This is a genomic window from Facklamia sp. P9177 (assembly GCF_050409585.1).
Classification (GTDB): domain Bacteria; phylum Bacillota; class Bacilli; order Lactobacillales; family Aerococcaceae; genus Facklamia.
Map to the genome: position 1 here is coordinate 1 of NZ_JBNUPE010000004.1, position 57,671 is coordinate 57,671.

58 protein-coding genes and 2 pseudogenes (1 of these 60 running past the window's edge) are annotated in these 57,671 nt (G+C 34.2%); 46 read left to right on the top strand and 14 right to left on the bottom strand.

Translation table 11 applies throughout. The features are described 5' to 3' along the window. The first annotated feature begins 287 nt into the window (after positions 1 to 287). From ACQV18_RS02760 to ACQV18_RS02825, 14 genes are all read left to right on the top strand, one after another. On the top strand, positions 288 to 797 hold the full coding sequence (locus ACQV18_RS02760) for a single-stranded DNA-binding protein (protein ID WP_428892524.1): 510 nt from the start codon (positions 288 to 290) through the stop codon (positions 795 to 797). 171 nt (positions 798 to 968) lie between these two features. After that, positions 969 to 1,190 carry a helix-turn-helix domain-containing protein gene (locus ACQV18_RS02765; RefSeq protein WP_428876332.1) on the top strand — a complete coding sequence of 74 codons (222 nt, stop codon included), beginning with the start codon at positions 969 to 971 and terminating at the stop codon, positions 1,188 to 1,190. Next, positions 1,180 to 3,186, top strand: coding sequence for a DNA methyltransferase (locus ACQV18_RS02770; protein WP_428892525.1), 2,007 nt, complete (start codon positions 1,180 to 1,182; stop codon positions 3,184 to 3,186). The genes ACQV18_RS02765 and ACQV18_RS02770 overlap by 11 nt, the downstream gene beginning before the upstream one ends. A gap of 1 nt (position 3,187) precedes the next feature. Next, positions 3,188 to 6,184, top strand: coding sequence for a type III restriction-modification system endonuclease (locus tag ACQV18_RS02775; RefSeq protein ID WP_428892526.1), 2,997 nt, complete (start codon positions 3,188 to 3,190; stop codon positions 6,182 to 6,184). Between the two features lie 40 nt (positions 6,185 to 6,224). Continuing rightward, entirely contained in the window at positions 6,225 to 6,722 is a 498-nt protein-coding gene (locus ACQV18_RS02780; RefSeq protein WP_428892594.1) for a DUF6414 family protein, read from the top strand. Positions 6,723 to 6,736: 14 nt separating this feature from the next. Then, complete coding sequence (locus tag ACQV18_RS02785) at positions 6,737 to 6,919, top strand: hypothetical protein (protein ID WP_428876335.1); 183 nt, start codon at positions 6,737 to 6,739, stop codon at positions 6,917 to 6,919. After that, positions 6,912 to 7,166: a hypothetical protein gene (locus ACQV18_RS02790; RefSeq protein WP_428892527.1), complete on the top strand. Its 255-nt coding sequence runs from the start codon at positions 6,912 to 6,914 to the stop codon at positions 7,164 to 7,166. The genes ACQV18_RS02785 and ACQV18_RS02790 overlap by 8 nt, the downstream gene beginning before the upstream one ends. 40 nt (positions 7,167 to 7,206) lie before the next feature. Beyond that, positions 7,207 to 7,455: a hypothetical protein gene (locus ACQV18_RS02795; protein WP_428892528.1), complete on the top strand. Its 249-nt coding sequence runs from the start codon at positions 7,207 to 7,209 to the stop codon at positions 7,453 to 7,455. A gap of 15 nt (positions 7,456 to 7,470) precedes the next feature. Further along, the gene (locus tag ACQV18_RS02800) at positions 7,471 to 7,749 is read left to right on the top strand and encodes an AAA family ATPase (protein ID WP_428892529.1); all 279 of its coding nucleotides are present in this window, start codon (positions 7,471 to 7,473) and stop codon (positions 7,747 to 7,749) included. A gap of 686 nt (positions 7,750 to 8,435) precedes the next feature. Next, positions 8,436 to 8,870 carry a GNAT family N-acetyltransferase gene (locus tag ACQV18_RS02805; RefSeq protein WP_428892530.1) on the top strand — a complete coding sequence of 145 codons (435 nt, stop codon included), beginning with the start codon at positions 8,436 to 8,438 and terminating at the stop codon, positions 8,868 to 8,870. 44 nt (positions 8,871 to 8,914) lie between these two features. Then, complete coding sequence (locus tag ACQV18_RS02810) at positions 8,915 to 9,409, top strand: AAA family ATPase (protein WP_428892531.1); 495 nt, start codon at positions 8,915 to 8,917, stop codon at positions 9,407 to 9,409. A gap of 186 nt (positions 9,410 to 9,595) precedes the next feature. Further along, a complete protein-coding gene (locus ACQV18_RS02815; RefSeq protein WP_428892532.1) occupies positions 9,596 to 10,936 on the top strand; it encodes a hypothetical protein in 1,341 nt (446 codons plus the stop codon). Between the two features lie 65 nt (positions 10,937 to 11,001). After that, on the top strand, positions 11,002 to 11,313 hold the full coding sequence (locus tag ACQV18_RS02820) for a hypothetical protein (RefSeq protein ID WP_428874038.1): 312 nt from the start codon (positions 11,002 to 11,004) through the stop codon (positions 11,311 to 11,313). Positions 11,314 to 11,316: 3 nt separating this feature from the next. Then, entirely contained in the window at positions 11,317 to 11,511 is a 195-nt protein-coding gene (locus ACQV18_RS02825; RefSeq protein WP_428874039.1) for a helix-turn-helix transcriptional regulator, read from the top strand. A 329-nt stretch (positions 11,512 to 11,840) separates the two neighbouring features. Here ACQV18_RS02825 and glpK read toward each other — a convergent pair whose 3' ends face one another. Both glpK and dhaS read right to left on the bottom strand, forming a co-directional pair. Beyond that, positions 11,841 to 13,352, bottom strand: coding sequence for a glycerol kinase GlpK (gene glpK, locus ACQV18_RS02830; protein ID WP_428874040.1), 1,512 nt, complete (start codon positions 13,350 to 13,352; stop codon positions 11,841 to 11,843). Next, positions 13,352 to 13,942, bottom strand: a complete 591-nt coding sequence (dhaS, locus tag ACQV18_RS02835; protein WP_428874041.1) for a dihydroxyacetone kinase transcriptional activator DhaS — start codon at positions 13,940 to 13,942, stop codon at positions 13,352 to 13,354. Before dhaS ends, glpK begins: the two co-directional genes overlap by 1 nt. Before the next feature lie 177 nt (positions 13,943 to 14,119). On the opposite strand from dhaS, the gene ACQV18_RS02840 reads away from it, so the two are divergent. The 7 genes from ACQV18_RS02840 (at position 14,120) to ACQV18_RS02870 (ending at position 20,704) form a co-directional block, all read left to right on the top strand. Continuing rightward, a complete protein-coding gene (locus ACQV18_RS02840) occupies positions 14,120 to 15,259 on the top strand; it encodes a glycerol dehydrogenase (RefSeq protein WP_428874043.1) in 1,140 nt (379 codons plus the stop codon). Positions 15,260 to 15,285: 26 nt separating this feature from the next. After that, the gene (dhaK, locus tag ACQV18_RS02845) at positions 15,286 to 16,275 is read left to right on the top strand and encodes a dihydroxyacetone kinase subunit DhaK (RefSeq protein WP_428874078.1); all 990 of its coding nucleotides are present in this window, start codon (positions 15,286 to 15,288) and stop codon (positions 16,273 to 16,275) included. A 35-nt stretch (positions 16,276 to 16,310) separates the two neighbouring features. Continuing rightward, the gene (gene dhaL, locus ACQV18_RS02850; protein WP_428874044.1) at positions 16,311 to 16,889 is read left to right on the top strand and encodes a dihydroxyacetone kinase subunit DhaL; all 579 of its coding nucleotides are present in this window, start codon (positions 16,311 to 16,313) and stop codon (positions 16,887 to 16,889) included. Next, a complete protein-coding gene (gene dhaM, locus ACQV18_RS02855; protein ID WP_428874045.1) occupies positions 16,889 to 17,263 on the top strand; it encodes a dihydroxyacetone kinase phosphoryl donor subunit DhaM in 375 nt (124 codons plus the stop codon). Before dhaL ends, dhaM begins: the two co-directional genes overlap by 1 nt. 562 nt (positions 17,264 to 17,825) lie before the next feature. Beyond that, entirely contained in the window at positions 17,826 to 18,848 is a 1,023-nt protein-coding gene (locus ACQV18_RS02860) for a D-alanine--D-alanine ligase family protein (protein ID WP_428892533.1), read from the top strand. Positions 18,849 to 19,937: 1,089 nt separating this feature from the next. Next, positions 19,938 to 20,399 (top strand): hypothetical protein, encoded by a 462-nt coding sequence (locus ACQV18_RS02865; protein WP_428892534.1) that lies wholly within the window; start codon positions 19,938 to 19,940, stop codon positions 20,397 to 20,399. Between the two features lie 56 nt (positions 20,400 to 20,455). Continuing rightward, entirely contained in the window at positions 20,456 to 20,704 is a 249-nt protein-coding gene (locus ACQV18_RS02870) for a hypothetical protein (RefSeq protein ID WP_428892535.1), read from the top strand. Between the two features lie 120 nt (positions 20,705 to 20,824). Here ACQV18_RS02870 and ACQV18_RS02875 read toward each other — a convergent pair whose 3' ends face one another. Further along, positions 20,825 to 22,219, bottom strand: coding sequence for an alanine/glycine:cation symporter family protein (locus ACQV18_RS02875; protein WP_428874046.1), 1,395 nt, complete (start codon positions 22,217 to 22,219; stop codon positions 20,825 to 20,827). Positions 22,220 to 22,846: 627 nt separating this feature from the next. Between ACQV18_RS02875 and ACQV18_RS02880 the strand changes: the two genes are divergently transcribed. The 3 genes from ACQV18_RS02880 (at position 22,847) to ACQV18_RS02890 (ending at position 25,875) form a co-directional block, all read left to right on the top strand. Continuing rightward, on the top strand, positions 22,847 to 23,143 hold the full coding sequence (locus tag ACQV18_RS02880) for a DUF6110 family protein (protein WP_428874047.1): 297 nt from the start codon (positions 22,847 to 22,849) through the stop codon (positions 23,141 to 23,143). Then, entirely contained in the window at positions 23,133 to 25,196 is a 2,064-nt protein-coding gene (locus tag ACQV18_RS02885) for a heavy metal translocating P-type ATPase (RefSeq protein ID WP_428892536.1), read from the top strand. Before ACQV18_RS02880 ends, ACQV18_RS02885 begins: the two co-directional genes overlap by 11 nt. 133 nt (positions 25,197 to 25,329) lie before the next feature. Continuing rightward, complete coding sequence (locus ACQV18_RS02890) at positions 25,330 to 25,875, top strand: GNAT family N-acetyltransferase (protein WP_428892537.1); 546 nt, start codon at positions 25,330 to 25,332, stop codon at positions 25,873 to 25,875. Between the two features lie 69 nt (positions 25,876 to 25,944). Here the strand turns inward: ACQV18_RS02890 and rbsB are convergent, their stop codons facing one another. From rbsB to ACQV18_RS02920, 6 genes are read right to left on the bottom strand one after another with little or no spacing between them, the layout of a single operon-like run. Then, positions 25,945 to 26,871: a ribose ABC transporter substrate-binding protein RbsB gene (gene rbsB / locus ACQV18_RS02895; RefSeq protein WP_428874050.1), complete on the bottom strand. Its 927-nt coding sequence runs from the start codon at positions 26,869 to 26,871 to the stop codon at positions 25,945 to 25,947. Between the two features lie 21 nt (positions 26,872 to 26,892). Continuing rightward, on the bottom strand, positions 26,893 to 27,846 hold the full coding sequence (locus ACQV18_RS02900) for an ABC transporter permease (protein WP_428874051.1): 954 nt from the start codon (positions 27,844 to 27,846) through the stop codon (positions 26,893 to 26,895). Next, complete coding sequence (locus ACQV18_RS02905; RefSeq protein WP_428892538.1) at positions 27,846 to 29,327, bottom strand: sugar ABC transporter ATP-binding protein; 1,482 nt, start codon at positions 29,325 to 29,327, stop codon at positions 27,846 to 27,848. The genes ACQV18_RS02900 and ACQV18_RS02905 overlap by 1 nt, the downstream gene beginning before the upstream one ends. A gap of 11 nt (positions 29,328 to 29,338) precedes the next feature. After that, positions 29,339 to 29,737 carry a D-ribose pyranase gene (gene rbsD / locus ACQV18_RS02910; RefSeq protein ID WP_428874053.1) on the bottom strand — a complete coding sequence of 133 codons (399 nt, stop codon included), beginning with the start codon at positions 29,735 to 29,737 and terminating at the stop codon, positions 29,339 to 29,341. Then, the gene (gene rbsK, locus ACQV18_RS02915; protein ID WP_428892539.1) at positions 29,712 to 30,620 is read right to left on the bottom strand and encodes a ribokinase; all 909 of its coding nucleotides are present in this window, start codon (positions 30,618 to 30,620) and stop codon (positions 29,712 to 29,714) included. The genes rbsD and rbsK overlap by 26 nt, the downstream gene beginning before the upstream one ends. Continuing rightward, a complete protein-coding gene (locus ACQV18_RS02920) occupies positions 30,620 to 31,597 on the bottom strand; it encodes a LacI family DNA-binding transcriptional regulator (RefSeq protein ID WP_428892595.1) in 978 nt (325 codons plus the stop codon). The genes rbsK and ACQV18_RS02920 overlap by 1 nt, the downstream gene beginning before the upstream one ends. A gap of 470 nt (positions 31,598 to 32,067) precedes the next feature. On the opposite strand from ACQV18_RS02920, the gene ACQV18_RS02925 reads away from it, so the two are divergent. From ACQV18_RS02925 to ACQV18_RS02950, 6 genes and pseudogenes are all read left to right on the top strand, one after another. Then, complete coding sequence (locus ACQV18_RS02925; protein WP_428874056.1) at positions 32,068 to 32,697, top strand: TetR/AcrR family transcriptional regulator; 630 nt, start codon at positions 32,068 to 32,070, stop codon at positions 32,695 to 32,697. After that, the gene (locus tag ACQV18_RS02930) at positions 32,660 to 34,009 is read left to right on the top strand and encodes an MATE family efflux transporter (protein WP_428874930.1); all 1,350 of its coding nucleotides are present in this window, start codon (positions 32,660 to 32,662) and stop codon (positions 34,007 to 34,009) included. The genes ACQV18_RS02925 and ACQV18_RS02930 overlap by 38 nt, the downstream gene beginning before the upstream one ends. A gap of 481 nt (positions 34,010 to 34,490) precedes the next feature. Further along, a pseudogene (locus ACQV18_RS02935) lies at positions 34,491 to 34,673 on the top strand (YdbC family protein). A gap of 515 nt (positions 34,674 to 35,188) precedes the next feature. Then, positions 35,189 to 35,332: a hypothetical protein gene (locus ACQV18_RS02940; protein WP_428874058.1), complete on the top strand. Its 144-nt coding sequence runs from the start codon at positions 35,189 to 35,191 to the stop codon at positions 35,330 to 35,332. Between the two features lie 586 nt (positions 35,333 to 35,918). Beyond that, positions 35,919 to 36,464, top strand: coding sequence for a hypothetical protein (locus ACQV18_RS02945; RefSeq protein ID WP_428874059.1), 546 nt, complete (start codon positions 35,919 to 35,921; stop codon positions 36,462 to 36,464). A gap of 66 nt (positions 36,465 to 36,530) precedes the next feature. Next, positions 36,531 to 37,310 (top strand): dimethylarginine dimethylaminohydrolase family protein, encoded by a 780-nt coding sequence (locus tag ACQV18_RS02950; protein WP_428876349.1) that lies wholly within the window; start codon positions 36,531 to 36,533, stop codon positions 37,308 to 37,310. A gap of 87 nt (positions 37,311 to 37,397) precedes the next feature. Here ACQV18_RS02950 and ACQV18_RS02955 read toward each other — a convergent pair whose 3' ends face one another. After that, positions 37,398 to 38,027, bottom strand: a complete 630-nt coding sequence (locus tag ACQV18_RS02955) for a phosphatase PAP2 family protein (protein WP_428892540.1) — start codon at positions 38,025 to 38,027, stop codon at positions 37,398 to 37,400. A gap of 156 nt (positions 38,028 to 38,183) precedes the next feature. Here ACQV18_RS02955 and ACQV18_RS02960 point away from each other — a divergent pair, with 156 nt between their 5' ends. From ACQV18_RS02960 to ACQV18_RS02985, 6 genes are all read left to right on the top strand, one after another. After that, on the top strand, positions 38,184 to 39,731 hold the full coding sequence (locus tag ACQV18_RS02960; protein WP_428892541.1) for a BCCT family transporter: 1,548 nt from the start codon (positions 38,184 to 38,186) through the stop codon (positions 39,729 to 39,731). A gap of 110 nt (positions 39,732 to 39,841) precedes the next feature. Continuing rightward, the gene (locus ACQV18_RS02965) at positions 39,842 to 40,072 is read left to right on the top strand and encodes a hypothetical protein (RefSeq protein WP_428874063.1); all 231 of its coding nucleotides are present in this window, start codon (positions 39,842 to 39,844) and stop codon (positions 40,070 to 40,072) included. A 145-nt stretch (positions 40,073 to 40,217) separates the two neighbouring features. Continuing rightward, a complete protein-coding gene (locus ACQV18_RS02970; protein ID WP_428874064.1) occupies positions 40,218 to 40,973 on the top strand; it encodes an SDR family NAD(P)-dependent oxidoreductase in 756 nt (251 codons plus the stop codon). 11 nt (positions 40,974 to 40,984) lie between these two features. Next, a complete protein-coding gene (locus ACQV18_RS02975; protein WP_428892542.1) occupies positions 40,985 to 41,722 on the top strand; it encodes an SDR family NAD(P)-dependent oxidoreductase in 738 nt (245 codons plus the stop codon). 121 nt (positions 41,723 to 41,843) lie between these two features. Continuing rightward, positions 41,844 to 42,458 (top strand): glutathione S-transferase family protein, encoded by a 615-nt coding sequence (locus ACQV18_RS02980; RefSeq protein WP_428874066.1) that lies wholly within the window; start codon positions 41,844 to 41,846, stop codon positions 42,456 to 42,458. Between the two features lie 288 nt (positions 42,459 to 42,746). Continuing rightward, positions 42,747 to 43,208, top strand: a complete 462-nt coding sequence (locus tag ACQV18_RS02985) for a peroxiredoxin family protein (RefSeq protein WP_428874926.1) — start codon at positions 42,747 to 42,749, stop codon at positions 43,206 to 43,208. An 87-nt stretch (positions 43,209 to 43,295) separates the two neighbouring features. Here the strand turns inward: ACQV18_RS02985 and ACQV18_RS02990 are convergent, their stop codons facing one another. From ACQV18_RS02990 to ACQV18_RS03005, 4 genes are all read right to left on the bottom strand, one after another. Then, entirely contained in the window at positions 43,296 to 43,595 is a 300-nt protein-coding gene (locus ACQV18_RS02990; RefSeq protein ID WP_428874925.1) for an antibiotic biosynthesis monooxygenase family protein, read from the bottom strand. A gap of 155 nt (positions 43,596 to 43,750) precedes the next feature. After that, the gene (locus ACQV18_RS02995) at positions 43,751 to 44,806 is read right to left on the bottom strand and encodes a hypothetical protein (protein ID WP_428892543.1); all 1,056 of its coding nucleotides are present in this window, start codon (positions 44,804 to 44,806) and stop codon (positions 43,751 to 43,753) included. 20 nt (positions 44,807 to 44,826) lie between these two features. After that, on the bottom strand, positions 44,827 to 45,531 hold the full coding sequence (locus tag ACQV18_RS03000) for a hypothetical protein (protein ID WP_428892544.1): 705 nt from the start codon (positions 45,529 to 45,531) through the stop codon (positions 44,827 to 44,829). Between the two features lie 67 nt (positions 45,532 to 45,598). After that, a complete protein-coding gene (locus ACQV18_RS03005; RefSeq protein ID WP_428892545.1) occupies positions 45,599 to 47,461 on the bottom strand; it encodes an alkaline phosphatase in 1,863 nt (620 codons plus the stop codon). 457 nt (positions 47,462 to 47,918) lie between these two features. Between ACQV18_RS03005 and ACQV18_RS03010 the strand changes: the two genes are divergently transcribed. The 10 genes and pseudogenes from ACQV18_RS03010 to ACQV18_RS03055 all read left to right on the top strand — a co-directional run. After that, positions 47,919 to 48,569, top strand: coding sequence for an alpha/beta hydrolase (locus ACQV18_RS03010; RefSeq protein ID WP_428892546.1), 651 nt, complete (start codon positions 47,919 to 47,921; stop codon positions 48,567 to 48,569). 485 nt (positions 48,570 to 49,054) lie between these two features. Next, positions 49,055 to 49,333: a hypothetical protein gene (locus ACQV18_RS03015; protein WP_428874072.1), complete on the top strand. Its 279-nt coding sequence runs from the start codon at positions 49,055 to 49,057 to the stop codon at positions 49,331 to 49,333. 224 nt (positions 49,334 to 49,557) lie between these two features. Further along, a pseudogene (locus ACQV18_RS03020) lies at positions 49,558 to 49,740 on the top strand (helix-turn-helix domain-containing protein); the annotation flags it as partial. Next, positions 49,730 to 50,587: a DNA adenine methylase gene (locus ACQV18_RS03025; RefSeq protein ID WP_428874073.1), complete on the top strand. Its 858-nt coding sequence runs from the start codon at positions 49,730 to 49,732 to the stop codon at positions 50,585 to 50,587. The pseudogene ACQV18_RS03020 and the gene ACQV18_RS03025, both read left to right, overlap by 11 nt. Then, on the top strand, positions 50,565 to 51,881 hold the full coding sequence (locus ACQV18_RS03030) for a type II restriction enzyme (RefSeq protein WP_428892547.1): 1,317 nt from the start codon (positions 50,565 to 50,567) through the stop codon (positions 51,879 to 51,881). The genes ACQV18_RS03025 and ACQV18_RS03030 overlap by 23 nt, the downstream gene beginning before the upstream one ends. 66 nt (positions 51,882 to 51,947) lie before the next feature. Continuing rightward, a complete protein-coding gene (locus ACQV18_RS03035) occupies positions 51,948 to 52,298 on the top strand; it encodes a DUF3847 domain-containing protein (RefSeq protein WP_428874075.1) in 351 nt (116 codons plus the stop codon). Positions 52,299 to 52,900: 602 nt separating this feature from the next. Beyond that, positions 52,901 to 54,238 (top strand): aminopeptidase C, encoded by a 1,338-nt coding sequence (locus tag ACQV18_RS03040; protein ID WP_428876355.1) that lies wholly within the window; start codon positions 52,901 to 52,903, stop codon positions 54,236 to 54,238. A 323-nt stretch (positions 54,239 to 54,561) separates the two neighbouring features. Then, positions 54,562 to 56,217, top strand: a complete 1,656-nt coding sequence (locus ACQV18_RS03045; protein ID WP_428892548.1) for an ABC transporter substrate-binding protein/permease — start codon at positions 54,562 to 54,564, stop codon at positions 56,215 to 56,217. After that, complete coding sequence (locus ACQV18_RS03050; protein ID WP_428874917.1) at positions 56,210 to 56,962, top strand: amino acid ABC transporter ATP-binding protein; 753 nt, start codon at positions 56,210 to 56,212, stop codon at positions 56,960 to 56,962. Before ACQV18_RS03045 ends, ACQV18_RS03050 begins: the two co-directional genes overlap by 8 nt. Before the next feature lie 119 nt (positions 56,963 to 57,081). Then, positions 57,082 to 57,671 carry the 5' portion of a tRNA threonylcarbamoyladenosine dehydratase gene (locus ACQV18_RS03055; protein WP_428892549.1) on the top strand. Its footprint extends 151 nt past the window's final position, so only the first 590 of its 741 coding nucleotides appear in the window; the start codon lies at positions 57,082 to 57,084; the stop codon falls past the right edge of the window.

The following is a 57,671-nucleotide window of genomic DNA, read 5'->3' on the forward strand; positions in this document are numbered from 1 at the left end:
CTTGCCCTGCACTTTCTAAGTAGGTGATTCTAGAGGAGCGTGTGCCGTTTTTAACGACAACTCCTTCCTTTTGGCAACAAAGACAGCTATCAACAGGATAGGTCAGTGTACGCTTTATGTGAAGCTTATTTTAGATATTTTCCACACAATGATCAGATAATTTTACGTTAGGGTCTTTTATAGTGAGTAATGTTCGTATATCATGAGTCCTGGCACAGAGTCCTTTCTATTTTAGTTACCACTTTTAATAGATTGGACTTCTGTGTTTTTATGTAGCAAAAAATAGGATGGAAGGAAGAGTTTTTCTTCCATCAACCCTATTTATTATAGAATATAAAGAAGAAGGTTTACTGGAAGAAGCTACGATAAAAGAAGAAAGAGAGGACTTAATCAATGTCGTAGGAAATCTTATCAAAGATCCGGAACTATTAGAGATAAAGGATAATCAAGGAGAGAAACTCAAGGTGGCTAACTTTACCTTGGTTTCTAATGATAAGGAGGGAGGAAAGAATTACCACTCTTGTTCAGCCTATGGAGAAAAAGCAAAAGGAATGGAAAGCCTTAAACAGGGAGATTTTATGAGAGTGTTTGGGCAAACAAAGAACACACTAGGTGCTAATGGAAAAGAATACACAAATACAAGGGTTCTATCATCAAAGCTCTTAAAAGCAAAAGAGAAAGGCCAGGAGAAAAGTCCTAAAAAAGAATCCATCCTTGGAGTTATAAAGAAGTACAAGACAGAGGATAAGGGCAAAGAGTCGGAAAAGGCAGATAAAAAAATAGAAACAGAAAGATAAGATGGCAGTGTGGTCTTCGGACTGCACCGTTTTTTGTTGTTTAACATCCTCAATCAAACCATGATGAGCTTTAAAAATGCATATAAAGGTATGATATAATAATTTATATGAAAACTTCGCATATATATACTAAAAATTCAAATAAAAACTAATTAGTTAAGGATGGAGACAATGAAAATTAATTATAATGGACTTTGGAAAGTCATGATAGACAAGGGCATGAACAAAAAGGAATTGATGGAAGAAGTAGGTTTATCACCAGCAACTGTAGCCAAGATGACAAAAGGAGAATTCGTTAGCATGCAAGTTTTATATAGGATTTGTATAAAGCTAGATGTAGATTTTAAAGATATTATTGAGATAGGTAATAGGGAGGATAAGCATGATAGGTAAAAAAATTCAAGACAATAAAGAGATAAGACCTAACAGTAGGGAATTAATAAAATTAAAAGAAAACTTTCCACAATTCTTTAATAAAGAAGGGGAATTTGAGTTGGATAAATTTCAGGATTTATTAAAGGAGGAAGAAATTGACATTTCAAAAGAGGGCTATGGTTTGGAGTTTTTAGGTAAGTCCTATGCTAAGTACCTAAGCTCATTAGAAACCGAAACTTATCTTGCTCCAGATATAGACCATAACTTAAAGGAAGAAAATAAAGATAGTGAGAACCTATATATTATAGGAGATAATATAGATGCCTTAAAGCATTTACTAGGATCCTATGGAGGGAAAATAAAATGTATTTATATCGATCCTCCCTACAACACGGGATCTGATGGCTTTGTCTATCCTGATAATTTCCAATTTAATGCAGAAGAACTTTCTAGAAATATAGGAATCACTGAGGAGGAGGCTCAAAGAATACTTAATCTTGCAGGTAAGAGTACTCACTCTGCCTGGCTTACTTTTATCTATCCAAGACTTGTTCTAGCAAGAGATTTACTGTCAGAAGATGGGGTTATTTTTATATCTATTGATGACAATGAACAGGCAAATTTAAAATTAATATGTGACGATATTTTTGGTGAAGAAAACTTTATTTCAACTCTATCAGTTGAAAACAATCCGAAGGGTAGAAAAAACTCAGATTATATTTCTGTAAGTTCAGAATATTTGCATATGTATGCGAAAAATATTGATAAATCTTATTTTCATGAAGTTATACCAAAAAAATCTTCTGATATGACTAAAGATGAGAATGGAAGATGGGTTCATAACAGCGGGAAAAGAGTATTAGTAGGGGACAACTCTTTTAATAATCATGTGACCAATCCAAATTCCGAGAAAAATTATTCTGTTTACTATAATAGATCTAACAATAAAATAGAACTAGCAACTGAAAATATAAATGAGTGTAGAATGGATTTAATGAAACATGGATATAGAAAATATTTTTCTACTAATGAAGGAAAACTTGTAGAAAATACTTATACAAAGACGAAATTCATGGAATTATATCATGACGATGCTTTAGAATATGCTGGTGAAAAAATATATGAAAAAAACTATAATGATACTATAAGAATGAAAAGTCAATTGACTAATAGAAAATACAATGCAATTGTTAACGGAGTTCAAAAAGACTTTAATATTGATTTAACTACAACAGGTGCGGGAACTTATCTTAAACAACTTTTTGATAGTAAAAAATTATATTTTGATGCACCAAAGAATCGTGAGTTTATTGGGTTATTAATCAGTTTAATAGCTGATGAAGATTTTTATGTATTAGACTTCTTTTCAGGATCTGGCACTACTGCTGATTCTGCAATGCTTTTAAATTCTCAAAAAGGTTTAAGTAAATGTAAATATATTATGGTTCAACTGCCAGAGAAAATTGAAAAGAACAAACCAGCCTATAAGGCAGGTTATAGAACAATTGATGAAATCAGTAGGGCGAGAATAGAAAAGGCGGCGGCCAAGATTAAGGAAGAGACAATGGCAGATATTGACTATGGTTATAAGCTCTATTATTTGGAAAAACCAGAGGAAAAAACTTTAGTAGAATTGGAGAATTTTGAACCAGAAATTAAACTGATCACAGATGATATGGTCTCTATTTTTGATAATAAACATTCTTCAGGTAAGGAAAGCATCATAGCCACATGGCTGAGTGGAGATGGTTATGGCCTTAGTCAAAGTACAGAAGAATATAAGCTTAATAATTATAAGGCAAGTAAAATTGAAAAGTCCTTATACATTATAGACGAAGGACTGACAGATGAAGATGTGATGAGTCTTATTAAGAGAATAGAAAATGAAGAACTAGACATTACAAGACTAGTTATCTATGTTCATTCTGTCCAATTTAACGTGCTTCACGAGCTTAGAAAGAACCTAAAGGTCTTAAGAAACAATAAAAATGTAAGTTTGATTGAGAGGTTTTAATATGACAATTGAGTTATCTATACTTCCTCATCAAGAAGACTTTTTAAAGGCTATTCGAAAGGCCTTTGGAGATATTAGGATTACAAGAACTAAAGAGCTTTTTCAAAACCCTATTATTGATTTGGAAGATGAGAAATTAAAAGAAAATATAGAAGAATTATGGCGTGGCTACCAAGACTTGCAGGTAATACCTAGAGAATGGAGAGGAAAAGATGAAGAGGATTATCTAGGTCTTGATATCCGTATGGAAACAGGAACAGGAAAAACCTACTGCTATACAAGGATGATGTATGAATTAAATAGTCTCTATGGCTTTAACAAATTTATCGTCCTAGTTCCTTCTACACCTATCAGAGAAGGAAGTAAGAGTTTCCTAGAGGCAGATTATAGTAGGAGACATTTTCAGGATTTATATCCAAATAAAAGTTTAGATCTATCTGTTTTAGAGCCTCAGAAGAGGACTAAGGGAAGAAAAATGTTTCCTACAGCTATTTCTGAATTTGCTCGAGGGACTAGTTTAGAAAAAAATAGATTCTCTGTACTTCTTATGACTTCAGGAATGCTTTTGTCCAATGCTACTATGGCTAAAGATGACTATGACCAAACGATTTTAGGCAACTTTACTCAGCCTTATCAAACTTTAAGGTCTACTCGACCGATTGTAATTATTGATGAACCGCACAGGTTTAAAAAAGAAAATCAGGCCTATAAACGAATGTTAAAGGAGCTAAAACCTCAGTGTGTCATCCGTTTTGGTGCGACTTTTCCAGATAAGAAAGGCAGCAAAGATAAGGACTTTAATAATTTGATATTTAATCTTGGTTCAAGCCAGGCCTTTAATCAAAATTTAGTTAAGGGAGTTGAGACCTTTATGATTGAGGCGGAAAAGGAAAATGAAACCAAGCTGAAGCTAATGAGTTTTAAGAGGAGTCCAAAAATTTGTGTTTTAAGAGATGAGGAGACTAAAAAAACGCAAGGACTAGTCAAGGGAGATAATTTATCCGTCTTCGGAGAAGAATTCTCTGGAATCACCATAGAAGAAATTGGCCCGACTTCTGATGAAGCCATTAACTATGGGGTGACCTTGTCTAATGGTCAAGTCCTAGCCAAAGGTGATATTGTCTATGGGGGTATTTATACCGAAACTTACCAAGAACTTATGTTAAAGCAGTCTATTTACAATCATTTGGAAACAGAAAAAGAAAACTTCTTAAGAGGAAACAAAATAAAAACCCTCAGCCTTTATTTTATAGACTCAGTTAGGTCTTATCGTGATGAAGAGGGTGGAGCTGGCCATTTAAGGCTTAAGTTTGAAAACATTTTATCCCAGAGCCTTAAAAATAAGATAGCAAGTATGGAAAAAACAAATGATCTAAGATTAATTGAATATAAATCTTACCTTGAGGCCTCTCTAGCAGATATATCAAAAACCAATGGTGGGTATTTTAGTGAGGATAATTCTACATCTGAAGAAGATATAAAAAATGAAGTGGATAAGATTTTAAGGGACAAGGAATATCTCTTAAATTTCCATAATGAAAAGGGACAATGGAATACCATGAGATTTATCTTCTCTAAATGGACGCTAAAAGAAGGTTGGGATAATCCTAATGTCTTTCAAATTGTAAAACTGCGTTCATCAGGTTCTGAAATCAGTAAACTTCAAGAAGTGGGTAGGGGACTTAGACTGCCTGTTGATGAAAAAGGAAGACGTATTGCAGATGAGCAATTTTATTTAAGGTATCTGATAGATTATTCAGAAAAAGGATTTGCCAGTAAGCTACTGGGTGAAATACAATCAGATACACCAGGTCAAAATATGAATATTAAAGCTTTCCTTTCTGAGATTGCCAAAATTAGAAATAAGAGTGAAAATGAAATTTTTGGTCAAATGCTTATGAAACAATATATTGATTTTGAAGGTAACATCGATAAAGACAAGTTAGACCAATTATATAATGACTATCCAGAGGCAATCAGTAACTTACAACCGAATAAAATTATCGATGGCACTAAGAAGAAAAAATTTGTAAAAGTACGTAAGGATAAGTTCAAAGATATTAGCAATCTATGGAAGCTAGTAAACCAAAAATACTATTTGAAATTTGAAGATATTCCTAAAGAAGAGTTAGGAGAAGCTTTATATAAGGTTTTAGAAGGAGATATTTATCGAGATACAACTGTGGATGTAAAATCTATGAGAACTGAGTCAGTGGATGGAGAAATTGTTCTGCGTGAAAGGGTAGCTAATTATTATATTGTAGAAGATAAGATTTCCTATGGGGATTTTCTTAAAGAAATAAATCGACAGTTAGGCTTATCTGTAAGTATCATTCATGAAAGCTTGTGTAAGTTTAAAGAAGATAAGGGAGATATAGATGAGCGTATTTTTACGACAAAGGGGGTCTCCTTAATCGTTATGCAATTTAATAAATGGCTGGATGAAAAGCTACTTAAGAAATTTTCTTACAAACCACTAAATATAGATACAAGGGAAACAAGCTTGACCGATTACAAAGGCGAGGTTATTGATCAAATAACTCAAGGAGTTTTAGGAATTTATCGAGATGACAATGTGGATGTACCTGAAAGATTTATTTATGATACGGTTGTCTATGATAGTCCGAAGGAGAGACAGACACTAATGGGTAGTGATATTGATGAAGTATTAGTGTTTGGAAAAATCCCTCGTAAATCAATTCAGATTCCTCTATTTACTGGAGGAACAACAAGTCCTGACTTTATGTATGTCATCAATTCATCAGATGGAAAAGCTGAAATAAACTTTATTGTTGAAACTAAGGATATGAAAGACGAAAAATCCTTGAGAAAAGATGAAGACTTACGCATTATATCTGCTCAAAAATTCTTTGAAGCTATGAAAGAAGAAGGGGTCAATGTAGTATTTAAAAAACAACTCAAAAATGATGATATTGTGGCGATGATAAAAGGAATTTCTAGAGAAAAAAAAGAAGTGAGGATATATCACAAAAGATAAAAATAAGGATAAAACGAATATTCTAGATTTTAATCGAATTATATATTTTGATGAACCAAGTGTAACAAATTTGGTTTATATGGTTAATAAGGGGAAAATTCTTAAAGAAATAGAGAGTGTAAAAGAAAATAAAATAGAGTCGAATGCGAATTTTAATACAGAGATAGGGACTACATTTAATTTCTTAACTTTGTTTAAAGCAAAAATTAATGTTGATGGTGGAGTTGGTTTAGGAAAGAGTAGTGAACAATTGATATCTCAAGACATTAATAACACTACTCTAACTGATTATCTAGAACTGCCACTCGAAAAATGTGGCATAGAAATCTTTGAAAACGTAAATGTTTACCTATATCCTAACTCTTTAACTTATTTCAAATTGCTTACTCCCTATATGACTATGACTGAGGGAAGCTTGGATGCTGGTGAGTTGAAGATCAATGCTCAACTCATGGATTCGGAAATAGAGAAAGAGAAGGGCTATTTTGAACTTATAAAGAAGAAGGACGAAGAGGAAAAGATAATTCTTATTTATTAGCAGATTTAGTCAAAATGAATTTAACGTATCAGGCTGTTAAAGTTGGTGAAATGCCATTAGATAAACTAAATATTGAATCTGAGTTTAAAATAGATGATAGTGTGGATGGTTATCTGCTTGCTAAGGAAGAAATGGAATCAGATAAAGATATGGTAAATGTATATGATGTAATCTTAGCTGGAGTTAGTCATGATTAAAGTCTTTTATGGGACGACAAAGGAATTTGACATAATGCTTCCCAAGGATAAAAGGCCAAAATCATTAACATGGTTGGTTTCAGAGTCAGACAGTGAAAATAAAGAAATTAATGTTAAAATGTCTGACCAGAAAAAGAAAGTTGAAGGTAAAACACAAGTAGGTACTTTAGTTGCAAGAACAAATGAATATGCAGGGATTACCGAATCTGGAATAAATAATTTTGTTGGCTTGTTAAAAACAATTTAACATTAAAGATATGTATTTTCAAAATCCTCCAGTCTCTATTTTGAATCAACTAAAAAGAACATATGATAGTGAAGATATAATAGTTTCAAAGCATGCTTATAAACAGATGGAAGAAGCTCAGTTTTGGGATTTTGAAGACCGTTTTGATAATCGGATACTGGGTCAGGAGCAGGCAAAAGGGAAAATTAATATTTATTTATATAAGATAGCAAAGGGTTATAATCAAAACAAACCTGTTGTCAGCATGCTATACGGCTCGTCAGGCGTTGGTAAAACAGAAACAGCATAATTTTTATCAGAAATAATGGGAGAAAAATTATTTAGAAAACAGCTCTCTATGTACCAAAACAAGTCTTTTGCTGATTATGTTTTTGGTGGAAATCATGCAGAAGCTTCACTAGCAAGAGATTTATTAGAGCGTGAAAGTAAAGTACTTCTGTTTGATGAATTTGATAAAGCAAATAGTATTTTTTATAGTGCTTTTTACCAGATGTTTGATGAAGGGAGATATGAGGATAAAAATTACAGTTTGGATATGCAAAATAGTATTATCATCTGTACATCTAACTTCTTAAATTTATGAGATATAAAATCTACCCTTGGTGAACCAGTATTTGGAAGATTTGATGCCTTTATTGAGTATAAGCCATTAACTGAAGATATTGTAAAAATGCTTTTGAAGACTAAATATCAAAATATAGTTGATACTCTAAACTCAGAAGATAAAAAATAATTGAAGGTTTAGATGTCTTGAATAATTTGTTCCAGTATACAAAAAACATAAAAAATGTAAGAGAAATAGATAGGTTATTAAGGGAATTTTTTTTCACTAAGATTTTGGGTCATAAAAGCAAATTAAGGAAATAGAGAGCTTATCTCTCCTCTTCCTTAAAGAAAAGCCAAAGTAAAAGAACCATTTCCCCATGAGAGATCTTTAGAAAAGTATCTATATACCTATGTTTCAAAATTCAATACGAAGTTTTCTTCTAGAATCCATAAGGGATTTGGTCTGGTACAATATGAACTAAGTAAAATGCTAGATGAAATACAAGGAAAAGGTCAAAGCAAAAAATTTTTCATCCCCTATAGGGGATGACGATATAATGCCTATAATATTATCTAGTTAGAAGATTTTTACATAATCTTATATTAGGTTACACAAAAAAATGACGCTACCTTATCCCACCCATATTTAGCACTTTTTTTACTAGAGATAATAATAAAAAATAGAATGTTTTAAAATATTGAGATTGTTTTTAGAGGTGTGCAATGAGTATAAAATTTATGCGTTCAAATGAAATAAAAACTTCTCTAAATAAAGAACAAATCGACCAAATTTCTTCACTTGAAAAAATTAAAAATGGGTGTAAGCAAGAAAACGTCATAGCTTATGATATTTTTAATGACGACGAATTAGTTGGTTTTGCCATGCTTAGACAATTTAGCAGTAAAGGCTGGTTTCTTTGGAATTATGCCATTGATAAAAACTTTCAAGGATTAGGCTTAGGTTACAGTGGTTTAAAGTTACTGTTAAAAATAATGAAAGAAGACTATCAAGCATCTGTAATTACCACAACATATCGCTATGGGAATGAAATAGCAAAGAATCTATATCAAAAAGTTGGGTTTTCGGAAGTCAATAATGTAGAAGAATCTGGTTGTCATGAAGTAGACATGTTTCTTGAGTTAAAGAAGATAGGATAAGCAAGTAAAATAAGGGTTTAGATTAAGTCTATGGGGGAGAAAGTATGTCCAAATTAATCATTATCAGAGGAAATTCAGGCAGTGGGAAAACAACTTTAGCCAAAGAGCTTCAAAAAGCTATTGGACCGAATACATTAGTGATAGCGCAAGATGTTATTAGAAGGGAAATGCTGAGCGTGCATGATGGCGTGGGTAGTGAAGCAATTCAATTATTGCAGACAATAATTGAATATGGCTATGCAAACAATAAAGTGACTATTCTCGAGGGAATTCTCAACGCTAAATGGTATCAACCGCTTTTTGAAAAGGTTAAAGAACTATACGGTCCAGAAAACATCTTTGCTTATTATTATGAGTTGCCGTTTAAAGAGACAGTCAGAAGACATCGGACTAAGGATGAACGAAATGAGTTTGGTGAGGCGGAGTTAAAAAGATGGTGGAATGAAAAAGATTATCTTGAAGGGATCGAAGAAGAAATACTCACTGAGGAAATAGAAATCGAGGAAGCAGTAAAAATGATTATGGCTTCAATACGTTAAAATTATAAATCTATAAGAAAAACTACCGATTTATTTGAATGAGATTGACCTCAGCGATAGGTTAGTGGTTTTTAAAAAATATATTATCAAGTTTTAAGGAGAGTATGATAAAAGAAAATTTGACTCAAACAATATCTCTTTACGACCAATGACATTCAACAAATAAATGGGACATTTTACCGTATTTTGGTTACTTATAAATTAGAAAGAGCGAGTGACCCTACTGATTTGATTATTTTTGATATTGAAAATACTGAAACTAAATATCAATTTGAGGAATACAAATTTTATGCCATTGATCAGAAAACAGTTGAGGATTCAAATGCTTCTCCCAAGGATAAACCACGTAAAGAATTTAAAGAAAAAGTAAAAATAGGTCGTGATACAGGTTATGACATAACTAAAGCTGAATTAATTGATACAAAAGATCCTCATTTTGGCTGGGATTTAGGTTATTTTACTATTAATGGATACACTAGGGAAGCTAAACAGATTGAGGGCAAGCCAGTCTTTTTAAAGACGATAGGTGATGATATTAAATTATGGTTTACTTTAAATCAAGACATTAATCGATTGGACAATAATCCTGTCTTATCGATATCAGAAGATACCAATGGCTATGATGTTGCAATGGGAATTAAACCGACCAATTTTAAGCATGGTACTTTAATAGTGAAATATACCGATGATGAGGGGCACAGTTTTGATCCGGTTATTTATACTGATTTTTTAGCAGCAAATGCCTCTACTCGGGCCAATACCCGTATTCAAATTTATCAAGAAGGTGACTACGAAGTTACCTTGAATTATGAAATTATTAACAATCCACGAAAAATTTTATCGGTGGATGTTCTACCTTCTTATACTAATTATAAAATTAATTTTGCCTTCTCAATTAGAAATGGAAATACAATGGCATTTCCAAGAGATATAGAATCTGGGGCTGAATTAAAGGATGGCGCCTATACAGATAACGGTTTTACGGTTGATTTTATTCAATCAAAGTATTTAACTTTAGATGTTGTAAGAAAAGAAATCACTAAAAATGATGACGGCAGTGTTTCAAGTAGTGTACGTTCAAATACAGTAGGCAATGGAAAAAACACGTATGATAAACCAGGTATTTATGAATTAACTGTCAAAAATAAATACTCAGATTCAGCTCCAACTACCATTACTATTTTTGTTGGAAATAATCGTTATATTGCTGCATTAGCAAAGAATCAATTAAGTATTGAAGAATTGAATAAGAAATTATTAGCTGGACGAGAAGTTAATGAAAATGGGGACATGGTTGATAAGTTAGAAAGTGACATTCGCTTAGGAGAAAACTCTGAGATTACAGAATTGTCACCTAAACCATCTGATAGAAAGAATCCGAAACAGAAAATTGAAGAAACAAAAACCTTTGTTAAAGTAGAAGAAAATAAGAGCAATAATGCTTTTATTGTACTATTAGCTATAGTTAGCTTGATGATTGCTCTATGGGTAGTTATTAAACGAACTATAAATGTAAAAACAATTTGACATTTTTGGATAAATGAATTAAGCTATATATGTCAAAACAATTTTACATATAAGGAGAGATAATAATGGAAATGGGAAATACTTTTTGGGGTTTATGGTTATTTATAATTGTTTTTATTCTGTGTATTTTAGCAATAATATGGACGATGCTAGAAGTGTTTAAGCAAGGGGATGAAAGAAGGCAAAAAATTATACATGAAGCATCGACTGAGACATTCATTATTGGGATTGTGATATTGTTTTTTGAATCAATGTATATGATTTATCAAAATAATGTTGGATTTAACAATTACCATTCTAACCCGTTAATTGAATTAGCAGTAATCTGCATTATATTTTTAATAGATTTAAGACTAAAAATTAGAAAGTTCAGTTAATCTATGAATAATAAAATCAAAGAACTAAGAATTAAGAAGGGTTGGTCTCAAGCCCAACTTGCGGATAAGTGCAATGTTACCAGACAAACAATTAATGCAATTGAAAATAACAAATACGATCCGAGTCTACAACTTGCTTTTAATATGGCAAAGCATTTAGATACAATGGTTGATGAACTTTTTATTAGTGATCAGTAGATTTCTGGAAATTGATGCAGCATATAGATAACTGTTACATTAATTCCATAATCATTCGTATATAAGAATGAGTTTTGTGAATGCTCCTAGCTTTATTTGTGGAAACTTAATGGTAGCGATTCATGACTTTTTTATTAAAAAAATAAAAAAATGGTGTCAATGAATCGAATGGCTCCATCGACACCATAAATTTTAGAGGTGTTCAATCAGTCGGATAGGATAGAAATAATAATAAAGTATTTTAGATAAGATTAAGAACTTTCTAAAAATAGCTAAGAACTTTTTCTTAGCTATTTTTGAAATCCACTTAAATTCATTTGTGTTCTTTATTAAAAGAAATCTTGACTTAACTGAGAATAATATCGAACAGCTTTAAGCGCATTGTGCCATCCATTCAGTTTTTTAAAGCGATCGGTTTGACTCATATTTGGTTGGAAAACTTCGTTCTCGGATACTAAAGCTCTCAATTCATCTAAATCCTTCCAGTAACCCACAGCTAATCCAGCCAGATATGCAGCACCTAAACCGGTTGTTTCTAAACGTTCAACGCGTTCAACTGTTTTATTAAGAATATCGGCTTGAAATTGGATGAGTAAGTTATTTTGAGCAAGGCCACCATCAACATGTAAAACATCCAGCGCAATTCCAGTATCTGATTCCATTAAGTCAATAATGTCATAGACTTGGTAAGCTAATGATTCAAAAGTAGCAAGGATAAGTTCCCTTTTAGTCGTATAGTCATCCATGCCTAAAATAGCCCCTCTGACATTCGTTTCCCAATAAGGAGCTTCAATTCCTTTAAAAGTTGGAAGAAAATAGACGGAAGACTTTGGATTTGCCATGAGAGCCAGCTTTTCTGAATCTTCAATCGTTTCAAATAATTCTAAACCGTCTTTTAACCATTCAATGGCACTTCCAGAAATTAAAGCAGCCCCTTCTAAAGCATAATTAATTTGACCATCGATCGAATAGGCAATGGTTGTAAGTAAATGATTGTTTGATAATTTGGCTTCAGTCCCGGTATTCATAACAATAAATGTCCCTTGACCATAAGTACTTTTAACTTGTCCAGATTGAAAAGCAAGTTGACCAACTAAAGAAGCCTGCTGATTTCCAGCTACCCCTGTAATGGGTATTTTTACTCCATGGAAAAGATCAGAACTTGTTTCGCCATAGTAATGAGAGCTAGGATAAACATTGGGTAACATTGCTTTTGGAATATTAAAAAGCTTAAGCAATTCATTATCCCATTCTAAACGATGAATATTAAAGAGCATGGTTCTTGAAGCATTCGTATGGTCAGTGATATGTAACTTTCCTTTAGTTAATTTCCAAACAATCCAACTATCGATGGTCCCAAAAAGTAATGCTCCTTTTTCAGCATCAACCTGCGCTCCAGTATGATAATCTAAAATCCAACGAATCTTACTGGCTGAGAAATAGGGACTCATAACCAGTCCGGTGGTTTTATGAATATATTCTTCATTTTTACTGGATCTCAATTGATTAATTGTAGCTAATGATTGGTTAGAACTCCAAACAATGGCATTATATATCGGCTCACCTGTTATCTTGTTCCAAACAACAGTTGTTTCACGTTGATTCGTTAGTCCAAGTGCTTTGATTTGAGAGTAATTAACCCCAGATTTTTGGATAACTTCTTCAATAACATGACATACAGTTTCCCAAATAACATTCGGATCGTGTTCTACCCATCCAGTTTGTGGGATAATTTGTTGGAATTTTCGACTCGCAGTTCCAATATAATTTCCTTTGCGATCAATAATAAAAGCACGTGTCGTCGTTGTTCCTTGATCAATTGATAATATATATTCTGCCATTACTTATCCTTTCCTTTCCCTGATAAAATAGTAGTGTGTTCATTCGATTTGCTTCGACAGTTTACAAGCTTTACGAGCATCGCATGGTAGTGTTTACTATTTGGTTCACAATTTTCTAAGACCCAATGATAGAGGCTTTCAGAGAGACCATAGCTATAAAAATCTGTAGCTGTTTGAATCATTTGCTTTTTTTCTAACGAAAGAAACTGCTCTTTGAAATAATCATCTACTAATTGTTTGATTATTTTTTTAATGGAGTAAATAAAATATTCTTTAAAAGAATCTAATTTTATATCGAGGAAGATTTTTCGATAATATTTATTGTTTGATTCAAGATAAGTTAATAGTTGCCATAAGATTTCTTCCCAATTTTGCCAATCCATTATTGATTGAATGGATTGATAGAGTTCATGCGAAAAAATCCAGGTAACTAAATCATATTTGTCATCAAAATAATCATAGAAAGTTTGACGACGAAAATCTGCTTGTTTCATTATATCGGTGATTGAAATTTTATCCCTTTCTTTTTTTAGTGTTAATTCTCGAAATGATTGAGCGATGATTTCTTGTGTATCTGTTTTTTCTTTCATCCAGGCAAACTCCTTTTATTAAAAATAAAACAGTATTTGATAGTATCAGTATACGACAGAGCAAATCTGAAACCAAACGGACAGACGAAGGTTTTTGTCTGTTGAATTGATAGCGCTTACTTGTTACCATTAATTTAGTGGAGAAGAAGAAGCTTAAAAGATACAGGAGGAATAAGAATGAGAAAAGCATTTATTAGTCCAAGTAAGTATGTACAAGGTGAAGATGAATTATTGAATTTAGGATTTTATATTCAGTCTTTAGGTGAATCTGCCCTCGTTATAGGAAATAAAGCAGATATTGATCGTGTACAAGACAAACTGGATCAAACAGCTGAAACCTATAAGGTTCAATTACATCGAGGAGATTTTGGTGGCGAAGCCACACGCGAAGAAGTCGAACGATTGAAAAAATTAGCAAAAGAAAAAGGCACTGATGTTATTGTAGGATTGGGGGGAGGAAAAGCAATCGATACGTCCAAAGTTGTAGCGGAAGGACAGAATATTATTATTTGCCCGACGATTGCAGCTCAAGATGCGCCCACGAGTCACTCTGCTGTCTTATATACGGCCGATCATCAATTTGATGATTATGCTTACTTTAGCAAAAACCCAGATGTTGTTTTGATGGATACTACCGTTATTGCACAGGCACCGAGTCGATTCCTAGTAGCTGGTATGGGCGATACTTTGGCAACTTATTATGAAGCTCGAGCGACTCGTCAATCCAATTCAAATGTGAATGCTGGTTTGCCAAATGGTTATCGTACTGGGGCTACAGGACCTGCTAAAGGAACAATTGCAGCCATGACTCTAGCTGAAAAAAGTTTAAAAGTGGTTCTAGAAAAAGGATACGATGCAAAAATTGCGGCTGATCAGAACGTTGTTACACAAGCTTTAGAAGATATCGTAGAAGCAAACACCTTATTATCTGGCTTAGGCTTTGAATCGGGAGGATTAGCAGCTGCTCATGCAATATATAATGGCTTAACTGTTTTAGAAGGACCAGGAAATTATTACCATGGGGAACAAGTTGCTTTTACAACCTTTGTTCAATTAGTGCTCGAAGACGCACCAAAATCAGAAGTCGAAGAATTATTAGACTTTAATATTTCTGTTGGGTTACCAGTATCTCTAGCGGACTTAGATGTCGAAGAAGTTAATTACCAAGAAATTCTAAAAGTAGCTAAAAAAGCATGTATCCCAGAAGAATCCATTCATTCAATGCCTTTTGAAATCACAGAAGAAGCCGTTGCAAATGCAATTATTGCAGCGGATGCGATGGGTCGCGATTATAAAGCAAGAAAACAAGCAAAATAAATTTAAAAAGGTAGGAATCTAGCGTGATTAAAAAAATAATAAATAAACCAGAAAATATTGTGGATGAGATGATTAATGGAATGGTACAAAGTCATTCAAAATTGCTTAAAAGAATTCCTGAAACAGGAATTATTCAACGAACTTTAGAAAAAACAGGGAAAGTGGCTATTATTTCTGGTGGAGGAAGCGGACATGAACCTGCACATGCTGGATTTGTTGGAAGAGGAATGTTATCAGCAGCTGTTTGTGGGGCAGTCTTTACTTCTCCAACGCCCGATCAAATTTTACAAGCAATTAAAGAAGCGGATGAGGGGGCAGGTGTCTTTCTCGTTATAAAGAACTATTCAGGGGATATTATGAACTTTGAGATGGCTCAGGAATTAGCTGAGATGGAAGGAATAAAAGTAGAGAGTGTCGTAGTTGATGATGACATTGCTGTCGAAGATAGTCTCTACACCCAGGGAAAACGTGGCGTTGCAGGAACGGTCTTTGTTCACAAAATATTAGGGCATGCTGCTGAACAAGGGCAAACCATTGAAGAGATTAAAAAATTAGCGGAAAATCTTATCCCAAATATAAAAACGATTGGAGTCGCATTAACAGGGGTCACTACGCCTGGGAGCGATGAAGCAAGTTTTACCTTAGCGGATGATGAAATCGAGTATGGCGTAGGTATTCATGGCGAACCGGGATATCGACGAGAAAAATTGCAGAGTTCACAGGATTTATCCCAAGAATTACTTACAAAATTACTAAAAGAGTTTGATGCCAAAGCCAATGATCGCTTTGCAATAATCGTGAATGGTTTAGGTGGAACGCCATTAATGGAACAATATGTATTTGCAAATGATGTGCAAAGGATAATGAAAGAAAAGAATCTGACGATTGCGTTTTCGAAAGTAGGCAATTTAATGACTTCGTTAGATATGCAAGGTTTATCCTTAACTTTGCTTCGCTTAGATGAAGCATTCTATTTGAAAGCTATTGAAGCACCAGTTGATACCATTAATTGGTAAGATTATTTTATAAAATGAAAGGGTGAATCTTTTAAATGAATCTAGAGACTGGAATTCGTTGGATGGAATTATTCAATGAAAAAATTCAAAACGAAAAAGACTATTTAACACAATTAGACACACCTATTGGCGATAGTGACCATGGAAATAATATGTCTCGTGGCATGACCCATGTAATTAAAGCGATTGAAGACGAAAACCCAAAAACGTTGAATGAATTGCTTCAATTAATGATGAAAAATATGCTAAGTAAAGTCGGTGGAGCCTCTGGGCCACTATATGGGTCAGCCTTTATGGGCATGATGAAAGCTGAATCAGCAGCTGAAGACTGGGCAAGTGTTTTAAAAGCTGGGTTAGAAACGATTCAAAAGCGTGGAAAAGCAGAACAAGGCGACAAAACAATGGTAGATTTATGGATAGCTGTTGTAGAAGCAGTTGAGACTCATCAATTAACCCACGAATTAATTGATGAAGCAGTGGAAGCAACGCAACCATTAAAAGCTAAAAAAGGACGAGCCTCTTATGTGGGAGATCGATCTATTGGCCATATTGATCCAGGAGCTTACTCCTCAGGCTTATTATTTCACGCAATGCTAGAAGCGGAGGCAGAATAATGAAAAAAACTGGAATTGTGATTGTTTCACATGTTCATGAGATTGCGGAAGGAATTCATCGTTTGATTCAACAAGCAGCAGCAGATGTTGATGTGCAAGTAGTAGGTGGTATTGATCAAAACGAAATAGGGACGAACTTTGATACCGCTTTAGCAGCCATCAATAAAAACTCAGCTGAAAATTTATTGGCATTTTATGATCTAGGTAGTGCAAAAATGAATCTAGAAATGGCTATGGAAATGAGTGATAAAACAATCAAAATATATGATGTTCCAGTCGTAGAAGGAGCATATACCGCTGCAACTTTATTACAAGCCGGTGTCGATCAAGAAAATATCGAGGCACAACTAGAAGAAATGCATATGGTAAAATAACGGATATATTCTATTTATTTGTAAAGAAAATCATCAGTAGCTTAAAATGTTTTCCCTAGATTGCTAAATACTTGGAGAAAATAGTGAGGGTTTAACTTTAATGGCAGCACCGTGCTAAAAACTCTAGCCGCATCCTAAGTATGTACTGACCCAAAATCCGGACATGGAATTAGGGAATCAGTACACATCCTTAGGGTGTTTTTTGTTTGTATTGAAATTAATACGCCTTCTTATTTGTCTCTTATATACAACAAGAGTATCTTTCTATTGAAGAAAAGTTTTTTTAAAAGAGAATTAATTCGATAAGATAAAGAACTTATTTTTTCGATGAACGTGAATTAATAATTTTAAGAATTCATTAAATAGAATTCATAACTATTAAAGAACGAACAGATATAGAAGTGTGATTGTATAAGGATAGGTTCTATTAATTTTTATGTTAGAAAGATTAATAGAAGAGTCAAATTTGTTATAATAATAAATGATTTAATCAATTTGCATAATAATCGATAACTTTAAATTGACTAAATAAACTTTTTATTTGAAAGTAGAGGGAGACAATATGAATATTGTTGTTTTAGCTGGTGGACTCAGTGATGAAAGAGATGTTTCTTTATCATCTGCTTCGCAAATTGCTAATGCTTTAATTCAGAAAGGGCATTGTGTATTACTCTTAGACTTATATCTTGGTATGAAGGATGTACGAGAATTTGAAGAGGCTCACAGGAAATATGGTAAAAATGAGTATACCTATCAAGTTCCTAAAGAAGCGCCGAATTTAAAAAAATTAATCCAGGAAAATCAAAATCGAACTAATCAAATTGGAATTAACGTTATTTCAATCTGCCAATCGGCCGACATTGTTTTCCTCGGTTTACATGGTGGTATTGGCGAGAATGGAGTTCTTCAAGCATTATTTGATTTGTATCAGATTAAATATACGGGTTCAAATTATAAAGGCAGTTTACTAGCGATGGATAAAATTGTTTCTAAAGAAATCATGGTTTCAAACAATATTTTGACTCCAGAATGGTGTCTAATTGATGATTTTAACGAAGTAAATGTACAAGCTCCTGCTGTTGTGAAGCCAAATGATAACGGATCAAGTATCGGAGTTGAGATAGTTGAAGAACAATCTCAGCTTATGGCTTCAATTAATCGGGCTAAAAAGTATTCTGACAAAATCTTAGTTGAAAAAAAGATCATAGGACGTGAATTTTCTGTGGGTATATTAGGAGATCAAGTTCTACCAGTTATAGAATTAATACCTAAAAATGGCTTTTATGACTATTCTAATAAGTATCAAGCTGGAGCTACTGAAGAAATCGTGCCGGCAAACCTTCAGAGTGATCTTAGCAAAAAAATGCAGCAAATTGCGTTTAAGATCTTTCATAAGTTGGATTTAAAAGTTTATGGTAGGGTGGATTTTTTAATGGATAATGAAAATACTATTTATTGTATTGAAGTGAATTCATTACCCGGAATGACCCCAACTAGTTTATTACCCCAAGAGGCTTTAGCAAAAGGTATGAGTTATGAAGAATTGTGTCAGCAAATAGTAAAACTTTCTCTAGAAAAATACTAAACAAATTTTTAAGTAAACTAAATTAAAAAAAGATTCTAATAACGCTTATTGATCAAAAGATCGAAAAATTGATATCTAACCATTAGTCTATTTTCTATAGTGGTGCAACGCAATCGCATGTTTTTTGCAATCGATAACTTGAAAATTTCAAAGGAACCATTCACTATTATGAACAACAAATACTTGATATTTTACGAAAAGACTCATATTAGAAAGCTAACTTAACTGAATCAATATGGTTTAAATGAGCATCAATTAGGTTTAAGAAGAAACTTTATGCGAGTTGCAACCAGTATGAGTTCGAACGCCTTTACTTCTACTATTGTTAAAAGTTACAAGAAACAAAATCCCTATGGGACAACTTAGATTATAGCCTTTTCAATTATCCATTTCAGTTAGTTTTCAAACCTTTACTTAGATTTATTATCGTAGGAAATTCAGTAAATACTAAGCCTTCCGAAAAATCTGTAAATATTGAGAGAGTGATAAAAAGAGTGAATATGGCTTTTAAATGAATATATTTTTTTACAGCAAGCGTAGCAGAAAAAAGATGATAGCTAAGGCTTATACTGATCAATTAACCCCTCACACTTTAATATTAGATGGTAAAAGTTAAGTGATTGTTAATAAAATAGCTAAACTTTCGGTGGCGACTATCCGAGTTGCTTTTGGAAAATTTACTGATATTGGTTGAACTTGTGTGGTATCAGTTACGTCTTGGTTCATTAAGCGGTTAATGTAGAATCAACAACGTTGCCCAATGGTTTTAAGAACAAACGTTATCGAAGGATTTTCAATAAGCACCTTCATTAATTTGGGGAAAAACGATCTTCTGAACAAACAGGAGTATGCTTCAACTTTTAATTAAAAAATTTTGCTTAATCTAAATCCTTATTATTCAAGAAAGATTTATTTTGGTAAAATAATAGTAATCGTTATTAAAACTTTTAAATTGTTAATTGAAATATCGTAAAAATAACAGCGCCCATTATAGAAGCTTATTCTAGAACTTCAAAAAATTATGATAGGGGTAAAATTATAGAAAATATTAACTTTGAAATGTTGCTCGTTGAGTCTGCGAAACTTCCTATGGTTAAGATAGATCGTGAGTTGTTCTTAAGAAAGGAACTTCGCGGTAAATATTCTAAAGAGGTTATCGAAAAAGCAATTAATCACAATCCGGCTTATGCTGGAATTAGTGTTGATGATATCAATAAGATTGCTAGAAGTTGCATTATTGCGGAAAGAAATAAAGTGACGGCTTTATCTGCGGCAGCGGGGCTTCCTGGTGGTTTTGCTATGTTTGGAACAGTTCCGGCAGATTTGGCTCAGTATTTTGCACATATTCTGCGAATATTACAAGAACTCATATATCTATATGGTTGGCAGGAGCTAAGTCTTAATTCTGAGGAATTGAATGAAGAAACTAAAAATCTAATAACGCTTTTTGTTGGCATTATGTTTGGAGTGAATGGGGCAGTTAGCACTATTAATAAAATAGCTGGACAAGTTGCTAAACAGGTAGCTAAAAACTTCCACAAAAAGCATTGACAAAGGGAATGATCTACCCAGTAGTAAAAAAGGTAGCTGCTTTATTAGGTGTCACAATGACTAAACAAATTTTTGCGAAGAGTGTTTCAAAGGTTATTCCACTTATAGGTGCCGTTCTATCAGGCGGGTTAACCTATGCTACTTTTACACCGATGGCTGAAAGACTTAGAAACTATTTAGCCACGAACAATTTAGCAAATGTGCATTACTATGAACCGTTTAAAGAAGATGTCATGGTAGAGATAAAAGATGGTGAGTTTATTGATAATTTGGATGAAGCGGAAGAACTCACCAAAAAAGAATAATAATACTATTATTCTTTGACACCTAATCAGTATTAGGATAGCTTAATCCTTCAACAAATTTAAAGACCCCTAAAGTTGATTTGAATTCAACTTCAGAGGCCTTTTTATACTTTAATAAAACTAACTTAAATCCTCCCGATTATAGAGCTGATGCGCTTTATAGCTATCTAGAATCCGTTTAGCTTGAGGCGCTAATAAAAGGAGAGCAATCATGTTTGGAAAGACCATCAGCCCGTTAAAGAAGTCTGACATGGTCCAAACAAAGTCGATTTTCTTAGTGAGTGATGATCCTAAAACGATAAAGAAAATGACGATAATACGATAAGGTAAAAGCCCTTTTTTACCAAATAAGTAACGAATATTGGTTTCTCCAAAATAGTACCAACCTACAATAGTGGTAAAGGCAAAAAAGGTTAAACAAAGAGCTAGAAAGGATGTACCTAACGTACCAAAAGCGGAAGAAAAAGCTTCTTGCGTGACTAAAGCCCCCTCTAACCCTTTTTCATGAGCGCCGGTAACGAGAATTACCATTGCAGTAGCGGTTCCAACAACGAGCGTATCAATGACAACACCAACAATTGCTACTAAACCTTGTTCAGCAGGATGTTTTACGTTGGCCACTGCGTGGGCATGTGGTGTAGAACCCATACCTGCTTCGTTTGAGAAGAGACCCCTTGCGACCCCGTATCGAATGGCTTGTTTAACGGTGACACCGATCGCTCCACCCATCATAGATGTAGGTTTAAAAGCTTCCACAAAAATCGATTTAAAAGCAGGACCGACTTGTTCTTTATAGAGAACCATTACGACGATGACGCCGATAATATATAAAGCAGCCATGAATGGCACAACTAATTCGGCAAAGTTAGCAATTCGTTTCATACCACCCATAAAAACTAAAGCAGCTGCAATTGCTATCAAAACACCAACGATAATTGGGTTAATACCGGTAGCCTCATTGACAGCGGCAGATATCGAGTTTGATTGCACTAAGTTCCCAATAAACCCTAAGCCAATAATAATTGCTACTGAGAAGAAGCCGGCTAAGAATTTGCCTAAGGTTTTTTGTTTTATCCCTTTACTGATATAAAAGGCAGGCCCTCCCACAAAGTTATCATCACGCACTTCACGATATTTCTGAGCTAAAACGGCCTCGCCAAAAATTGTAGCCATGCCAGCAAAAGCAGACATCCACATCCAGAAAATAGCACCAGGTCCTCCTGCCATAATAGCTGTAGCAATCCCAGCAACATTACCTGTTCCGACTTGAGCAGCAATGGCTGTTGCTAGGGCTTGGAATGAAGACATGGTACCGGCTTCTTCTTTTTCCTTTTTACCAAAAACGCCGCCAAAAGTCTCTTTAAACGCTGTTCCAAAATAACGAAATTGCGGAAAGCCAAGATAAAAAGTATAAAAAATACCGACCGCTATAAGAATATACAAAAGAACACTGGACCACATTAAATCACTCAAATGAGTGATATTTTTCACAAAATAACTGACTAAAGAATTCATCTCTTCCCCTCCTAAATTTTTATTTAACTAAATTGTATGATAAAAGGGTATAGCAAGTCAATGATTTTTATGAAAACGAAACCATTTTTTTCGAATTAAAAAAAATTAGCAAAAATTCAAATGAAATAAAAGTGTTTTTGTGAAAGATTGATCAATTGACAAAACTTACTTCAGCAAGCCTAATTGCAATTTTAGGGTAGCGTAACGAAATAAAAAGTGAATAAAATAGGAAAGAAACAGTACTTAACAATTAAACTGTATATCTATTTGAATTTAAACAAAGAATGGGTCTGTTTTGCTAAAACTACTCCACAAAATAATAATCCACTAAGGGACAAGTCACTACCTAATCTAAGGAAAAACACACCCATCCATTGCAGTGGCCATAATTTAAAAGATCGAATCAAAAGCCCCAAGGTCATCATAACGCTCCTATTAATGGCTGTTTCTTTCGATAAGTTGTTTGTATATCTTTAGTGTAACAGAAGCTCCCTATTTTTATTTGTTTTATGTCACATATGTATTATCGTCTAACACGCATAAGAATTGAGCCTTGGACCCATTAATTGAAACTTACTTTTATCAGTGCTATAATTATTTAAATATAAATAGAAAGAAGGATTTAAAATGTTAAAGAATTTAAAAAAGGCCACAAAAATCAGCAAATCATCTGGTTTATTCCTCGGAGGAGCTCTATTTGGAACACTAGGGTTAAAAGTTTTAACGAGTAAAAAAGCTAAAGAAACTTATGCTCATGTAATCGCAAAATCTTACCAATTAAAAGATGAGCTTGATGCGAATGTATCAACAATTAAACAACATACTGATGACGTTTTGTCAGATGCTCAAGAAATTTATCTTGCCCAAAAACAGCAAGAGCAAGCCGATAGCATTGAGGATATAGCAGGCGCTAATGAAGTTTAAAATTTGTCATCAAAACAAAAGTCGAGTAAGAGTTAAGTGTTCTTTTTTACTAACGTTATCCGTTAGAGAAATGATTAAGGAGGAGGCTCAACTCCAACCAGCTATTCAAAAAATAGTTTTCTATCATGATGAAAGGACAATGGCTGTCTTTGTTCATAAAGATTACTCGATGGCACACGCCCTCAAATTTTTAAATAGTTTGACTGAAGATCAAGTCATTAGATGTTTACAAGAGCCCTATAGCAAAGAAAAGACGCCTTATGCGATTGTTTCGAAGGAACTGAGCCTGTTTGTGCTGAGACGTCTATTTCTACCTCAACCTATTCAGTATCTCTATACCCTTTATTTATCCACTAAATATATAGAAAAAGCGCTTCAATCGTTAGTATCGCAGGATATAAATATGGAAGTTTTAGATGGCGCTGCTATTTTAACTGCCATATTGATTGGACAGCCTAAAACCGCTAGTTCCATTATGTTTATCATGGGATTGGGTGATCAATTAAATGACTGGACCAATAAAAAGTCAATTGCAGATTTGGAAAGCAGTATGAAAGATCCTACTAAAACGGTATGGTTGTTAGACAGTCAAGGGAATAAGCTTGAGCGTAATGCTAAAGAAGTTCAGTTGAATGACATTATAATCGTGTCTGAAGGAAAGGAAATTTTATTTGACGGGGTAGTGGATGCTGGCTCAGCCATGGTCAATGAAAGTTCGCTTACCGGAGAATTTTTCCCTATCCTTAAGCAAGAAGAAGATCAAGTCTTTTCAAATACAGTGATCGAATCGGGAGAATTATCTATTCGCGTTACAAATACCACGTTAAATTACCGTATCCACGAATTGATGTCTCTAATGCGTCAATCAGAAAATCAAAAAGGCACTCAACAAACTAAATATATTGCTCTAGCTGACAATCTGGTTAAGTACAATTTTTTAGGTGTCATTCTTACCTATTTATTCACTGGATCCTTGCGAAGAGCCCTATCGTTTCTATTAGTTGATTTCTCTTGTGCTTTGAAGCTTTCGGTTCCTATTTCTTACTTAACGGCAATTAAAGAAGCGGTTGAGAAGGAAATATTAATTAAAAGTATGGATGTCGTGGAAAAGTATAATGACATCGATCTGTTTGTCTTTGATAAAACCGGGACTTTAACTGTATCCGATCCTAAGGTTTATAAAACCGTCTCTTTTGATGATTATGAAACCGAAGATGTTTTACGAATGGGCGCTTGCTTAGAAGAACACATTCATCATCCATTGGCTAAAGCCGTAGTGAACGAAGCCCAAGAAAAAGCTATTGTCCATGATGAAATGCATGGAAAGCTCCATCATATTGCGTCGCGCGGGATCTTATCAACCATTGATGGAAAAGAAGTAGTCATTGGTAGTTATCTTTTAATGACGGATAAAAAAATTGCTATTTCTGAAGAACAAAAAGCCGTTATTAATAACTATGAACAGCAATACAACCTACTCTATCTTGGTTACAACGGAAGATTAATTGGTCTTTTTCTAATTGATACCCCGCTTCGTCCGCAAGCGGCCAAAGTCATTCAATGGTTACAAAGTAAGGGCAAAGAAGTTGCGCTTCTTACTGGTGATACCAAAGAGCGAACTCAAAATCTTATGAATAATATATCCGTTCAATATTTACAAACAGAAGTGTCACCAAATGATAAATATCAGTTCATTGAAGAACAAAAACGTTCAGGTAAAAAAGTCATGATGCTTGGAGATGGGCTCAATGATTCTGCTGCACTGTCGCTTGCAGACATAGGGGCAGTTATGAATGATGCTGCTGATATTTGCAAACAAACAAGTGATCTTGTTTTATCAAATAATCAATTAGAAAGTCTAATGGAATTGGCTGAAATTAGCCATTTATTAGATAAAAGAATAAAGAAAAATGTTAAACAAACCATTGCGATTAATAGTGGGCTCATTTTATTAGGTGTTTTTGATTTATTATCACCAAGTTCCCTATCAATCCTACATAATTTGACAACGACTGGCATAATTTTAAGAAGTATGTCAGGTTTTAAAAGATAAAAGGAATAATCCAGTATTCGCTTTCTCTTAAAAAAGCTGGTAGATTTACTTTGCCTTATCCTAGTTAAACCTGATTATCAATTGCAATGCCTGTTTAATATAAAGCAGCCCTGTATTAAAATGGGGGATTTCTATGAAAGTAAGGTATAAAAATTTATGGATACGTGATGCAGAAATAGCAGATGCTGCCAAACTCTGTCAATGGTGGAATGATGGGAAACTAATGAAATATTTGGGCTTTCCCAATGGACTAGGCAAATCAGTCGAAGAAATCGAAGATAAGATTGAAAATTATACCGATGAAAAAGGTCGGCTCCTACTCATTGAGTATCAAGGTCAATTAATTGGTGAAATGTTTTATGATAACTTGGGGAATCAAGTCACAGAAATACATATAAAGATTTGTGAAGCAATTTATCGCAATAAAGGCCTGGGTCGAATTATTCTGAGCTTACTGATTAAAGAATTATTTAATCAAGGCTATCAAAAAATTATTTTAGATGTTAATCTTCAAAATACTAGGGCCCAACATGTATATGAGCTACTAGGGTTTAAAAAGTTGCGGATTAACGATGACTCATGGGTCGACCAACTTGGTTGTAGCCAATCCAGTGTTGACTATGAGTTAGTGGAAAATGATTTTAGGGATTATGCTACAGATACTAATATAGGTGGGTAAAAAATAATGAAGACCTCAGGGCACTAAATAAGTGTCGTGAGGTCTTAAAACTATTAAATGAAAAGTGAATTATTTTTCTTCTAGTGTGTCTTTAATTACTAATTCTAACGGAGAAGCAATGGATTCTTCAACTTTTTCTCCTTTTAAATGATTGATGGCAGCTTCAACCGCTAAATGTCCCATTTCTTTAGGTTGTTGAGCGATCGTTGCAGCCAATTCACCTTCTTTGACCGCTTCCAAGCCATCGTCATTGCCATCAAATCCTATCACGAGAATTTCTTCTTCTAAACCAGCAGCTTTAATAGCTTCAATAGCCCCTAAAGCCATTTCATCATTTTGAGCAAAGACAGCTTGAACATCAGGGTGTGCTTGAAGAAGATTTTCCATAACAGTTAATCCTTCTGAACGGTTAAAGTTAGCAGATTGACTAGCGATAAGCTCTAATTGATCTTTGGCTCCTTCTTCAAAACCTTCCCCTCTTTCGTTTGTTGCAGAAGCGCCTGGAACACCTTCTAATTGAATAACTTTCGCACCTTTTCCAATCTTTTCAATAATGAATTCAGCAGCCATCTTACCGCCATCTAAGTTATTAGAGGCTACTAATGAAACAACTTCACCTTCTGCAGCGTTTCTGTCAATGGTAATAACAGGAATTTTTGCTTCATTAGCATTTTTAATAGCTGGGACTATAGCATCGGAATCAACGGGATTAATGAGTAAAATATCTACTCCTTGAGTGATTAAGTCATCCAGTCCATTAAGCTGTGTTGTTGCATCATCTTGTGCGTCAACAATTTTAACAGTGGCTCCCATTTCTTTTGCAGCCTCTTCAACACCTTCTTGTAAATCGACGAAGAAGGGATTATTGGTAGTGGAAATTGCTAGACCTATTGTATATTCTTCTTCTGCCTTAACCTGTAGCTTAGCAGTTAGACTTAATAGAACAAGTGGTAAAATAGCGAACAAGGCGATAGTAATTTTTTTTATAGATTTCATTTGAATGCTCCTTTTATATAGTTATTTTTCTTTTCGATCTAATAGAACAGCGATTAATATAACGATACCTTGAACAATTTGTTGATAAAAACTAGATACTCCAAGTAAGTTTAAACCATTATTCAACGTACCAATGATTAAAGCGCCGACTAAGGTTCCAATGATGCGGCCATGACCTCCAGCCATACTTGTACCACCAATGACAACAGCAGCGATGGCATCCATTTCATAAGCGACTCCAGCAGTTGGTTGCGCTGAGTTTAATCGTGAAGTTAAGATTAAACCTGCAGTGGCAGCCAAAGCCCCGGAGATAGTGTAGACAATAAGTTTAACTCGATGACTATTAATTCCAGCAATATAAGCCGCTTTTTCATTTCCTCCAACGGAAAAAGTTTTCCGTCCAAATGTTGTGCGATGCAAAAGCATGTAGAGAATGCCAAAAACAACCAACATTAGAAGAACCGGCACTGGAATTTTCCATAAATACCCCCTTCCAATGGATTCAAAAAATTGCCCCCCTTCAAATTTAGTGAGAGGATTTCCTCCCGTTAGTACCAAAGTTAATCCGCGATAGATAGTCATAGTTGAAAGGGTAGCAATAAATGGAACAACCTTCCCCTTAGTTATAATTAATCCATTAATTGCTCCTAAAAGTCCCCCAAGTAAGACCCCAATTAAAACAGCAAGTATAGGGCTCATACCATACATCATTAAGTATGCGACTATCGCGCTTGACAAAGCTAAGACAGAGCCGACCGACAAGTCAATCCCCCCAGTGATAATGACAAAGGTCATACCGAATGCTATAAAGGCATTAATTGAGACTTGTCTAAGCAAATTAAGTAAATTATTTATTTTAATAAAATTTGGATTTAAGAGGGTAACGAGAACAAACAAAACAATTAAGGCCAATACTGGACCTAATCTTCTTAAATCAAATTGCTTTTTCGATGATTTCTTTTCAACTTTATCCATTATTTTCCTCCTGTAGCTAAAGTCATGATGCGTTCTTCCGATAATTCTTCATGGGACAGACAGCCATTCAGTTTTCCTTCATGAATAACAAGTACACGGTCACTGACTCCAATTATTTCAGGTAAATCACTTGATACCATTATGATACCAACACCTCGATCGGTTAATTCACGCATCAACAAGTATATTTCTCGTTTAGCACCGATATCCACTCCACGGGTAGGTTCATCCAAAATTAAAATTTGAGTTCCAGCAGCAATCCATTTGGCTAAGACCACTTTTTGCTGATTCCCACCAGATAGGGAAGTCACTGGTAGATGCATATCCATTGTCTTTATAGCCAAACGTTCGATGAGTAACTGCACAAAATCTTCTTCTTCCTTGGTGTGAATTAAACCGTTTTTAGAAAATTCTTTAAAAGCAGTGATTCCAATATTTTCTTTAATCGAAAAGTCTAAAATAAGGCCTTCCTCTTTACGGTTTTCAGTTAAGTAACCAATTCCTTGTTTAATAGCATGAAGTGGTGAAGAGAGAAGCACAGGCTGATTATTAATTTTAATAGTTCCGCGCTCAATCGGAAGCAAGCCGAAGATAGCCGACATAATTTCTGTACGTCCTGCTCCCATCAGTCCAGACACACCGAGTATTTCCCCTTGTTTCAAAGTGAAAGAGATATCCTCAAATTTTTCACTCACCGTTAGCTTGTTAACTTCTAAAAGTGTACGGCCAACTTCTGAACGTTTACTCGGATAGTAATCCCCAATGTCTCGACCCACCATTGCACGAACAATTTCTTCCTCATCCGTGTTGGTAACATCTTTAGTCATAATCGAAATGCCATCGCGCATGACAGTGATACGGTCGCTTATTTGAAATATTTCCTTCAAGCGGTGCGAGATGTATACAATTGCGACTCCTTGTTGCTTAAGTTTTTGGATTATAGAAAAGAGTGTATCAATTTCATGGTCTGACAAAGCAGCTGTCGGTTCATCCATGATAATAACAGAAGCATCGTTCATCAGTGTTTTGGCAATTTCAATTAGTTGTTGTTGACCGATACTGAGTGTTCCCATCAAGGCATCAAGATCAATCTGAATACCTAATTCTTGCAAAATAGTTTTAGCTTTTAATTTCATGGTAGCTTGGTCACAGAAAAGGCCATATTTGGTAAGCTCTTTCCCCATAAACATGTTTTCTAAGACGGTCATCTTTGGCCAAGTTATCAATTCTTGATGAATAAAGCTAACGCCATTATTTTCAGCATCTTTGGGATTATCAAACAATGATTCTTTTCCATTAATGGTAATCTTTCCTTGGTCAGCTGATAATAGACCGGTTAAAATGTTCATTAAAGTTGATTTTCCAGCTCCATTTTCACCCATTAGTGAATGGACTTCTCCACTTCTTAAGTCGAAGTTTACTCCTCTTAAGACTTGGTTGGCTGCAAACTGTTTATGGATATTAGTCATTTGAATTTCCATAATACTCCCCCCTAGAAAATGACGCCTGATTGCAAAATAATATTTGCATAAGGAGTCGCCTCACCTGTTCTTATGATCGCTTTGCTTTTATGGGTCTGCTTCTTGAATGAGTCATGATCTATAAATTGAATCTCAATAAGTGGATTTACTAATTGCTGGATTTCAGCTAGCAAATTCGGATTATATTGTTTGATTTCTTCGGCGAGAATAATCCGTTCAATTTTCATATCACTCATTACTGTTTTTAAAACACTGATAAAATCAGGCTCACCTAAGCGAATAGCTAAATCAATTTTTTCTACATGCGTTGTGATAGGAAGACCACAATCTGCAATTGTTAGTTGATCAGTATGGCCCATATCGGATAAAACTTTGGAGATATGACTATTTAATATCCCATGTTTTTTCAAAATATACACTCTCCTTCATTTGTTTGATAGTAGGCATTCCTTTTTGAGCCCCTTCTTTTCCGATTGATAGGGCGGCGGCTAAGTTGGCAAAACGAATTGCTTCTTCGAGTTCGAACTGGTTGCCAATAGCAAAGGCGAGCGCACCATTGAATGTATCACCAGCCCCAGTAGTATCTACAATTTGATCAACTTTATAGGAAGGGACTTCAATAAGTTCATGTCCATTATGAAAGACGGCCCCTTGAGCTCCTAAGGTTACAATCATTTTGTTCGGATATTGAGCCAGAACTTCTGCCATTTCTTGATCTGGGAACATTAAGAGAAATTCATGTTCATTAGGTGTGATGTAATCGATAGCTGCCATCAATTGTGGATTAAATGAGCGAGCGGGCGCAGGGTTATATATTATTTGACAAGAGGCATCAGCCATTTGTTGTATAAGGGTTTCAACCGTTTCGATGGGACTTTCATTTTGGATTAGAATTAAATCACAGGTAGTGAGAAATGCTTGCTCTTTTAGAACTTGTTCGCTTGAATAAGCATCATTAGCTCCCGCTACATAAATGATCGTATTTTCGCCTTCAACAACATTAATAATGGCAGAACCTGAAGGAAGCTGCTTCTTTGTTTTAATGTGTGAAACTTCAATCCGGTTATTTTGCAAATTGGCTATTAAACTTTCACCAAATTTATCAGCTCCCACTGCTCCTAACATATAAGTTTCTGCACCCAGTCGGCTGGTTGCAACGGCTTGATTAGCTCCTTTGCCACCAAAATAAGTTTCAAAGTATTCCCCAAAAATAGTCTCTCCAGCTTGGGGTCTTCGTTTAGAAGTCACCACAAAATCAGTAGATATACTTCCAATGACTGCAATTTTTACCATTATTTTACCTCCCTTAAAGAATTTCTTTTTAATAATCGCGGTTTGACTTGGATGATTTTAGACATTTCAGGATCTATTTGTTGGTTAATAATAGCTAGTAACAATTCTGTTCCCTGATAACCTATTTTATAAGCCGGTTGTTCAATGGTAGTTAAACTCGGATGGGCATAGGCTCCAAAGACAATTCCATCATACCCAATGATTTGGACATCTTCTGGGATAATAGAACCTAATTGATTCCAAGCTTGGATAAGGGCTAAAGCATAGATATCATTAGGAGCAATCACCGTATCAATATTGGGATAGTCACGAATAATCTCCTTGGCAACTTGATCTGCAAATTCTGTCTGGAAGGACGGAGTAGAATATATCTGATAGTCGATTTTATATTGATCAAATACAGACTGTATTCCTTGTAAACGCATTTTAGACACTTGAATATCCATTGGACCCGTCATAATCAAAATAGAGCCATGATTAGTTTCAAGAATAGTTTGTCCAATGAGTTCTCCGCCATAAAAATCATCAGAGATTACTGCAAACCGATCTTGATCATTCATCCGGTCTAATGAGACGGTTGGAACGTCCTCAGGTGTGTTTAGATGAGTCCCATCAATTTTGATTAATCCAGCGACTTTATATTGTTTAAAAAAATTAAGATAGTTCTCACCAATCGTTTCTTGGCCTTCGGTATTGCCTAATAAAAGCATATAGTCGTGTTGCAAGGCACATTGTTCGACTCCCTTGATTAAAGAAGGAAAATAAGGGTTAGTAATATCTGGAACCAATAAACCAAGAATTTTCATCGACTGTTTATTTAAAGATCTAGCAATTTCATTAGGGATATAATCTAATTTTTTAATCGCCGAAAGAATCTTTTGTTTGGATTGTTCGCTCACATAACCACTGTTATTCATCAAGCGCGAAACAGTTGCGACTGAAACGCCTGCTTCATTTGCCACATCACGAATTGTCACCAAAAACTTCACACCTCCATGTGTAACCGTTTACACACATTATTATATTAATTTTTTTTAGTTTGTCAAGAAGAAAGGTTTAATGAGTTTTTGCATTATCTAAAGCCCCTAATTCGCAATTCAATTAGGAGCTTAAAAAAGTGAAACGTCTCAAACTTACTCAAGCGTTATAATCCTACCGATTAAAAACGAAGGAAGCTGTATTTCAACCTATTTTAACAACCCATATTGTTTCAATGAATGAATTAAAGGACGCACTCTAAGGGACACGACTAATAAGTGTCTCAGAAGCCGTTAAAAAATTTAGACGTAAACTATTTAATATTTTCTTACTTCTTTGTATGGAACGAGATTTGCACGGGGGGGTAAAATTTAGAGCATTCTTTTTTATAAAAACTCTTGACTCTCTAAAGTAAGAATAATAAACTATTATCGACGATACCGTCGGTATATAAAAAAGGGGGGGTTGCATGTGCTCGGCTAGGCGATTAAAGCCAGAAGAAAGAAAAAATGAAATTAAAGAAGCAGCCAGAAAAGTATTTGTTAGTAAAGGGTTCGCTAATACTACGATGGAAGATATTATTAACGAAACGACCATGTCTAAAGGAGGCTTCTATCATTATTATAAAAGCACCATTGATATTCTTCATGACCTAATGGTTGATGGGATACATTATAGAAATGAAGTAATCAAATCCAACTTAAGTGAGTTCAAGCAAGGGTATGAAATAGAGTTTATAGCAAAACAACTCGTCGAAAAAATACTGGATGATAATTTATATATGGAAATTTATGTCCAATTTTTAATTGAAAAAAAGAGAAGCAAAAAGCTCAATAGTATCTTTAACCAGTTAAAAGCACAAAGTAGGGAAGAATTTAGTCAGCTTCAAAGGAATGTTCCAGAATTTTTATTGAATGATGCACTCTATGATTTTGTGACAGATTTTATTAATTCAATGATTTTAGGGGCAGATATTTTAGAAGCTAGAGATAATTTTAAAAAAAATAAAGAAATTATAGAAAAAATGTTTGTAGCACTTTTCAAAGAAGGGAGAAAACAAAATGGAAAAAACAATGAAAGAAAGACTTTTAACGGATAATCTTGTTCGACTTATGTTTCATCAGGCTGTTCCAGCTGTACTCGGTATGCTCGTTATCGGGCTGTTTCCTTTGATGGATGGAATTTTTGCTGGAAATATTTTAGGAGAAGCTGCCATGACGGCTTGCTCTGTTTCTGCGCCGATTACTTTTGTAAATAATGGCGTATCGACACTGATTGGAATAGGGAGTGCTTCTATTTTATCAAGAGCCTTAGGAGAGGGTGATCAGGAGAAAATCGATAAGATAATGGGGAACTTAGTTTATTGGGTAATTGTATTATCACTTTTGATTACAGTATTTGGAATCTTTTTATCTCCTTATTTTCTAGATTTATTAGGAGCAAGTGGAGCAATCAAAGAGCTAGGTCTTCGATACGTGAGAATTATTTTCGCAGGGTCATTTTTTATCAATTATGTTCAATCATCTAATATGGTCATGCGAGGCGAAGGCCAAGTAAAAAAGGCTATGCTGATAATGGGGCTTGGAGCAATTCTCAATATAATTCTTGACCCTATTTTCATGATTGCGATGGGAGAATATGGAATAGAAGGAGCAGCCTTAGCTACAATCTTGGCTCAATCTGTTCAAGCAGGGTTTACCTTGTATTATTTCCGTTATAAGAGTGATGTTGTAAAGATAGGAAAAATCAAAAAGGCTAATGAACTTTCTAAAGAAATGGTGGGGGTAGGTATTTCAGCTATGCTCATGCAGATTTTATTTATGGTTCAACAAAGCTTGTTATATCGACAAGCCTTTCAATATGGAAGTGATGAGTGGGCAACACTAATGGCTGCGACCTTGAGGTTTTATGGCTTCTCATTTATTCCACTTTGGGGTATGAGTCAAGCCCTTCAACCTATTATAGGGGCTAATTTTGGAGCGAAGCAGTATGCAAGAGTTAAAGAAACGATGAAGATTTTTATCCTATCAGGTACTATATTATCTTTAGTGTTCTACCTACCGGCACAATTTTTCCCTGCAAGAATATTTGGTTTATTTAACGTGAGCGAAGAAATTATCCAACGTGGAGTGGGGCATTTTAGACTGTTTTTCTCAGTATATATACTTTATGCAGCTATGAATATGGCAATCACATTTTTCCAATCGATTGGCAATGGTAAAAAAGCTGGGATTATTGTTCTGTTAAGACAACTTATTTTATTCGTACCAGCTTTGCTTATCTTACCTGGAATATTTGGAAGTGGGGCTGTTTGGTGGGCAGAAGCACTAGTTGATTTGATTGTAATTCTTATTGCTTTAGCCATGATGGTCCAAGAAATAAAAGCTTTTAAGCAAGCGGAATTCATTTAATTTTTAGTGCCTATCAACCAATAGCGGAGGAAGGAGAAGGCAACTCATTTCTTTAAGAGTTTATCTATATTACAAGAATGGTTACGTCTCTACTAAAAAGCTAAATGTTACTGCTAAAATGGAAATAATCATTAAAAGCCAATCTTTGCATAATTTTTTTGTTATATATGACGGATTATGGCAAGCAGTACTTAGAAAGAAATTTTAGCTCAGGTTTCACTACTCACTATAGATGAATAATTCTTGTGAAAGAAACCCATTTAGAAAGAAATTTAAAAGCAAAAGAATATCCGTAATACGATCAAGCACTTGTCTCTTAGAGATAAGTGCTTTTGATTATAATAGTTTTTAGTCATCGAGGCTTATGGTAAATTAAACTGGAAGGATTAGTGATAATAATGACGGTAATGAAGACTATAAGATGGATAGAAACAGAGGGCGGCTATTCGTTTAAAAATAAGACTACTTTAAAAGGGCAGCTATTACTTACAAAAATATTGAAACCATTGGGAGTCTTTCCGCTAATAAAGGATGGTCTAAAGAATTCAATCTTCTTTCATGGAATAAGTGTCCTGCTAAATAGGGCCTTGGAGATTGTTTACCTGATCATGATAAGATGGGCAAAGGAGTTACTTTAACGGATGAGGAAGTCAAGCAATTATGAGTTATTAAAAACAATGGAATCTTAACCGGTTAAAGGGTATTTTTAATCAGTGAAGGGCACTCTTTTTTAGGCGTAATGTTTAATGGAGTCAACAGTTAGGAGGCTTCGTTTCTAATCCTAATCAATTTACCTTTGAAGGGGAAATTTCAGGACTGAAATTAGCTACTTTTAAATTCTCAATGCCAGCAATAGGTCGTGGCTTGTTCACTAGCTCTCTTTCCCTGACATGAAATAAGTTCTAAGATCTTGAGACGATTAGGATCGGCGATTGCTTTTAGTAATAAACTAAGTTCTTCTCAATTCATTTACATTCTCTTATATAGACGGTTGTCTATCTATGGCTTCGTTTTACTCCTCATAGCTTGTAAGTCAAAAAAATAGAGTTTAAGCAGCAGGAGCGTCTTTTATATCGGTCATTCCGAAGTTAGATTCTCTAAATATTAACTATGAATAGCTAAGACTTTAAAGCGTTTTTTTGATAAAATTAATGAGACAAATCAATTGGAGTGAAAATATTGGAAAAAATGAATCGAGCGATTGCAAAGCTGATTTTATCGTTCAAAGAGCTAAATGGTATCGGCAATAAATCAATACTTAAACGATTAAAAGAAAATACAAACATCTTGCAGGTGGATAGTTTTAAGACACTAGCTTTTTAACTAATTAAATATACCGATGCTTAATAAAGCTTTAAATTGAACAAATAAAAATTGGGAGACTATCTATCAAGCATGCGATTAGACACACACCTATTAGCATTTTCGACTATAGTGAACGTTTAGGAGAAGCCTTTCGATTAAAGCAAAGTTTCAGTGGAAATGTAAAATATATCGATAAACAATCTGTCCTTCCTATATTCCGAGAGGAAAGTGTAAGACAGTTCAACTTATTAATGGAAGAGTCTAGAGAAAAAAGTTGAAAGATTATCTATTGAAAGAAAGGAGCATGAAAAGACAAAAGCAGGAGTGGAACAAGCTGATTTATTTGAAGAGATAAGCTATGAATTATAATGCATTGTTAGAAAACCATCACTTTGTTTTTGGAGGAATAGTGTATCCTACTAGAACCAAAGCCTATGCTGGAACTTTTTCATTTTATAGGAGGACAATAGGTTACAAAGTTTTACTAAAAAGCCTAAATAATAGAAAGATTACAAACGGCCATTCACTAACCCCACCTATAACCACTAAAAAAAGGGAGTGAATTTCATGAGAATTTAGCAATCTAATTAAGGAGCTGATTTATATGAATGAATTAGAATTAACTTTAAAAACAAATCAATTAGTAGAAATTTATTCTGAATTTAGTAACAAAAATGAAGAATATTTTTCACTTGGATACTTAATTGCAATTGAAGACGACTTCTCAACTCTAATTTCAATTAATGAATATGGAATGATTGAGAGTTTTCAATATAGGAAAAATGCATTTATATCCAATATCGTTTCTTCAACTTGCTATCTTAAAAATTTTAAAAAAATAATTGATTATAATAAATCAATTAATCTTTACGACCCATATTCACTGACCAAAGATTATGAACAACAATTTCAAGGAAAAGACCCAATCAATGAGCCTATCTTAGTGAATAAACAAGTATCTATTATAACTACCGAGAATGATTTTATACTTCAAGGTAGGATTATAGAAAAAACCAAGGAATCATTTGTTCTTTCTTCTTCAACAATCGATGATTTGACTGAAAATCAGTTATACGAAATCAAACATGAAGACATTGTCCTAATTGATTTGTTAAGTATTGATAACAAATTAATTGAACAAATAAAATAAATACAAGTCCTTGAATAAATACAATAGTGCCAACACATCAATAACTAAAAAAACAGGAGGAATTACATGTTAAAATTTTCGCATGCCATCGTTAGAACACCTAGTCAATCAATGTTAGAAGGTATTACGACTGGAATGTTCTCTAAAGAGCAACCAGTTTATGAAGATGCCTTGGTGCAACACGCTAACTATGTCAAAGCATTGGAAGAATTAGGAGTAAAAGTCACTGCTTTAGAGCCTTTAGAAGAATACCCTGATTCTTGTTTTGTTGAAGATCCAGCTGTGGTTATGGCAGAGTTTGCGATTGTGACTAATTCACCCAAAGAATCGCGTAATGGAGAAAAATATGAAATGAAAAAAGTACTTAAGGATTTCTATAAAGAAGATCAAATCTTTTACATTGAGGCACCCGGAACTATGGAGGGTGGAGATGTGATGCTAGTAGATAAGCATTTTTATGTGGGCTTATCCGATCGAACTAATCAAGAAGGGGCTAAACAATTTGACCAAATTGTGCGCCAGTTTGGCTATACTTCTTCAACGGTGTCGGTCACAGAAGGACTGCACTTAAAAGACTTTGTTATTTATTTAGAAAATAACAATATGTTAGTTAGTCCGGTGATGAATAAGGTCGAGGATTTCCAAAAATATAAGCGATATGTGGTTGAAGCGGAAGAACTCTATGCCATCAACAGTCTTTATATCAATGGGACGGTGCTGGTTCCTGAAGGTCACCCTAAAACACAAGCACATATTGAAAGTTTAGGTTATCCTGTAAAAGTAGTAAATACTGATGAATTTAAGAAAATTGACGGTAGCTTAACGTGTTTATCTTTAAGATTTTAAGCTAATTAAAAAAAGAGTCCTGCTCAATGTACCGACCCCCTAAAACCTTGTTCGGGTTTAAGGGTCAGTACAATTGAGCTGGCTTTTTTATTCAATCACATTCTTGTTTAAAATTAATTTTTGAGCTAAGACCACCCAAGCGAAACTAATCATCCAGCCGCCTATAATATCCGAAGGGAAATGTACTCCTAGATAAACGCGGGAATAACCAACTAGAAAAGTATAAATTAAACCTAAAGTTAAAATTTTATAAAAGTGCTTGCTACGCCAACATAAGACCATTATGGCAAAGACAGCGGTAGAACTAATCATAGCATGACCAGATGGGAAAGAATAAAAGTTTTCTTCGATTAAAAGATTGAGCAAATCTGGTCGGTCTCTTTGGAAAATCAACTTTAGAATTGTATTAATAACCAAAGTTCCCGGAATAGCTATCAATAGGAAGTGCATTTTATTAAAGGCTCTTTTTTTAAAAAGCATTAAAAGGATGATGGCGAAAAAAATTAAGACTGGTATGGCACTTGAAGAGTGGGTAATAAAGAGCATGATTTTGTCCATCAAGGGATTTTGAAGGTCGCGTACCCAGCTTTGAATGGGAGTATCGAAAGTTACCAATTCATTTTTTTTAATTTCTAAACCTAAATGGACAAAAAGTGTGGTCAGTATGGTGAAGATAAAATAAGCACTAGTAATTTTACCAATAATTTTTTTGGTCATAAGGGCATCCTTTCTATTGAATACTTATAAATATTAACTATATAAAATCTTGTCAAAAACAACAAGTCTTACGATGAAAAATGAGTAAATTTTACAAACAAAGTCAATTTTGATAGTATAAAAGCCCTGTTTTAAAATGAATTTAGGAGGAATAATTTGAAAAAGTTAAAAGAAATTTCAGTATATCATGCATCGCTTATAACGTCATTTTTATTAGTTATTTTAGGTATTTTTATTCCTAATGAATTAAGTGTTGGAACACAAATTTTAAAAGATCAGGTGGCAAACAATTTTGGTTGGCTTTATCTTCTACTCATTCCACTAATATTATTAGTTTGTATTTATTTCATACTTAGTCCCTTAGGCCAGATTCGCTTAGGAGAACCCGACTCAAAACCTGAATATTCGACCACTTCTTGGGTAGCTATGATGTTTTCCGCTGGTATGGGAATTGGGCTTGTTTTTTACGGAGCAGCAGAACCTTTGTCACACTTTGCTATTTCGACTCCGATTGCTCCAGCAGGAAGTCAAGAAGCGTTAGCGGATGCCTTTCGCTTTACTTTTTTCCATTGGGGGATACATGGTTGGGCGATCTATGGTGTGGTAGCACTTGCCCTAGCTTACTTTGGTTTTCGTAAGCAAGAAAACTACCTATTATCTCATACTTTAAAACCTTTACTAGGAAATAAAGCAACGGGCTGGATCGGAACAGTAGTGGATACAATAACGATTGTTGCCACTGTTATTGGGGTCGCAACTACTATTGGTTTTGGCGCAGCCCAAATTAATGGTGGGTTAAATTATTTGTTTAATATCTCTATTTCTAATAGTGTCCAAATTATTATTATAATTATCACAACGATCTTATTTATACTTTCTGCTATTTCAGGGTTAGGAAAAGGGGTTAAAATTCTTTCCAATTTAAACCTGCTTTTAGCGGGCTGTCTATTAGCCATTGTCGCTATTGTAGGCCCGACTGTCGGTGTTTTAAACACATTTACAGAATCATTGGGTAATTATTTACAAAATTTTATTGAAATGAGTTTTCGATCAGCCGCTTTTGATAGGGATAAGAGGGAGTGGATTAATACTTGGACTTTGTTTTATTGGGCATGGTGGACTTCATGGTCGCCCTTCGTGGGGATTTTTATAGCCCGTATTTCGCGCGGACGCACCATACGTGAGTTTTTAACGGTGGTACTTCTACTTCCTACGCTATTAAGTTTTATTTGGTTCTCTACTTTTGGAACTTTAGCAGCCAATGTTCAAATGAATATAGCCGACTTAACAGCTTTTGAACCCGAACAGTTGCTATTTGCAACCTTTAACTATTATCCTTTAAGCGGCCTTCTTTCTTTAGTGGCGATTATTCTTGTTGTCTCATTTTTTATTACGTCAGCGGACTCAGCGACTTTTGTTTTGGCCATGTTGTCGGAAGAAGGTAATATCAAGCCTAATAATAGAACTAAGATTACTTGGGGATTTACACTTTCAATTATTGCGGTTGTCTTACTATTGTCTGGCGGTTTACTAGCTATTCAAAATCTCTTAATAATCGTTTCCTTACCCTTTGTTTTCATTCTTATTTTAGTTATTTTATCCCTCATCAAAGAATTGAATCATGAACAAAGAGAAATGGGCTTAACCATTACACCAGACCGATTACCTAATTCAAACGATCCCTTTAAATCTTATGAAGATTAAGTGGGCGACTTATTTAAACTTCCTGTATCAGCAGGAGGTTTTTTTAAGCCGTCTGGTTTGCCACCGAATATGGATAAGAGGATGCTTTTAATAGAGAAGGAGGGGGTTAAATGGAATATAGTCGTGAAGAAAAAGATTTTGTAATTAGTTATTTAAAAGATCCGAATAGCTATCAAGATGCTTTTAAAAAAGAATTGCAAGCTTTTATAGAACTTACAGAGATCGGTGACTTATATATCAACACTTTATTACAGGAAATGCTTCAAGAAGATATGCTTCAACTGAATGACCCGCCCTATACGGAATTTAAATATAAAGGATTAAAATTATTTTTATCCTAACTGTTTAAAATTTTAACAAATGTATTTATAGCAACCCTAAGGACGTTTTTACGAGTCGCTTTATTAGCCAATTTTCTTAAAGTGGCGTATGATTAAAATATGCAGATGTTACAGATTCAAAAATAAATTATAAGGGGGAAATAGAATGGAGCGCTTAAAAGATAAAGTGGCAATAGTAACAGGCGGGGCTGGTGGAATTGGTTCAGCCATTGTCCGCGCCTATGCTAGAGAAGGGGCAAAAGTAGCAATCGTCGATCTTAATCAAGAAAAAGGCGAGGCTTTAAGCCGTTCTCTAAATGAGGAGGGATATAATACCTTCTTTATCAAGACTGATTTGACTAAAAAATCAGCCTTAGAAACGTGCATTCAAGGGGTTGTTGACCGCTATCATCAAATCGATGTGTTGGTCAATAATGCTCATGCTTCAAGGATGAAGAGCTTCTTAGATATTACAGAAGAAGATTTAGCTCTATCAATGGAGTCTGGTTTCTATGCTACCTTTTTCTTGAGCCAACTAGCTATTCCATATCTTAAAAAGACTAAAGGAAATATCATTAATTTTGGTTCAGGAGCAGCCATTAAGGGTGATAACCATCAAGGGGCTTATGTAGCAGCCAAAGAAGCGATTCGTGGGATTTCGCGTGTGATGGCGAATGAGTTTGGTAAAGATGGTATCAATGTGAATGTCATTTCACCTATAGCCTATTCTGAAGGTGTCGATGCTTGGCGTGCTGAAAACCCTGAATATTATGAAAAAGTCGTTCAAGGTATTCCACTCCAAAAATTTGGTGATATTGACAAAGATATCGCACCAGTCGCAGTTTTTCTAGCAAGTGATGAATCACGTTACATCACAGGTCAAACATTTATGGTCGATGGAGGAAGTATTAAATTATATTAGGAGGAAACAAAATGGAAAGATTAGAAGGTAAAGTTTTAATTATTACTGGCGGCGCTCAAGGGATGGGGAAAGTGCATGCAGAGGTCGCTTTAGCTGAAGGAGCTAAGGTTGTCATTACTGATATTAATGAAGAAAAAGGGAATGAAGTTGCTAAAGAACTTGGTAAAAATGTTCTATTTGTTAAACAAGATGTGACCAAGGAAAGTGACTGGAAAAAGGTAATTGATGCGACAATGGATAAATGGGGCAGGATAGACTCGCTCGTTAATAATGCAGGTATCACTTATAATATGAAAATTGAAGATGTTTCATTAGACGATTACATGAAAATTGTGAATATCAACCAAGTTTCCGTCTTTTTAGGTATTAAAGCCGTAACACCTATTATGAAGCAACAAAAGTATGGTTCTATAATTAACATTTCTTCTATGAATGGTTTAGTAGGTGGGGCGATCGGATATACAGACACTAAGTTTGCGGTTAGAGGAATGACGAAATCAGCAGCGAGAGAGTTATCTCCATATAATATAACCGTTAATTCTGTCCATCCTGGTGTAGTACACACACCAATGTTAGAACAACCGGGTGTTAAGGAAGCGGTTGATAAATTTAAAGAAACTATTCCTATGCGCCGAGTGGCTCAGCCTAAAGAAGTTTCTAATTTAGTTGTATTCTTAGCTTCCGATGAAGCAAGATATTCAACTGGATCTGAGTTTGTCATTGATGGAGGAGTTACAGCTGCTGTTTAAAATTAGTTAGTTACTAGCTTACTCTTATTTTAAAAGCATGCTATCGAATTCACTCAATTATTTCCTATGACACTTTTTAATGCTATAATATAATCAATAAAAAAAAGAAAGGTTTGATAAAATGTTGAAATTATACTATGCACCTGGTACTTGTTCCTTGGCTTGCTGGATCGCTTTAGAATGGTCTGGTCTTGAGTATGAAACCATTCGTGTGGATTACAATGATCCTGAGTATCGTAAAATTAATCCTTTAGGAATGGTTCCTGCTCTTGAAATTGGAGCCGATCGTCCGATGACTCAAGCAGGAGCAATTTTACAATACATTGCTAATTCCGTTCCAGAAAAAGATTTAGGACCTAATGAAGGGTTAGAAAATGTTTTTGAGTTTGATGAAACATCTCTATTCCTTTCTGCAGATATTCATCCATCATTCTGGCCGTTCTTTAACCCACAGCGTTATACAACATCTGAAGACATAGATGTAATTGAAATGGCTCGTGCGGCAGCACCTGCTCGTATTGATGCGAACTTCAAACATCTTGATGATATTATTGGTGATTCTAATCACCTCTACCAAAATAAACGTACTGTGCTTGATCCATTAGCATTCATTTTTGCAACTTGGACTAAGAATTTAGAAAAAACGTATAAAGACTATCCAAACGTTAAGCGTATGGTAGAACATCTTAAGGAAGATCCAGCTGTTCAAAAAGTTCTTACTGAAGCTAATGAGTAGGTCAAAAGTGTTGATATAAATTAAAAATAAGAGACATGAAATTAAATTCATGTCTCTTATTTTTAAACAAAAACATTATAACAATAAGCTTTGTAAATATTTAAAATGACTAAGCAATGAGTGGTAAGTTGTATGTATCAACTATTTAAAGTGTTTTATTAAAGTGGATATAAAAAGTTAATCCTTTAAGATTAATCATTAAACCACTTTATTGATTTAATAAAGCTGAAAGATAGTGATTTTTAAATAGTATATTGTTTAATCAGTGAAAGGAAAGAGATGAATTTTATGGCAAGTATTGAAGTCAATAAAAAGGCACCAGACTTTGAATTAGAAGATTTCGAAGGAAAGACAGTTAAGCTTTCAGCTTTCAGAGGAAGTAAAAATGTAATGCTTGTATTAAACAGAGGCTTTATATGACCTTTCTGCCGCAAGCACATGATGCAGTTGCATAAAGATTATAATCAGTTTGAAAAAAGAGACACCGCTATTGTCGTCATTGGTCCTGAAAACGATAAAAAATTCGCAGACTACTGGCATGAAAATGACTTAGAATTTTATGGTCTACCTGATCCAAACCATTCGGTATTAAAATTGTATGGTCAAGAAGTAAATCTTTTTAAGATGGGACGGATGCCAGCTCAAATGTTGGTAGATAAAAAGGGTGAGTTGAGATATATTCACTACGGTCATTCCATGAAAGATATCCCTGAAAATAGTGAGATGTTAGATTTGATAGATAGTTTATAATCAATTAACTAAATAAAGAGCAAACAGCACACATGCTGCTTGCTCTTTTGTTTCCTAATCCTATCGAATTATTTAAGATAACTTGGATTATTTTTTAGGCATTTTTTCGTCCTTTAGAATTTCTAATTTATGTGACTCCATCGATTCAATTTCACTGTCATCTGGATCGTCTAATTTTTTTCGATCTTCTGAATTTTCCCAATTTTTCCAATCTTCTTGTGATTTCCATGAGCCTAAAACCACAATTAAATCCTCTTCAATGCCTCTACTGATTGATAAATTAATGAAACCTGGTTGATCATTTATGATTTCACGATTCGATAATTTATTGATGATGCTTTCTGTTTTGCCTACTTTAGGTTTTATATGTTGCATAACTAAAAACATTCATACCATCTCCTTTATTTAAACATTAGCAAAGATGGTATTTATCTTCAATCGATTTGCTCAATCTAACAAGGGATTATTTGTAGTTGTTGATTATTTAATAGGGTTTGGCTGGATGGAAAATTTTAGAATTTAATTTTCGGTGACTTCAACTATTAATTCGTTTGCCATTCATTTGCAGAATAGCATCTATTATTATTTTCAATTTCATTTGCAACAAATAATTTGTGTCCATCATAAAAATATAAGATTTGGTCATTAATGAGCAAAGCAAATGTATGGGCACTTTCAGAATCTTTATTGACTTGACTAGGATCGATCAGTTCAAATTTAGTATCGGCAGGAAAACTGGCGTTGGTCTTCAAATGCATTGCTTGAATGACTTGAACAAAGTCATTACTATTTTTAAATTGAAGCTTAAAATCATTATAATCATCAAGATAGTGATCAAAAGTTTTTTGAAGAATTTCATATGTTTTCTTTTCAACTAGGAAAGCATCTTCATTTTTAAAACTTGTAGCTTTTAATGCGATTCTATTTTCTTGTTCATCATCTAGACCAATCAAATGGTTTACATCGATCACAATTTCATCATTTACTATATAAAGACCAAGGTCTTGATAAACCCTAGCATTTTGATAATTTTCTCGCAGATCATATGCCATTGATTGATAAGGATATAAGCTTTCGGGTTTGCCTTGATTATTTAATAGTACTACCGGTGACACCGTTTTACGAATTAAGCCTGAGCCTAAGCCACCTTCAAACTCTTTGAGACCTCCTGTCAAGATAACGAGGTCTTGATATGGAGCGAGTATAGATTCAATTGTTTCATTCTCATCTACGTAGAAACGTATACTTTCTCCTTTTTCTCGTTGTGTAAAATAGTAGGCCATATTAAATAAGCCACTTTCTTCGATTGAGACAATGATATCTAAGTTAAGATTCAATTTAGGAACTGTTGCTTGTGCTTGATATATACCAACGTACTTTTCAATTTTTTCTGGTGCTTCATATAGACTATCGTCAGGATTAAGAATTTTATCAGGGATAAAATTAGCCTTAATGTGATGTCCTTGGTGATGACCGTCTACTTTCATATGGTTTGTTTCTTTAACATCAGCTTCTGCTTGTGCGAAAGTGGCGTGTGGAAAAAGTAGATTAAGGGTTAAGGCAGTTAAAATTAATAAAGTAATAAATATTCTTTTCATTAGTTCACACCTTTCAGCAATTAGTTGGGTTTAATTCCGTCAATGTATTCATAAGTATTTCCATGATTATCTATTAATTGTCCAGACTGTTGCACAAAAGAAAAAATTTCTTCACCGAATAATTGGACGGTCCAATGATCGTTATTTACAGTGATAGTTGGGCAGGAAATAGTGAAATAATTATAATCATTTTTTTGTGTATATGAAATGTCAGGAATCGTTTGATTAATCAAGTCTAAGATATTTCTTTGTGTCATTTCAGGTGTTATCTGATCTACAATGGCTAGATAAACTTCTTTTAAGTTAATTGGAAGATTATTTTCTTTCTTATATCTCTCTTGAACAGATATAGAATAATTCTTAAGGTCTGGATAAGGGTAAGCATTAAATTCGAATAACCATTCTATAAATTCTTGATCAATGGTGTCATCGTGATGGTCTTTGTTTGATTTAATATCTTTTTCCACATCTTGCTGTTCATTATCATAGTTATCTTCATGGTCGTGTCCATAAACAGGGTGAGCATACCCTGATTCATCTTTAATATAGATGATTAATTGGTTTTCTTGAAAAAGCAATCCTTCAATACTACTTGCTTCAGGGGCTAGATAGTATCCGCTGAAAGGTAATTCTTTCATGCTTGAGCTTTCAGCTTTAACAAGAGAACAAGGTGAGAGTAGGGAAATAAACAAAAGGAAACTTGCTAAAATAGATTTAAGTTGCATAAGATTCTCCTTAAAGAATAAAAGCACAGCCTTATCTTAGCTGTGCTTTTTGTGACTAATGTATTAATTATTCAGCAGAGCTTTCAATTACTTCTTCAGGTTCTTCTTCAGAGTTACTGCTTTCTTCAGCCGATGAATCTTCAGAACTTTCCTCACTTGTTTCAGAATCTGAACTTTCTTCAACACTTTCTTCAGAAACTTCTTCTACTTCAACTGTTTCTTCAGAAGCTTCTTCTTTATCGTTTTCCTCAATAGATCCAGAAAACTTCTTTGTTACTTCTAAAGGAGCCATTTTAGTATCGCCACCTTCATATAATCCCATGGCTGCTAAAATCTTATAGGCAATATCTGTATTTTCAAAATTACCTTCAAACATTGCAGCGCCAGCACCGATTGCAAAAACTGGAACTTTCTCAGGTGAGTGGTCAACAGTTGTGAATGCTAAACCAGCTTTACGTGCTAATAGACGTGTAGCAGCGATTGATAATGGTTCATATGCATGGTAGCCTTTGATAATATCTGCTTGACCCAGATTACGTTCTTCATATGGTTTCATTGTTTGTTCGAAAGCATAACGTAATTCTGCCAATTCATAAGGTGTTACTAACATTAAGTCTTTGGCTTCTTCTTCACCTTCTTCAGCCGCTTTCTCGACTTCGCCAGCAGTCTTCACAACTTCTTCTGCTTCCAGGTCAAAGATAAATCCGAAGTTTTCTTCTAGTAATGGAACAGCATCTTCAAAAGTCATTTCTGGATTTTCTTCTTTGGCCTTAGCAAAGATTACATCAAATTGTTCTTGAGAAACTTTTTGATTGTCTAGTAAATGGAAGTAAGAGTTATAACCTGTTTCCGAGTTTCCGATGGTGAAACCGCCGGTAGGATGATCAGCAGTTACAACGATTAAAGTTTCTTCAGGATGTTCATAGTAGAAATCAATTGCTTCTTGGATAGAGTCTTGAAAGTCAATCACTTCTTTAATAGTTGTTGCGGCATCATTAGCGTGCTCTGCCCAGTCAATCTTACCAGATTCTGTCATCATGAAGAAACCTTCTTCGTTAGCGCTTAGGACTTCAATTCCTTTAGCGACCATATCTGCTAATGTAGGTTCACCTTCTTGTCGATCAATCGCATATTTCATAGAAGAACCATCTGATTCAGAAAGAACAGATGCAGGTGCATAAACTTTCTCAGTGTCAGCAGTAATAGTATCGAATTCTTCTTGAGTATCTGCTACCATATATCCTTTTTCTTCTAATACCTCGTATAAGTCTTTTTGATCATCTTCAGCACCTGTTCGCTTACCAAGAGAACCCCCTGCAAAATATTCAAAGTTTGAAGCAGCCATTTGTTCACCAATTTCGTAATAATTTCTACGGTGTTCAACGTTTGAATAGAAGGCAGCAGGAGTCGCATGATTTAAAGTTACTGTCGATAGGATACCAACGGCTTTTCCCTGAGCTTGAGCTTTTTCAGCAATTGATTCTGTTTGTTCGGTATAGCCAGGTGTTAGACCAATGACGTTTGAATCAATCTTTACGCCATTTCCAAATGCGGTAGCAGTACCAGCAGAGTCCGGAACATAATGGTCAGCATCGGTTGGATTTTGCAGACCAACAACAGGAAATTTAGCAAAATTTAACGGTTGAGCGACTGCTTGACCGTTACCTTCGTCACCATTATCTGGACCTAAGTAATATTCAGCCGCAGAAACAGGGATATTTCCCATGCCATCTCCGATAAATAAGAAGACATATTTTGCTCGGTTTTTAGAAATAAGAGATAAATCTTCAGTTAACGCACGGCCTTCTTCCAAGGTTGCTACTGGAAGTTCCGACCATTGACCTTCTTCTTGTTTAGCAAAAGTCATTGTAGGGGCACATACTGACATTAATACAGAAGCACATAATGATAGAATTACTGTTTTTTTCATTGGCTCAATCCTTCTTTATAATTTATTGATGATTTATTCATCTAGATATAAGTTAGCAGAGCATTGTAAATTTTTAGTAAATTCTAAGTAAAAGTAAGGTAAATTTTCAACAATTTATTAAGAAATGACTCCAAATTGTACAAAAGAGAATAAGATTGTTGCAACAAGAGTACAAAGATGAATAACTGGTATATCAATAGGCTACTAGACCAACATAAATGATAATAGCTACGGTATAAACAAGCTAAACACAGCAACTATTACTATGTTAAAATGTAATTATTATTATTTGTTTATAAGTTGAGTTAAAGTCCCCATAAATTTATGATTTTTATCCATTGAGCAAGTTTGTGGAACATTCAAAACACTTTGAAAGTTGTCTTAGTATCGCTGTATAATTAATTTATGTATTTAACCACTTTAACAATCTGTCTTTGATAAGATTAAGGAGAGCAATATGTTAGAAGAATGTATCTATTTTATTAATGGTTTTGGTGGCATGAAGGAAGAGAGTGAAATTTTTTTGAAATTATTGTCTAAAAAAGGCTTAGGAGTAAATTATCTCTATTTACCCGGACATGAAGAGGCCTTTAATGACAATGTAGTAGCTAAAGAAGACCTGATTAACTTTTATAAGGATACTATCGGGGAGAAACCATCTGTTATAATAGGGCATTCTATCGGGGGTGAAATAGCTGCTTTTCTAGCTGCACATTTAAGTAATATTACTAAAGTCATTTTACTTGATGGAGGGATTATCTCAAGTGAAGATTTTGGAGTATCACTGGAAGATGAACTGATCAATGCAAAACAGATCCTATCTAGCGGTAATTATAAATATATGAACGAGGAGAGCGTTTTGAATCTTTTGAGTCTTAATCATTCGATTCAGTTATCGATTACTAGTAAAGCATATAAAACACCTACATTGCTTCTGATTAGTGATCTTCAAGAGGTTTTACCGACCAAGCTAAAAAGATCTAAAAATTTAAATGATAATATAAGCATGAAAATTATCGAAAACGCGAGTCATACTATCTATCAAGACCAACCTGAAAAAATAGCTGAAGAAATTGCTAGTTGGCTGAATATGACTAATTGTAAATAGCTTAAATTATCCTGGTCTTTGTTTGGCAATGATCCGATCTATAGGATATGCTGACATAGGTAATAAGAGGAGACTTGGTATGGAAATCATTAATGCGACTGCTGAAGTTGATCCATTATTTGTAAATGGGCAGTTTCAAATCAGTTTATGAAAGAATATATGGATAGATGGTTAGCCAACTATCAGGATTTACTGTCTGATGACGCCAAAAGAGTGTTTGTTGGTGGGAAGTATAGCTTTTAAACAATTATTTCCCCATTAAAAAAAGGACTTTTTCAGAAAGCAAAAAGCGGTTCAAAGTAGTAGACTCATTTAGGCAAGTAACTGGGGGGTTAAATAAAAAAGTTATTCAAGCATTTGGCAAAGAGCTAGATTTTACAATTATGCTTTATTTAGGTTTATGTAATGGGGCAGGTTGGGTGGTAGAACTGGACAGAAGAACTTATATTCTAGTGGGAATTGAAAAAATGATCGAATGAGATTGGATGAGTAAAGACCGTATGTATGGACTTATTTTTCAAGAATTAGGGCATATCTATCATCAACAATATGGTAATTTTGACCAATTTGAGCAAGGTGAAAACTATTTTTTATGGTTACTCTTTACCGAAGGAATTGCAATGTATTTTGAGCAAGTTTTAGCAGGAAATTTGAATTATTTTCATCAAAAGACTAATGGATGGTTAGAATGGTGCAATCTTCACTTAACGACTATCAACAAAGATTTTGATAATGATATCAGAAAAATGACCACTGAGAATTAAATTTTCTTTGGTGACTGGGCGAGCTATCGATTTAGAGTAGTTTGAAGTGGTACACGGAAAAGAACAGGACTATCTCAATAAACACTAACGCGAACGAAAGTAAAGAACACTGTAAAATGATTTATATGATGAAATGTGGTATAATTAATGAAAATAACCTTTAAGAAATGAGAGGAGATTTTATGGCTATAAGTTATAAACCTTTGTGACATTTACTTGTTGAAAAGGATATGAATAAAGAAGATTTAAAAAGAGCAGCTAATATAACTAGCAATATAGTTGCAAGAATGGGAAAGAACTCTTATGTAAATTTAGAGTCTATTGAAAAAATTTGCCTTGCTTTGGATTGTAATATTGATGATGTTGTGGAAATATATAAGGAAAAGGAGGGCGACCATGTCAAGTAAAAATGTTATATTAGCACCTATTTTAAAATGGGTTGGTGGAAAAAGACAATTATTAGATAAAATAAACCCTCTTATTCCAAGAAAAATTACAACATATGTGGAACCATTTGTTGGTGGTGGAGCAGTTTTATTTGATCTACAACCTAAAAAAGCTGTAATAAATGATTATAACAGTGAATTGATTAATGTTTATAAGGTGGTCAAAGATAATCCAGATGAATTGTTAGCTTTATTAGAGGAGCATGATAAGCTAAATAATGAAGAATATTACTATAAAGTTAGAGAATTAGACAGAAATAAAAACTATGAAAAGATGAGTGAAGTTGAAAAAGCTGCTAGGATTATTTATCTAAATAAAACTTGTTTTAATGGTCTATTTAGAGTTAATCAAGCTGGGCAGTTTAACTCACCTTATGGGAGATATAAAAATCCAAATATTATAAATAAACCAGCCATATTGGCTATGTCCACATATTTTAATAAAAATAATATAAGGATATTAGAAGGAGATTATAAACAAGCATTAAAAGGCTTAAGGAAAGGTGCGTTTGTTTATTTTGACCCGCCTTATATGCCAATATCCACATCTTCATCTTTTACTGGATATACTGAAAATGGTTTTTCACAAAAAGAACAAATAGAATTAAAAAAAGAATGTGATAAACTGAACGAAAGAGGTATAAATTTCCTGTTATCTAATTCAGATCACCCTTTAATAAGAGATTTATATAAAGATTATGAAATTATAACAGTTAAGGCTCGTCGTTCTATAAATAGTAATGGTAATAAACGTGGCGAAATAAATGAGGTATTGGTGCGTAATTATGGCAAAGATAAGTGCAAATGATGCGTGGAAAAAGTTATTTGATAAATATGATATTGTTAACGAAATAGAAAAAAATGGCTTTTTTAATATAAAAGCAAGTGAAATAAAAGAATTTAAAGAACCTAGGTTAATGGCTAAATGGGATAGTTCTGAGTCATTACCAGCTATATTTAAAAAACACAATATTAATATTTTACCAACAAGTAGAGGTTCATACATTTTAAGTGACTTTAAATTATATGAAGAAATACCAGAGCTTACAGAACATATTACTAAAATGCAACGAGTAGAGATACCAGAATTTGAAAGTATAGATATAGAAAATATTAATTCTGAATCAAATGCAATTAATGTACTATTACTTTCTAATATCTTAGATGATTTCTTAAATGAAGATGATTCAGTTTCAACTTTTAATGGAAGGATGGGTACAGGAAAATTTGATTTTTTTGTTGATAGAACTTCAAAAAAACCGTTAAATGTTTTTGTGGAAAATGCTCAATGTGAAATAGATGGTGGATTGGAAAATGCTAATTCTGTTGTAATAATCGAAGCAAAAAATGTTGTATATCCTGACTTTCATATTAGACAACTTTATTATCCATATAGATTATGGAAAACTAGGGTGGAAAAGCCAATAAGATTAGTATTCTCAATCTACAGTAATCAAATTTTTAGATTATTAGAGTATAAGTTTAATGAACTTAATAATTACTCCTCCATTCAATTAGTAAAAGAAAAGAGCTATTCTTTACAAGATACAGAAATTAATAATAATGATTTGCTAAAAGTGTTTGAAAAAACTCAAGTTAAAACTGATGATAACCAAATGAATACAGACATACCCTTCATACAAGCTAATTCTTTTGAGAGAGTTATATCTTTATTAGAAATCTTACAAAATAATAATGAAACAACTGAAAGCATTGCTGAAATAATGCAATTTGATTTAAGACAATCAGATTATTACTTTAATGCAGGTAGATATCTAGGTTTATTTGAAAAACTCGATACAGTTGATGAATTAGATAAAGCAATAGTTGAAATAAGACTTACTGCATTAGGTAAAAAAATTGCAAGTATGAAATATAAGGAACGTCAACTTAAAATAGTAGAGTTAATATTAGAACACAAAATTTTTAATGAATTCTTTTTTGGAATTTATACAACTGGGAATTTCCCAACTAAAGCTGATATACAAGATAAGATGAGGCTATATAATGTTTGTAATGAAGGACAAATAGTAAGGCGTTCGGGCTCTGTGTTAGCATGGCTAAAATGGATATTTAAATTAACAAAAATTGAAATGATATAAAAAAGTGACTAAGAAAATAATATTCTAGTCGCTTTTTTCATGCCCAATTTTAGGAGGAGATAAAAAATGGGAAGCACAAAAAGATTAAATCTATTAAAAGATGAGATAGAAAACTTATTAGATGAAAAGGAAAAATGTGAACTTGAACTTGAGCAATTAAAAAATCAAGAGAAGAAAATCAAAAGACAGATTAGTCAGAAAGAAAGTAAGAAAAGGACAAAAAGATTAATAGAAAGAGGGGCGATTTTAGAAAGCTATATTGAAAAAGACAAACTAAATGAATCTGACTGTGATAAGTTCATAGAAAACTTAGCAAAATATGCAAAGATTAAAGAACTGAATCGATATATCTTAAATCAACTAATAGATAAAATATACGTCTATGACCTAGTAGAAGAAGTTGGAGAAATCACATAGAAAGTAGAAATACATTACAAGTTTGTAGGAAGTTTAGAATGAACCACCTTGAACAGTTCTAAAGAGGTAGACCCGATTGTGGATATCCAGGAGCACTTTTTGTACAATATATCTGATCTAAGGTTCATTTCAATCAAGTGGGGGGGTTGTGGCTGGAATTTTTAAATTGTAGCTATATTCGATGACTGATCATAAAGTATGTTGTGACTTAGCAAGGTATAGACTGAAGGGTATTTTAGGTTAACCTAAAAATTTATTGCAAGCACTCTAATTTTGTTATAAAATATTATTAGGGAATGGCTGTAGCTTTATATAATTAATTAAGTTTAATGGTGGCACTGAGTTTTTATATAGTAAGTTTAGAAGCCTATTTAATCGCTAATTCTATATAAATTCTTAAGGGATTTAAGCTTTGAAGGCCAGTCCTATATCTTATTAATTAGTTAAAATGATTAGTTATTAAAGGAAGTGGTGTGAATAGTAGTGATTATTTTTTAAGCTATTCTTTAGAAAAATATTTAAAGACTAGCCAGAATAAATGAAGAAGTTCTCTATTATTAGAATGGACTCTAAAAAATCTTATTTAAAGAAAGGAAATGACTATGACAATCAATCAAGAATTAATACAATCATTCAAAACAAAATATCAAGCAGAAACGATCAATCATGCAGTAGAAAATGCGGTAGCTAAAGTTGGGTTCAATCAAGCTTCATTTAATAATGAGGCCGTGAGAGACCATACCTTCGTTTTCTCCGATGAAACAAAAAGAGGCAAGATTACCGATCAGAAGAAAAGCGGTCGTTGCTGGATGTTTGCTGCCTTAAACGGTGCGCGTGTAAATACAATGGAAGAGTTAAATTTAGAAACTTTTGAATTTTCGCAAAATTATACCCTCTTCTGGGATAAGTTAGAAAAATCAAACTTCTTCTTGGATTCTATCATTGAAACGGTAGAGGAACCTTTAAATTCACGTGTGGTACAACATTTATTGCAAGCGCCGGTCGAAGATGGTGGACAATGGGATATGTTCACAGCCTTACTACAAAAGTATGGTTCAGTTCCTAAATCGGTAATGCCAGAAACTTACCATTCTTCTAATACTTATGAAATGGTAGCAATCATTACTAAACGTTTAAGAGCCTTTGCTAAAGAATTAAGAACGGCTTATCAAAATAAGGCTTCAAAAGAAGATTTGAAAGCAATGAAAGAAGATATGCTGTATGTTATATACAACATCTTAGTTAAAGCCTTGGGACAGGTTCCAGAGAAGTTCTCTTACAGTTACCGCGACAAGGATGGAAAATATCACCGTATTGAAGACATCACACCACAAGATTTCTTTAATAAGTATGTGGGTTGGGATTTAGAAGGTAAAGTCAGTGTAATCAACGCACCGACTGAAGATAAGCCTTTCGGACGGGCGTTCACTGTTAAATATTTAGCCTCTGTAGCCGAAGGCCACCCGATTACTTATATTAATGCACCAATTGAAGTGCTTAAAGAAGCTGCAATTGCTTCAATCAAAGATGGCAAGCCAGTTTGGTTTGGTTGTGATGTTGGTAAGATGAGTGATCGTGAATTGGGTATTATGGATAAAGACTTATACGAATATGAGGCTATCTTAGCTGAAGCGCCTCAATTAAATAAGGCTGAGCGCTTAGATTATGGGGAGAGTTTATTAACTCACGCCATGCTTTTAGTAGGTGTGGACCTAGATGCTGATGGTAAACCAGTCAATTGGAAGGTTGAGAACAGTTGGGGTGAAAAATCTGGCGATAAAGGTATCTTCTCAATGAGTGATCAATGGTTTGACGAGTATAACTATCAAGTGACTGTTGATAAGAAATACCTTGATCAAAAATGGCTAGATGCTCTTAATCAACCAGTCATTGAATTAGAACCATGGGATCCAATGGGATCTTTAGCTGATTGGAACTAAGATGATCCAGTTTAAAATAACCCCTAAATTTAATAATTAAATATAAACAAATAACTCCTTAGATCATGAAGACAGTATAATTTGCAGAGAGCATTATACATGTGTAATTATGAATCAAAGGAGTTTTTTGATCTGTTTTTTTAGAAAAAATAGAAATACTATTACAAAAAATATTAACATTTCGATCTGTCTTATTAAGAAGCTTTAATAATAGTCTATACATTCCACATTTTTTAATAATAGTCTATACATTCAAAACTTGACCAAATTTACTATAAAAGGTATATTTATTTTTTATAGTAAAAATTACGAGGAGGATCAGAATGGAACAGAATCAAGGACTGTTTAAAAAGCTCAGTGTCTTAATCTTAATGTTTATATTGCTTTTGCCTGTTAAAATGATTGTAGGTGCTGAAGATAAGAAGTTATCAACTATTAATAGTGAACAGATCCAAGAAGGACTTGAAGATCCTGGTGTTTTAAAAGTAGGAATGGAAGCTAATTATTCACCTTTTAACTGGTCGCAACCTTCTCTAGTAAATGGAGCGCTCCCTATTTCTAACTCTAAAGGAGAGTTTGGCAATGGCTATGATGTCCACATCGCACAAGAGTTAGCGCAACAGTTAGGTTTGGAATTAGAAATTGTAAAATTAGAGTGGGATGGTCTACCTCCAGCTTTAAATTCTGGTAAGGTAGATGCTATCATTGCTGGCATGTCGGTCACACCAGAGCGTAAGAAGGAAATTGACTTTTCTGATAATTATTATGAAAGTCAGATGGTCCTGGTAGTTCGCAAAGATTCTGATTTTGTCGATGCTCAATCCATCGAAGATTTTTCAAACGCTAAAGTAACCGCTCAGCTAAATACCTTCCATTATGGCTTAATCGATCAAATACCTAATGTCCAGAAAGGGACAGCTTTGGATTCTTTTCCAACCATGATTTCTTCCGTCCTATCAGGTAAAATTGATGCTTATTTATCGGAAGAACCAGGAGCCATGGCTGCTGTAGCTGCTAACACCGACTTAACTTATGTAAAATTTACTAAAGAGAATGGCTTTGATCTGAGTCAGGTAGATACAGGAATCGCGATTGGTTTACGTAAAGGAAGTCCTTTGGTGGAACCAATTAATCAAGTTTTAAGTCAGATTGATGAAGAGGAACGGATAGCATTGATGAAAGAAATGGTAGAACTCAATCAAAGTCAAGAAAACCTTAGCTTTTGGCAAGATGTTCAGGCTTTGTGGGCTAGTTACGGTAATCAATTTATTCGTGGTGCCTTGAACACTCTATTCATTGCGCTGTTTGCAACCATTGTGGGGTCCGTGATTGGACTCTTGATTGCAGTGATCCGTTCGATGAAGGACTTGTTCCAAAAAGGTCGCCCTTCTTATTATTTGTTTAAAGTAGTTGATTTTCTTTTAGTTACCTACATCGAAATTTTTAGAGGAACACCGATGATGGTTCAAGCCATGTTAATTTTTTATGGTCTAAAACTTTTCTTTGATATTGATCTTTCTTCAATGACAGCAGCTTTATTTATTGTTTCAATTAATACAGGTGCCTATCTATCTGAAGTCATGCGTGGAGGTATTCAAGGGGTGGATAAGGGACAATATGAAGGGGCCAAAGCAATTGGTATGACCCATGGTCAAACCATGCGACATGTGGTATTACCGCAAGCTGTCTTATCGATTCTACCAACTTTAGGAAATGAGTTTGTGATTAATATCAAAGATACTTCCGTTTTAAATGTTATAGCAGTGACAGAATTGTTCTTTGTTTCCAAGTCTGTCGCAGGATCGACTTATCAGACTTTCCAGACCTTCTTGATTACCTCAGTGATTTATTTTGTTTTAACGTTTACGACCACTCGTATTTTAAATTTAATTGAGAGAAAGGTGTCAGGTTCTCATTCTTATACAGTTGTTCAGTCTTCATCCACAGAAGCGGTCAAGGGGGTGAAAACACATGACTAATGAAAATAAAATCTTAGAGATTGCTCACTTATCTAAAAAATTTGGGGACAACTTAGTCTTAAAAGACATTGATTTTAGCGTGAAACAAGGAGAGGTCATCTCTATTATTGGCTCTTCAGGTTCAGGAAAATCAACCCTTCTGAGATGTCTCAATCTTCTAGAGCAACCGAGCGGAGGGGATATTCTTTATAAAGGCAAGTCAGTGATGACCAATCATTACCCTTTGAATCACTATCGAGCAGAAGTGGGAATGGTTTTCCAACAGTTTAACCTTTTTAATAATATGAATGTTTTGAAGAATTGTGCCATTGGACAAGTTAAAATCTTGGGACGGACAAAAGAAGAAGCAGAGCAAATTGCTATGGCCAACTTGACTAAGGTGGGCATGGCTCCTTATGTCAATGCGCGTCCTAAACAATTGTCAGGTGGACAACAGCAAAGAGTTGCTATTGCTCGGGCTTTATCAATGGATCCAGAATTATTACTGTTTGATGAGCCGACTTCAGCGCTTGACCCAGAAATGGTAGGAGAGGTATTAGATACCATGACCCAATTAGCAAGAGAGGGTCTGACAATGATAGTAGTGACTCATGAAATGGCTTTTGCCCGTGATGTTTCTAGTCGGGTTGTTTTTATGGACAAAGGTGTAATTGTGGAAGATGGCTTAGCCCAGCAAGTGATTAATGAGCCCCAACATGAGCGAACTAAATTGTTCCTAAGTCGTTTTCATAAAGAGCAAATGTAAAAATTAATAGACCTAAAAGAGGTGATCTTTATGACCACCTCTTTTAATAAGATCTAATTAGAGCGATGGTGTTATAATAAAAAAGCAGCTAATAAACTTAAAAGATTAAGGATGATGTTATGGAAACAAAAATACCAACAAGACTCTCAAGGGTGAGCCTGCTCTTAAAAGAAGAGGGCCTAAGTCGGTTAGCTCAATCAAGAGTGGTAGTATTGGGGCTAGGCGGAGTAGGTTCTGCTTGTGCTGAGGCGTTAGCTCGAGGAGGAGTAGGCTATTTAACGATAATTGATGGAGATATTATTGAAGAAAGCAATATTAATCGTCAAGCTTTAGCCTTTTCATCAACCGTGGGTAAGGTTAAAGCAGATGTTATGAAAGCGATGATCGCTGAAATCAATCCGGACTGCCAAGTGGATGCCCGTCAAATATTTCTAACCAAAGAAAATATTGAGGAAATTTTAACTGATCTAGCAGGAGTGGATTATATAATTGATTGTATTGATACTATCTCTCAAAAATTAGAAATTGCAGCCTTTTGTCAAAAAGAAAAATTGCCCTTAATTTCATCTATGGGGGCAGCGAATAAATTAGATCCGACTTACTTAAACTTTAGTAAAATAGAAAAGACCTCTTATTGTCCCCTTTCAAAGATTATACGTCTAGAGTGCCGTAGAAGAGGCATTAAAAATTTAGAGGTTCTTTATTCTAA

Bases quoted from the DNA above. Each gene is read 5' to 3' on its own strand.
- ACQV18_RS02760 (WP_428892524.1), top strand. From the start codon at position 288: ATGGAAGGAAGAGTTTTTCTTCCATCAACCCTATTTATTATAGAATAT.
- ACQV18_RS02765 (WP_428876332.1), top strand. From the start codon at position 969: ATGAAAATTAATTATAATGGACTTTGGAAAGTCATGATAGACAAGGGC.
- ACQV18_RS02770 (WP_428892525.1), top strand. From the start codon at position 1,180: ATGATAGGTAAAAAAATTCAAGACAATAAAGAGATAAGACCTAACAGT.
- ACQV18_RS02775 (WP_428892526.1), top strand. From the start codon at position 3,188: ATGACAATTGAGTTATCTATACTTCCTCATCAAGAAGACTTTTTAAAG.
- ACQV18_RS02785 (WP_428876335.1), top strand. From the start codon at position 6,737: ATGAATTTAACGTATCAGGCTGTTAAAGTTGGTGAAATGCCATTAGAT.
- ACQV18_RS02790 (WP_428892527.1), top strand. From the start codon at position 6,912: ATGATTAAAGTCTTTTATGGGACGACAAAGGAATTTGACATAATGCTT.
- ACQV18_RS02800 (WP_428892529.1), top strand. From the start codon at position 7,471: ATGGGAGAAAAATTATTTAGAAAACAGCTCTCTATGTACCAAAACAAG.
- ACQV18_RS02805 (WP_428892530.1), top strand. From the start codon at position 8,436: ATGAGTATAAAATTTATGCGTTCAAATGAAATAAAAACTTCTCTAAAT.
- ACQV18_RS02810 (WP_428892531.1), top strand. From the start codon at position 8,915: ATGTCCAAATTAATCATTATCAGAGGAAATTCAGGCAGTGGGAAAACA.
- ACQV18_RS02820 (WP_428874038.1), top strand. From the start codon at position 11,002: ATGGAAATGGGAAATACTTTTTGGGGTTTATGGTTATTTATAATTGTT.
- ACQV18_RS02825 (WP_428874039.1), top strand. From the start codon at position 11,317: ATGAATAATAAAATCAAAGAACTAAGAATTAAGAAGGGTTGGTCTCAA.
- glpK (WP_428874040.1), bottom strand. From the start codon at position 13,352: ATGGCAGAATATATATTATCAATTGATCAAGGAACAACGACGACACGT.
- dhaS (WP_428874041.1), bottom strand. From the start codon at position 13,942: ATGAAAGAAAAAACAGATACACAAGAAATCATCGCTCAATCATTTCGA.
- ACQV18_RS02840 (WP_428874043.1), top strand. From the start codon at position 14,120: ATGAGAAAAGCATTTATTAGTCCAAGTAAGTATGTACAAGGTGAAGAT.
- dhaL (WP_428874044.1), top strand. From the start codon at position 16,311: ATGAATCTAGAGACTGGAATTCGTTGGATGGAATTATTCAATGAAAAA.
- dhaM (WP_428874045.1), top strand. From the start codon at position 16,889: ATGAAAAAAACTGGAATTGTGATTGTTTCACATGTTCATGAGATTGCG.
- ACQV18_RS02860 (WP_428892533.1), top strand. From the start codon at position 17,826: ATGAATATTGTTGTTTTAGCTGGTGGACTCAGTGATGAAAGAGATGTT.
- ACQV18_RS02865 (WP_428892534.1), top strand. From the start codon at position 19,938: ATGGTTAAGATAGATCGTGAGTTGTTCTTAAGAAAGGAACTTCGCGGT.
- ACQV18_RS02870 (WP_428892535.1), top strand. From the start codon at position 20,456: ATGACTAAACAAATTTTTGCGAAGAGTGTTTCAAAGGTTATTCCACTT.
- ACQV18_RS02875 (WP_428874046.1), bottom strand. From the start codon at position 22,219: ATGAATTCTTTAGTCAGTTATTTTGTGAAAAATATCACTCATTTGAGT.
- ACQV18_RS02880 (WP_428874047.1), top strand. From the start codon at position 22,847: ATGTTAAAGAATTTAAAAAAGGCCACAAAAATCAGCAAATCATCTGGT.
- ACQV18_RS02885 (WP_428892536.1), top strand. From the start codon at position 23,133: ATGAAGTTTAAAATTTGTCATCAAAACAAAAGTCGAGTAAGAGTTAAG.
- ACQV18_RS02890 (WP_428892537.1), top strand. From the start codon at position 25,330: ATGAAAGTAAGGTATAAAAATTTATGGATACGTGATGCAGAAATAGCA.
- rbsB (WP_428874050.1), bottom strand. From the start codon at position 26,871: ATGAAATCTATAAAAAAAATTACTATCGCCTTGTTCGCTATTTTACCA.
- ACQV18_RS02900 (WP_428874051.1), bottom strand. From the start codon at position 27,846: ATGGATAAAGTTGAAAAGAAATCATCGAAAAAGCAATTTGATTTAAGA.
- ACQV18_RS02905 (WP_428892538.1), bottom strand. From the start codon at position 29,327: ATGGAAATTCAAATGACTAATATCCATAAACAGTTTGCAGCCAACCAA.
- rbsK (WP_428892539.1), bottom strand. From the start codon at position 30,620: ATGGTAAAAATTGCAGTCATTGGAAGTATATCTACTGATTTTGTGGTG.
- ACQV18_RS02925 (WP_428874056.1), top strand. From the start codon at position 32,068: ATGTGCTCGGCTAGGCGATTAAAGCCAGAAGAAAGAAAAAATGAAATT.
- ACQV18_RS02930 (WP_428874930.1), top strand. From the start codon at position 32,660: ATGGAAAAAACAATGAAAGAAAGACTTTTAACGGATAATCTTGTTCGA.
- ACQV18_RS02945 (WP_428874059.1), top strand. From the start codon at position 35,919: ATGAATGAATTAGAATTAACTTTAAAAACAAATCAATTAGTAGAAATT.
- ACQV18_RS02950 (WP_428876349.1), top strand. From the start codon at position 36,531: ATGTTAAAATTTTCGCATGCCATCGTTAGAACACCTAGTCAATCAATG.
- ACQV18_RS02955 (WP_428892540.1), bottom strand. From the start codon at position 38,027: ATGACCAAAAAAATTATTGGTAAAATTACTAGTGCTTATTTTATCTTC.
- ACQV18_RS02965 (WP_428874063.1), top strand. From the start codon at position 39,842: ATGGAATATAGTCGTGAAGAAAAAGATTTTGTAATTAGTTATTTAAAA.
- ACQV18_RS02970 (WP_428874064.1), top strand. From the start codon at position 40,218: ATGGAGCGCTTAAAAGATAAAGTGGCAATAGTAACAGGCGGGGCTGGT.
- ACQV18_RS02975 (WP_428892542.1), top strand. From the start codon at position 40,985: ATGGAAAGATTAGAAGGTAAAGTTTTAATTATTACTGGCGGCGCTCAA.
- ACQV18_RS02980 (WP_428874066.1), top strand. From the start codon at position 41,844: ATGTTGAAATTATACTATGCACCTGGTACTTGTTCCTTGGCTTGCTGG.
- ACQV18_RS02990 (WP_428874925.1), bottom strand. From the start codon at position 43,595: ATGTTTTTAGTTATGCAACATATAAAACCTAAAGTAGGCAAAACAGAA.
- ACQV18_RS02995 (WP_428892543.1), bottom strand. From the start codon at position 44,806: ATGAAAAGAATATTTATTACTTTATTAATTTTAACTGCCTTAACCCTT.
- ACQV18_RS03000 (WP_428892544.1), bottom strand. From the start codon at position 45,531: ATGCAACTTAAATCTATTTTAGCAAGTTTCCTTTTGTTTATTTCCCTA.
- ACQV18_RS03005 (WP_428892545.1), bottom strand. From the start codon at position 47,461: ATGAAAAAAACAGTAATTCTATCATTATGTGCTTCTGTATTAATGTCA.
- ACQV18_RS03010 (WP_428892546.1), top strand. From the start codon at position 47,919: ATGTTAGAAGAATGTATCTATTTTATTAATGGTTTTGGTGGCATGAAG.
- ACQV18_RS03015 (WP_428874072.1), top strand. From the start codon at position 49,055: ATGAGTAAAGACCGTATGTATGGACTTATTTTTCAAGAATTAGGGCAT.
- ACQV18_RS03025 (WP_428874073.1), top strand. From the start codon at position 49,730: ATGTCAAGTAAAAATGTTATATTAGCACCTATTTTAAAATGGGTTGGT.
- ACQV18_RS03030 (WP_428892547.1), top strand. From the start codon at position 50,565: ATGGCAAAGATAAGTGCAAATGATGCGTGGAAAAAGTTATTTGATAAA.
- ACQV18_RS03035 (WP_428874075.1), top strand. From the start codon at position 51,948: ATGGGAAGCACAAAAAGATTAAATCTATTAAAAGATGAGATAGAAAAC.
- ACQV18_RS03040 (WP_428876355.1), top strand. From the start codon at position 52,901: ATGACAATCAATCAAGAATTAATACAATCATTCAAAACAAAATATCAA.
- ACQV18_RS03045 (WP_428892548.1), top strand. From the start codon at position 54,562: ATGGAACAGAATCAAGGACTGTTTAAAAAGCTCAGTGTCTTAATCTTA.
- ACQV18_RS03050 (WP_428874917.1), top strand. From the start codon at position 56,210: ATGACTAATGAAAATAAAATCTTAGAGATTGCTCACTTATCTAAAAAA.